The 56,094-nt window shown below is 44.6% G+C and carries 74 protein-coding genes, 2 tRNA genes, 3 rRNA genes and 1 pseudogene (1 of these 80 only partly in view); 36 read left to right on the forward strand and 44 right to left on the reverse strand.

The genetic code is table 11. From position 1 onward, the window contains the following. Positions 1-767: PQQ-dependent sugar dehydrogenase (locus HK413_RS01260; protein WP_175268852.1), on the forward strand; the 767-nt coding region annotated here is incomplete at its 5' end. Between the two features lie 239 nt (positions 768-1,006). Here the strand turns inward: HK413_RS01260 and HK413_RS01265 are convergent. The 6 genes from HK413_RS01265 to HK413_RS15990 form a co-directional block, all read right to left on the reverse strand. Next, positions 1,007-1,432 carry a CinA family protein gene (locus HK413_RS01265; protein ID WP_175268906.1) on the reverse strand — a complete coding sequence of 142 codons (426 nt, stop codon included), beginning with the start codon at positions 1,430-1,432 and terminating at the stop codon, positions 1,007-1,009. Positions 1,433-1,663: 231 nt separating this feature from the next. After that, positions 1,664-1,951, reverse strand: a complete 288-nt coding sequence (locus tag HK413_RS01270; RefSeq protein WP_217451934.1) for a hypothetical protein — start codon at positions 1,949-1,951, stop codon at positions 1,664-1,666. Further along, complete coding sequence (locus HK413_RS21765) at positions 1,923-1,991, reverse strand: hypothetical protein (RefSeq protein WP_394353102.1); 69 nt, start codon at positions 1,989-1,991, stop codon at positions 1,923-1,925. The genes HK413_RS01270 and HK413_RS21765 overlap by 29 nt, the downstream gene beginning before the upstream one ends. Continuing rightward, positions 1,973-2,212, reverse strand: coding sequence for a Rieske 2Fe-2S domain-containing protein (locus HK413_RS15980; protein ID WP_317169182.1), 240 nt, complete (start codon positions 2,210-2,212; stop codon positions 1,973-1,975). Before HK413_RS15980 ends, HK413_RS21765 begins: the two co-directional genes overlap by 19 nt. A gap of 50 nt (positions 2,213-2,262) precedes the next feature. Then, positions 2,263-2,490, reverse strand: a complete 228-nt coding sequence (locus HK413_RS15985; RefSeq protein ID WP_317169183.1) for an FAD-dependent oxidoreductase — start codon at positions 2,488-2,490, stop codon at positions 2,263-2,265. Between the two features lies 1 nt (position 2,491). Then, a complete protein-coding gene (locus HK413_RS15990; protein ID WP_246229499.1) occupies positions 2,492-3,469 on the reverse strand; it encodes an NAD(P)/FAD-dependent oxidoreductase in 978 nt (325 codons plus the stop codon). A 356-nt stretch (positions 3,470-3,825) separates the two neighbouring features. Here HK413_RS15990 and HK413_RS15995 point away from each other — a divergent pair, with 356 nt between their 5' ends. The 3 genes from HK413_RS15995 to HK413_RS16000 are packed head-to-tail and all read left to right on the forward strand — an operon-like array spanning position 3,826 to position 6,293. Next, the gene (locus HK413_RS15995) at positions 3,826-4,062 is read left to right on the forward strand and encodes a carboxypeptidase-like regulatory domain-containing protein (protein ID WP_246229500.1); all 237 of its coding nucleotides are present in this window, start codon (positions 3,826-3,828) and stop codon (positions 4,060-4,062) included. Next, positions 4,037-6,061 (forward strand): TonB-dependent receptor domain-containing protein, encoded by a 2,025-nt coding sequence (locus tag HK413_RS01280; protein ID WP_246229501.1) that lies wholly within the window; start codon positions 4,037-4,039, stop codon positions 6,059-6,061. The genes HK413_RS15995 and HK413_RS01280 overlap by 26 nt, the downstream gene beginning before the upstream one ends. Before the next feature lie 10 nt (positions 6,062-6,071). Next, positions 6,072-6,293: a hypothetical protein gene (locus HK413_RS16000; protein WP_246229502.1), complete on the forward strand. Its 222-nt coding sequence runs from the start codon at positions 6,072-6,074 to the stop codon at positions 6,291-6,293. Between the two features lie 83 nt (positions 6,294-6,376). Here HK413_RS16000 and HK413_RS20470 read toward each other — a convergent pair whose 3' ends face one another. Continuing rightward, the gene (locus tag HK413_RS20470; protein WP_317169188.1) at positions 6,377-6,736 is read right to left on the reverse strand and encodes an FMN-dependent NADH-azoreductase; all 360 of its coding nucleotides are present in this window, start codon (positions 6,734-6,736) and stop codon (positions 6,377-6,379) included. Further along, complete coding sequence (locus HK413_RS20475) at positions 6,703-6,975, reverse strand: NAD(P)H-dependent oxidoreductase (RefSeq protein ID WP_317169184.1); 273 nt, start codon at positions 6,973-6,975, stop codon at positions 6,703-6,705. The genes HK413_RS20470 and HK413_RS20475 overlap by 34 nt, the downstream gene beginning before the upstream one ends. 111 nt (positions 6,976-7,086) lie before the next feature. Here HK413_RS20475 and HK413_RS01290 point away from each other — a divergent pair, with 111 nt between their 5' ends. The 4 genes from HK413_RS01290 (at position 7,087) to HK413_RS01300 (ending at position 10,532) form a co-directional block, all read left to right on the forward strand. After that, on the forward strand, positions 7,087-7,506 hold the full coding sequence (locus tag HK413_RS01290) for a winged helix-turn-helix transcriptional regulator (protein ID WP_175268854.1): 420 nt from the start codon (positions 7,087-7,089) through the stop codon (positions 7,504-7,506). Between the two features lie 214 nt (positions 7,507-7,720). Continuing rightward, positions 7,721-8,809, forward strand: coding sequence for an ABC transporter permease (locus tag HK413_RS14315; protein ID WP_217451921.1), 1,089 nt, complete (start codon positions 7,721-7,723; stop codon positions 8,807-8,809). After that, the gene (locus HK413_RS14320) at positions 8,800-10,083 is read left to right on the forward strand and encodes an ABC transporter permease (RefSeq protein ID WP_217451922.1); all 1,284 of its coding nucleotides are present in this window, start codon (positions 8,800-8,802) and stop codon (positions 10,081-10,083) included. Before HK413_RS14315 ends, HK413_RS14320 begins: the two co-directional genes overlap by 10 nt. A 95-nt stretch (positions 10,084-10,178) precedes the next feature. Beyond that, positions 10,179-10,532: a DUF5655 domain-containing protein gene (locus HK413_RS01300; RefSeq protein ID WP_175268855.1), complete on the forward strand. Its 354-nt coding sequence runs from the start codon at positions 10,179-10,181 to the stop codon at positions 10,530-10,532. A gap of 59 nt (positions 10,533-10,591) precedes the next feature. Here HK413_RS01300 and HK413_RS18920 read toward each other — a convergent pair whose 3' ends face one another. Together HK413_RS18920 and HK413_RS18925 are read right to left on the reverse strand one after the other, a co-directional pair. Further along, positions 10,592-10,945: a potassium channel family protein gene (locus HK413_RS18920; protein WP_262886722.1), complete on the reverse strand. Its 354-nt coding sequence runs from the start codon at positions 10,943-10,945 to the stop codon at positions 10,592-10,594. Between the two features lie 2 nt (positions 10,946-10,947). Then, a complete protein-coding gene (locus HK413_RS18925; protein ID WP_262886723.1) occupies positions 10,948-11,430 on the reverse strand; it encodes an ion transporter in 483 nt (160 codons plus the stop codon). Between the two features lie 121 nt (positions 11,431-11,551). Here HK413_RS18925 and HK413_RS01310 point away from each other — a divergent pair, with 121 nt between their 5' ends. Then, a complete protein-coding gene (locus HK413_RS01310) occupies positions 11,552-13,099 on the forward strand; it encodes an NAD(P)/FAD-dependent oxidoreductase (protein ID WP_175268856.1) in 1,548 nt (515 codons plus the stop codon). A gap of 6 nt (positions 13,100-13,105) precedes the next feature. Next, the gene (locus HK413_RS01315; RefSeq protein WP_175268857.1) at positions 13,106-13,582 is read left to right on the forward strand and encodes a DinB family protein; all 477 of its coding nucleotides are present in this window, start codon (positions 13,106-13,108) and stop codon (positions 13,580-13,582) included. Between the two features lie 50 nt (positions 13,583-13,632). Here the strand turns inward: HK413_RS01315 and HK413_RS01320 are convergent, their stop codons facing one another. The 3 genes from HK413_RS01320 to HK413_RS01330 form a co-directional block, all read right to left on the reverse strand. Then, the gene (locus tag HK413_RS01320; RefSeq protein ID WP_175268858.1) at positions 13,633-13,848 is read right to left on the reverse strand and encodes a hypothetical protein; all 216 of its coding nucleotides are present in this window, start codon (positions 13,846-13,848) and stop codon (positions 13,633-13,635) included. Between the two features lie 76 nt (positions 13,849-13,924). Next, the gene (locus HK413_RS01325; RefSeq protein ID WP_175268859.1) at positions 13,925-14,356 is read right to left on the reverse strand and encodes a hypothetical protein; all 432 of its coding nucleotides are present in this window, start codon (positions 14,354-14,356) and stop codon (positions 13,925-13,927) included. A gap of 11 nt (positions 14,357-14,367) precedes the next feature. Beyond that, positions 14,368-14,943 (reverse strand): RNA polymerase sigma factor, encoded by a 576-nt coding sequence (locus HK413_RS01330; protein WP_246229503.1) that lies wholly within the window; start codon positions 14,941-14,943, stop codon positions 14,368-14,370. 237 nt (positions 14,944-15,180) lie between these two features. Between HK413_RS01330 and HK413_RS01335 the strand changes: the two genes are divergently transcribed. After that, positions 15,181-15,546 (forward strand): CoA-binding protein, encoded by a 366-nt coding sequence (locus tag HK413_RS01335; RefSeq protein WP_175268860.1) that lies wholly within the window; start codon positions 15,181-15,183, stop codon positions 15,544-15,546. 138 nt (positions 15,547-15,684) lie between these two features. Further along, complete coding sequence (locus HK413_RS01340; protein WP_175268861.1) at positions 15,685-16,194, forward strand: hypothetical protein; 510 nt, start codon at positions 15,685-15,687, stop codon at positions 16,192-16,194. A 13-nt stretch (positions 16,195-16,207) separates the two neighbouring features. Here HK413_RS01340 and HK413_RS18930 read toward each other — a convergent pair whose 3' ends face one another. Genes HK413_RS18930 through HK413_RS18935 form a run of 3 tightly spaced genes read right to left on the reverse strand, consistent with a single transcriptional unit; the run spans position 16,208 to position 17,255 of the window. Then, positions 16,208-16,447, reverse strand: a complete 240-nt coding sequence (locus HK413_RS18930) for a glycoside hydrolase family 130 protein (RefSeq protein ID WP_262886724.1) — start codon at positions 16,445-16,447, stop codon at positions 16,208-16,210. Then, on the reverse strand, positions 16,426-17,118 hold the full coding sequence (locus tag HK413_RS01345) for a glycoside hydrolase family 130 protein (protein ID WP_317169185.1): 693 nt from the start codon (positions 17,116-17,118) through the stop codon (positions 16,426-16,428). Before HK413_RS01345 ends, HK413_RS18930 begins: the two co-directional genes overlap by 22 nt. A 2-nt stretch (positions 17,119-17,120) precedes the next feature. Next, positions 17,121-17,255, reverse strand: coding sequence for a hypothetical protein (locus HK413_RS18935; protein ID WP_262886725.1), 135 nt, complete (start codon positions 17,253-17,255; stop codon positions 17,121-17,123). Between the two features lie 149 nt (positions 17,256-17,404). On the opposite strand from HK413_RS18935, the gene HK413_RS01350 reads away from it, so the two are divergent. From HK413_RS01350 to HK413_RS01365, 4 genes are all read left to right on the forward strand, one after another. Further along, positions 17,405-17,995 carry a hypothetical protein gene (locus HK413_RS01350; protein WP_175268862.1) on the forward strand — a complete coding sequence of 197 codons (591 nt, stop codon included), beginning with the start codon at positions 17,405-17,407 and terminating at the stop codon, positions 17,993-17,995. Positions 17,996-18,048: 53 nt separating this feature from the next. Beyond that, positions 18,049-18,483, forward strand: a complete 435-nt coding sequence (locus HK413_RS01355) for a hypothetical protein (RefSeq protein ID WP_175268863.1) — start codon at positions 18,049-18,051, stop codon at positions 18,481-18,483. A 37-nt stretch (positions 18,484-18,520) separates the two neighbouring features. Continuing rightward, a complete protein-coding gene (locus HK413_RS01360) occupies positions 18,521-18,772 on the forward strand; it encodes a hypothetical protein (protein WP_175268864.1) in 252 nt (83 codons plus the stop codon). A 152-nt stretch (positions 18,773-18,924) separates the two neighbouring features. Beyond that, a complete protein-coding gene (locus tag HK413_RS01365; protein WP_217451923.1) occupies positions 18,925-19,614 on the forward strand; it encodes a hypothetical protein in 690 nt (229 codons plus the stop codon). Here the strand turns inward: HK413_RS01365 and HK413_RS21770 are convergent, their stop codons facing one another. From HK413_RS21770 to HK413_RS01380, 3 genes are read right to left on the reverse strand one after another with little or no spacing between them, the layout of a single operon-like run. Continuing rightward, the gene (locus HK413_RS21770) at positions 19,615-19,731 is read right to left on the reverse strand and encodes a methyltransferase RsmF C-terminal domain-like protein (RefSeq protein WP_175268866.1); all 117 of its coding nucleotides are present in this window, start codon (positions 19,729-19,731) and stop codon (positions 19,615-19,617) included. Continuing rightward, entirely contained in the window at positions 19,731-20,135 is a 405-nt protein-coding gene (locus tag HK413_RS01375; RefSeq protein WP_175268851.1) for a hypothetical protein, read from the reverse strand. Before HK413_RS01375 ends, HK413_RS21770 begins: the two co-directional genes overlap by 1 nt. Before the next feature lie 10 nt (positions 20,136-20,145). Next, a complete protein-coding gene (locus HK413_RS01380) occupies positions 20,146-20,802 on the reverse strand; it encodes an NOL1/NOP2/SUN domain family protein (protein ID WP_217451924.1) in 657 nt (218 codons plus the stop codon). 917 nt (positions 20,803-21,719) lie between these two features. Here HK413_RS01380 and HK413_RS01385 point away from each other — a divergent pair. The 5 genes from HK413_RS01385 to rrf all read left to right on the forward strand — a co-directional run bounded on the left by HK413_RS01385 (position 21,720) and on the right by rrf (position 27,075). After that, positions 21,720-23,241 (forward strand): 16S ribosomal RNA (locus tag HK413_RS01385). A 304-nt stretch (positions 23,242-23,545) separates the two neighbouring features. Further along, a tRNA-Ile gene (locus HK413_RS01390) sits at positions 23,546-23,620 on the forward strand. 15 nt (positions 23,621-23,635) lie between these two features. Then, positions 23,636-23,711: transfer RNA gene (locus HK413_RS01395), tRNA-Ala, on the forward strand. Positions 23,712-23,899: 188 nt separating this feature from the next. Further along, a 23S ribosomal RNA gene (locus HK413_RS01400) occupies positions 23,900-26,775 on the forward strand. A 188-nt stretch (positions 26,776-26,963) separates the two neighbouring features. After that, positions 26,964-27,075 (forward strand): 5S ribosomal RNA (gene rrf, locus HK413_RS01405). The 16S, 23S and 5S rRNA genes sit together here with 2 tRNA genes alongside, the layout of an rRNA operon. Before the next feature lie 1,371 nt (positions 27,076-28,446). On the opposite strand, the gene HK413_RS01410 is transcribed toward rrf, so the two are convergent. Together HK413_RS01410 and HK413_RS01415 are read right to left on the reverse strand one after the other, a co-directional pair. After that, a complete protein-coding gene (locus tag HK413_RS01410) occupies positions 28,447-29,097 on the reverse strand; it encodes an SIR2 family protein (protein ID WP_175268867.1) in 651 nt (216 codons plus the stop codon). Continuing rightward, positions 29,073-29,441, reverse strand: coding sequence for a hypothetical protein (locus tag HK413_RS01415; RefSeq protein ID WP_175268868.1), 369 nt, complete (start codon positions 29,439-29,441; stop codon positions 29,073-29,075). Before HK413_RS01415 ends, HK413_RS01410 begins: the two co-directional genes overlap by 25 nt. A gap of 491 nt (positions 29,442-29,932) precedes the next feature. On the opposite strand from HK413_RS01415, the gene HK413_RS01420 reads away from it, so the two are divergent. The 4 genes from HK413_RS01420 to HK413_RS01435 are packed head-to-tail and all read left to right on the forward strand — an operon-like array spanning position 29,933 to position 32,622. Further along, entirely contained in the window at positions 29,933-30,340 is a 408-nt protein-coding gene (locus HK413_RS01420; RefSeq protein WP_175268869.1) for a hypothetical protein, read from the forward strand. A gap of 22 nt (positions 30,341-30,362) precedes the next feature. Beyond that, positions 30,363-30,992, forward strand: coding sequence for a hypothetical protein (locus tag HK413_RS01425; RefSeq protein ID WP_175268870.1), 630 nt, complete (start codon positions 30,363-30,365; stop codon positions 30,990-30,992). Then, positions 30,992-32,044 carry a carboxypeptidase-like regulatory domain-containing protein gene (locus HK413_RS01430; RefSeq protein ID WP_175268871.1) on the forward strand — a complete coding sequence of 351 codons (1,053 nt, stop codon included), beginning with the start codon at positions 30,992-30,994 and terminating at the stop codon, positions 32,042-32,044. Before HK413_RS01425 ends, HK413_RS01430 begins: the two co-directional genes overlap by 1 nt. Continuing rightward, positions 32,041-32,622, forward strand: coding sequence for a TonB-dependent receptor plug domain-containing protein (locus HK413_RS01435; protein ID WP_175268872.1), 582 nt, complete (start codon positions 32,041-32,043; stop codon positions 32,620-32,622). The genes HK413_RS01430 and HK413_RS01435 overlap by 4 nt, the downstream gene beginning before the upstream one ends. Positions 32,623-32,639: 17 nt before the next feature. Here the strand turns inward: HK413_RS01435 and HK413_RS01440 are convergent, their stop codons facing one another. The 6 genes from HK413_RS01440 to HK413_RS01465 form a co-directional block, all read right to left on the reverse strand. Then, entirely contained in the window at positions 32,640-33,332 is a 693-nt protein-coding gene (locus tag HK413_RS01440; RefSeq protein ID WP_175268873.1) for a hypothetical protein, read from the reverse strand. Between the two features lie 92 nt (positions 33,333-33,424). After that, positions 33,425-34,585, reverse strand: a complete 1,161-nt coding sequence (locus tag HK413_RS01445) for a carboxypeptidase-like regulatory domain-containing protein (RefSeq protein WP_175268874.1) — start codon at positions 34,583-34,585, stop codon at positions 33,425-33,427. 20 nt (positions 34,586-34,605) lie between these two features. Continuing rightward, positions 34,606-34,983: a hypothetical protein gene (locus tag HK413_RS21775; protein WP_175268875.1), complete on the reverse strand. Its 378-nt coding sequence runs from the start codon at positions 34,981-34,983 to the stop codon at positions 34,606-34,608. Next, positions 34,896-35,447, reverse strand: a complete 552-nt coding sequence (locus tag HK413_RS01455) for a hypothetical protein (RefSeq protein WP_175268876.1) — start codon at positions 35,445-35,447, stop codon at positions 34,896-34,898. The genes HK413_RS21775 and HK413_RS01455 overlap by 88 nt, the downstream gene beginning before the upstream one ends. 23 nt (positions 35,448-35,470) lie before the next feature. Continuing rightward, on the reverse strand, positions 35,471-35,692 hold the full coding sequence (locus HK413_RS01460) for a hypothetical protein (protein WP_175268877.1): 222 nt from the start codon (positions 35,690-35,692) through the stop codon (positions 35,471-35,473). Then, positions 35,689-36,183: a carboxypeptidase-like regulatory domain-containing protein gene (locus tag HK413_RS01465; protein WP_175268878.1), complete on the reverse strand. Its 495-nt coding sequence runs from the start codon at positions 36,181-36,183 to the stop codon at positions 35,689-35,691. The genes HK413_RS01460 and HK413_RS01465 overlap by 4 nt, the downstream gene beginning before the upstream one ends. Positions 36,184-36,346: 163 nt before the next feature. On the opposite strand from HK413_RS01465, the gene HK413_RS01470 reads away from it, so the two are divergent. From HK413_RS01470 to HK413_RS01485, 4 genes are all read left to right on the forward strand, one after another. Continuing rightward, positions 36,347-37,894 (forward strand): phage tail sheath family protein, encoded by a 1,548-nt coding sequence (locus HK413_RS01470; RefSeq protein ID WP_217451925.1) that lies wholly within the window; start codon positions 36,347-36,349, stop codon positions 37,892-37,894. A gap of 120 nt (positions 37,895-38,014) precedes the next feature. After that, positions 38,015-38,392, forward strand: a complete 378-nt coding sequence (locus HK413_RS01475) for a phage tail protein (protein ID WP_317169186.1) — start codon at positions 38,015-38,017, stop codon at positions 38,390-38,392. Positions 38,393-38,461: 69 nt separating this feature from the next. Beyond that, positions 38,462-38,827, forward strand: a complete 366-nt coding sequence (locus tag HK413_RS01480) for a phage tail protein (protein ID WP_317169187.1) — start codon at positions 38,462-38,464, stop codon at positions 38,825-38,827. Positions 38,828-38,844: 17 nt separating this feature from the next. After that, the gene (locus HK413_RS01485; RefSeq protein WP_175268879.1) at positions 38,845-39,276 is read left to right on the forward strand and encodes a CIS tube protein; all 432 of its coding nucleotides are present in this window, start codon (positions 38,845-38,847) and stop codon (positions 39,274-39,276) included. Between the two features lie 19 nt (positions 39,277-39,295). On the opposite strand, the gene HK413_RS01490 is transcribed toward HK413_RS01485, so the two are convergent. The 16 genes from HK413_RS01490 to HK413_RS01560 form a co-directional block, all read right to left on the reverse strand. Continuing rightward, entirely contained in the window at positions 39,296-39,688 is a 393-nt protein-coding gene (locus tag HK413_RS01490; RefSeq protein WP_175268880.1) for a hypothetical protein, read from the reverse strand. A gap of 114 nt (positions 39,689-39,802) precedes the next feature. After that, on the reverse strand, positions 39,803-41,065 hold the full coding sequence (locus HK413_RS01495) for a carboxypeptidase-like regulatory domain-containing protein (protein WP_217451926.1): 1,263 nt from the start codon (positions 41,063-41,065) through the stop codon (positions 39,803-39,805). Beyond that, complete coding sequence (locus tag HK413_RS01500) at positions 41,017-41,538, reverse strand: hypothetical protein (RefSeq protein ID WP_175268882.1); 522 nt, start codon at positions 41,536-41,538, stop codon at positions 41,017-41,019. Before HK413_RS01500 ends, HK413_RS01495 begins: the two co-directional genes overlap by 49 nt. Further along, a complete protein-coding gene (locus HK413_RS01505; RefSeq protein ID WP_175268883.1) occupies positions 41,453-41,860 on the reverse strand; it encodes a hypothetical protein in 408 nt (135 codons plus the stop codon). The genes HK413_RS01500 and HK413_RS01505 overlap by 86 nt, the downstream gene beginning before the upstream one ends. A 24-nt stretch (positions 41,861-41,884) precedes the next feature. Continuing rightward, positions 41,885-42,949 carry a carboxypeptidase-like regulatory domain-containing protein gene (locus tag HK413_RS01510; RefSeq protein ID WP_175268884.1) on the reverse strand — a complete coding sequence of 355 codons (1,065 nt, stop codon included), beginning with the start codon at positions 42,947-42,949 and terminating at the stop codon, positions 41,885-41,887. 158 nt (positions 42,950-43,107) lie between these two features. After that, the gene (locus tag HK413_RS01515) at positions 43,108-43,629 is read right to left on the reverse strand and encodes a hypothetical protein (protein ID WP_217451927.1); all 522 of its coding nucleotides are present in this window, start codon (positions 43,627-43,629) and stop codon (positions 43,108-43,110) included. 112 nt (positions 43,630-43,741) lie between these two features. Beyond that, positions 43,742-44,653 (reverse strand): carboxypeptidase-like regulatory domain-containing protein, encoded by a 912-nt coding sequence (locus tag HK413_RS01520; RefSeq protein ID WP_175268886.1) that lies wholly within the window; start codon positions 44,651-44,653, stop codon positions 43,742-43,744. Continuing rightward, entirely contained in the window at positions 44,607-44,840 is a 234-nt protein-coding gene (locus tag HK413_RS01525; RefSeq protein ID WP_175268887.1) for a hypothetical protein, read from the reverse strand. Before HK413_RS01525 ends, HK413_RS01520 begins: the two co-directional genes overlap by 47 nt. A 2-nt stretch (positions 44,841-44,842) precedes the next feature. Next, complete coding sequence (locus HK413_RS01530; RefSeq protein WP_175268888.1) at positions 44,843-45,562, reverse strand: hypothetical protein; 720 nt, start codon at positions 45,560-45,562, stop codon at positions 44,843-44,845. 92 nt (positions 45,563-45,654) lie between these two features. Further along, a complete protein-coding gene (locus HK413_RS14325) occupies positions 45,655-45,972 on the reverse strand; it encodes a hypothetical protein (protein ID WP_217451928.1) in 318 nt (105 codons plus the stop codon). Then, positions 45,899-46,381, reverse strand: a complete 483-nt coding sequence (locus HK413_RS01535; protein ID WP_175268889.1) for a hypothetical protein — start codon at positions 46,379-46,381, stop codon at positions 45,899-45,901. The genes HK413_RS14325 and HK413_RS01535 overlap by 74 nt, the downstream gene beginning before the upstream one ends. 14 nt (positions 46,382-46,395) lie before the next feature. After that, positions 46,396-46,647 carry a carboxypeptidase-like regulatory domain-containing protein gene (locus tag HK413_RS21780; RefSeq protein ID WP_217451929.1) on the reverse strand — a complete coding sequence of 84 codons (252 nt, stop codon included), beginning with the start codon at positions 46,645-46,647 and terminating at the stop codon, positions 46,396-46,398. A 101-nt stretch (positions 46,648-46,748) separates the two neighbouring features. Further along, a complete protein-coding gene (locus HK413_RS01545) occupies positions 46,749-47,390 on the reverse strand; it encodes a response regulator transcription factor (protein ID WP_175268891.1) in 642 nt (213 codons plus the stop codon). Between the two features lie 2 nt (positions 47,391-47,392). Further along, positions 47,393-48,190: a sensor histidine kinase gene (locus tag HK413_RS01550; protein WP_175268892.1), complete on the reverse strand. Its 798-nt coding sequence runs from the start codon at positions 48,188-48,190 to the stop codon at positions 47,393-47,395. Continuing rightward, positions 48,166-48,825: a hypothetical protein gene (locus HK413_RS01555; protein WP_175268893.1), complete on the reverse strand. Its 660-nt coding sequence runs from the start codon at positions 48,823-48,825 to the stop codon at positions 48,166-48,168. Before HK413_RS01555 ends, HK413_RS01550 begins: the two co-directional genes overlap by 25 nt. Positions 48,826-48,861: 36 nt before the next feature. Next, complete coding sequence (locus tag HK413_RS01560; RefSeq protein ID WP_175268894.1) at positions 48,862-49,473, reverse strand: hypothetical protein; 612 nt, start codon at positions 49,471-49,473, stop codon at positions 48,862-48,864. Positions 49,474-49,745: 272 nt separating this feature from the next. On the opposite strand from HK413_RS01560, the gene HK413_RS01565 reads away from it, so the two are divergent. From HK413_RS01565 to HK413_RS18945, 4 genes are all read left to right on the forward strand, one after another. Next, positions 49,746-50,279: an N-acetylmuramoyl-L-alanine amidase gene (locus HK413_RS01565; protein ID WP_175268895.1), complete on the forward strand. Its 534-nt coding sequence runs from the start codon at positions 49,746-49,748 to the stop codon at positions 50,277-50,279. A gap of 27 nt (positions 50,280-50,306) precedes the next feature. Continuing rightward, the gene (locus HK413_RS01570; protein WP_175268896.1) at positions 50,307-50,756 is read left to right on the forward strand and encodes a hypothetical protein; all 450 of its coding nucleotides are present in this window, start codon (positions 50,307-50,309) and stop codon (positions 50,754-50,756) included. A gap of 549 nt (positions 50,757-51,305) precedes the next feature. Next, on the forward strand, positions 51,306-52,583 hold the full coding sequence (locus tag HK413_RS18940) for a beta-L-arabinofuranosidase domain-containing protein (protein WP_217451930.1): 1,278 nt from the start codon (positions 51,306-51,308) through the stop codon (positions 52,581-52,583). Next, complete coding sequence (locus tag HK413_RS18945) at positions 52,568-53,305, forward strand: beta-L-arabinofuranosidase domain-containing protein (protein ID WP_317169189.1); 738 nt, start codon at positions 52,568-52,570, stop codon at positions 53,303-53,305. Before HK413_RS18940 ends, HK413_RS18945 begins: the two co-directional genes overlap by 16 nt. A 158-nt stretch (positions 53,306-53,463) precedes the next feature. Here the strand turns inward: HK413_RS18945 and HK413_RS01580 are convergent, their stop codons facing one another. Then, complete coding sequence (locus HK413_RS01580; protein ID WP_246229505.1) at positions 53,464-54,045, reverse strand: cupin domain-containing protein; 582 nt, start codon at positions 54,043-54,045, stop codon at positions 53,464-53,466. On the opposite strand from HK413_RS01580, the gene HK413_RS01585 reads away from it, so the two are divergent. From HK413_RS01585 to HK413_RS01595, 3 genes and pseudogenes are all read left to right on the forward strand, one after another. Further along, positions 54,032-54,313 (forward strand): hypothetical protein, encoded by a 282-nt coding sequence (locus HK413_RS01585; protein WP_175268898.1) that lies wholly within the window; start codon positions 54,032-54,034, stop codon positions 54,311-54,313. The two genes, HK413_RS01580 and HK413_RS01585, sit on opposite strands and share 14 nt — an antisense overlap. A 216-nt stretch (positions 54,314-54,529) precedes the next feature. After that, positions 54,530-55,201, forward strand: coding sequence for a phosphatase PAP2 family protein (locus tag HK413_RS01590; RefSeq protein WP_246229506.1), 672 nt, complete (start codon positions 54,530-54,532; stop codon positions 55,199-55,201). Positions 55,202-55,427: 226 nt separating this feature from the next. Continuing rightward, positions 55,428-56,094, forward strand: a pseudogene (locus HK413_RS01595) (aconitate hydratase); it runs 1,599 nt beyond the window's last position.

Genomic DNA, 56,094 nt, shown 5'->3' on the forward strand with positions numbered 1-56,094 from the left:
ACCTATATGTAGCTATTGGGTCATGGTCTGACGCCTGCCGCCAGCCAAATTTGGCTGTAGGGACACCGGGTTGCCCGATACTGGATTCGGCTGCCGGTATCTGGAAGTTTAAAGCTGATAAGTTGAACCAGAATTTTGCTGATGGGATCAGGTTCTCAACCGGGATAAAAAACGCGGTGGGTATTGATTATAACCCGGCATCAAAAACTGTATTTGCTACACAACATGGCCGCAGCTTTGATAAGCTATCGCCACCCTATTTTACCGGCCAGAAAAGTGCCGAGCTGCCTGCCGAAACTATCTATGAATTGAAACAAGGTTTAGACGCCGGCTGGCCCTATGCGTATTACGACCAGCAACTGAAAAAGAAAATGGTATCGCCCGAATATGGCGGCGACGGCAAAACCAGCACCGATAAATATGCCGACCCGGCAATTGCGTTCCCCGGCCACTTAGCGCCCAACGACCTGTTGTTTTATACCGGCAATATGTTCCCTAAGCGTTATAAAAACGGGGCTTTTGTGGTTTTCCATGGCCGCGCTATATCGCCGGTAAAAGGTTATTTGGTAGCTTTTGTTCCGTTTGTTAATGGTAAACTATCCGCAGATTGGGAAATCTTTGCCGATAACTTTACCGGGTCGGATATAGAACACCCAACAGGTCCAATGAAGTACCGCCCAATGGGTTTAGCCCAAGGCCCGGACGGTGCGTTATATGTAGCCGATGATTTAAAAGGCGCTATTTTTAAGATAGTTTATAACAAGTAATTGTCGCGAACTCGCATAACCGGAATTTTAGTGTTGCTACTCGGGGTTTTTATGTTCGGGTTTGGTGTAACCATGTTTTCTGGAAGGGGCCTTTAAACCCAATCATAAGTAAACTGGGCATGTATTCTTTTTTTCTTTGGCTGCCTACAATAATTACGGGAATAGTTATCCTATTCCAAAATACAGATAGAAAATAAATTGGACAATAATGAAGCCCCTGGTTGATTGACCGGGGCTTTTTAATGTTTCAACAGTTCCGCAGTCAGCATTTTGGCGGTCGCCTCAATAGTTTGGTGAATGATTTCTTCGCAAGATCCTTTAAACACCTTACGGAAGCTAACCTCCTTATCTCTTATCAGTGCCACCACGAACATGGTGCCAACCGGCTTTTCCGCCGTTTCACTACCGCCGGGTGTTGTTAGCCCCGTTACCGCTACGCGGATGTCAGCAGGAATAAGCCCATCTAGCCGGCGGGCCATTTCGCGGGTTACCTCTAATGATTCGGGAGTGAACTGATCGATCAATTCCTGTGGTACTTTTAGTATAGAAACTTTTAAATCAGCATCGTAACAGGCCAGCCCGCCCTTAAGCACTTTGCCCGATACCTCGCTCAGCGCAAATTCTGAGCACAGCCAACCGGCGGTCGCGCTTTCGGCAAAGGCAATGGTTAAGCCCCTGGTCGGCCATCAACTTAGCGCAATTATTGATCTTTGCTTCCATGGTTCTCTATCTTTTAAGGAGTTGATAACCGATACCCGCAAACACTGCAAAAACCACGTGCGCCGGAATAAGCTGCAGGTAGTATTTATTAAAGCTTAAGGCTGGCGGCAGCGGGTGCATTTTGAAAGTAGTCTTCCAGATTGCTACCGCTATAATGCCACTGATACCACCAACAATTAAATTGTTTTTATAGATGACACGGGCCACCTGCGCCGCCAAAGCTCTACGTAAACCAATGAAAACAGTAAGCCAACACCATAGTGCCCCAACCAGCCCGGGGTCTGGCATTGTTCCTTGCTCAAAGTTGGCAGCAGGCGGTCGACCAACTGGCCCGGGCGTTCCGGCTCGCTGTAATTTTCGTCATCTGCTGCTGATACCAGGTAGCTAAACAGTGTCATAAATGTAGTACCGGTAATACCCGCGGTAAGTACGTCTTTAGCTTTCATTTTGGCTGATTTTTTCAAGACCCCCGGTAGCAGGGCCGGTTAATACTTTGCCTTCGATATCATACCGTGCGCCGTGGCAGGGGCAATCCCAGCTTTTTCTTCGCCGTTCCAGTTTACGATACATTTGGCATGGGTACAAACAGGGCTAAGCGCGTGGATAATACCGGCGTCATCGCGGTAGGCAGCAATCTTTTCTCCGTTTACTTCAACAACCTTGCCGGTGCCGGGCTGTAATCTTTTCAGGGAATCTGTTTCGTGGATATTAATCCGGTCGGCCACAAAATGGTAGGCTACATCGGCATTCTCTTTAACAAATTCGCTAAACCCATCTATAGGTTTAACACGCGACGGACTAAATATTTTCTCATATTTACTCTGTTTTTCAGGATCAATTCGCTCAGTATTTTGCCCGCTATACTGCCCAGCATCATCCCGTTACCATTATATCCGGTGGCGCAATAAATCCCCGCGGCAGCCAGCGGCATTTGGCCGATATAAGGCAGGCCATCAACTGGAACATAATATTGTGACGACCAACGGTATTTAACCGATGACACATTATAATATTTGCGGGTATATTTTTCCGAGGTCGGCAAAGGATTTTTCGGGGTCTTCATGCCCGGTTTTATGATCATAGCCGCCTACCAGTAACAGTTGCTGCCCGTCAATGGTATGCGAGCGTACGTAATGGTAGGGTTCCTGCGTATCATAGATCAGTGCGTCAGGGTAGCTGCCGCTTTTTAATTTCACGGCGATAACATAGCTTCGGTAAGGCGCGCACTCAAAATTAAAAAGGTTAATATTAGGCGGCATATGCGTGGCATATACTGCAGTTTTAGCGCGGATCGCGATACTTGCTGATTTTGCAGTATGAATTCCATCTGCTGATTCAATACCGGTTATTAAAGTATTTTCTGAAATAGTACCACCCGCAGCCGGGTAAGCCTGTTGCAAGCTTTGCAGATATTTTAGGGGATGGAATTGTGCCACGGTACTCAAAAACAAGGGCTTTTTATAAGGCACCGGTGTCGGTACATCTTCCGTATAGTTTACCGGCACACCAACGATTATGGCGCCGTCGTAAATATCATCCAGTTGTTTTACCTCTTCGTCAGTTTCGGCATAGATATAACCGGACTTATTTTCATAATCGCAATCAATTTTCAGATCATAGATATTAGCTTTGATAAGTGCATGGCCTTCCTGTATGGCATCGGCAAATAACTGCGCGCCTTCCCCGCCAAAGGCACTTTCGGCCTCTTTGTAGGTTGTGTCTGCAAAGGTATTGATATGCGCGCTGGTACCACCCGTTGTGCCGAAACCTAAAGTATGCGCATCAGCGATGATGGTTTGTTTGCCTGCTTTTTGTAATAACAATGCAGCCGTCATCCCGGTAATGCCGCCACCTACTATCAACGCATCATACACTTTTTCTGTTGAGGCAGTTGCCGTTATATTGATCTCGTTTAAATTTGTTTGCCGGGCGCTTTGCTGCGCTCCGTCGCGTGCTATTATTGGGTCAGTTTTAGTTGCCATATTCTTACTACAAAAAGAAAAGGCTATCTGTTTGACAATAATATTAAATAATTAAATTTCGTGCTGGTTAATTATCGTAATTCAACAGATCTTGTCTTAAGGTAGTGAATTAATAAGCCCCCGAATATCCTGGCGTTATAAATAAACCTGCAAAAGGTATAAAGAAGCTACTATTATACCGCCTTGTAAAAAGGACGGCGGCCTCTTTGTTAACTCATTTCCATGAGACCTTATTTAACTTATAACTAACAATACTGTTACCTTGTTTCTTGGGAGAGATTATTAACTTCGTGCACAAGTTATAATCAAGATAATTAAAGAAGTAAGTGGTATTTCGCTGCTTATATCAACCTTTTATGAAAACATTTTCAGCCGTTTTTTTCCTCGCTCTAATTTTTAGTGTAGCTTCTGTTTTTGCGCAAACCACCCTTATTAAGGGCCGGGTCATTGATGCTAAGAGTCAATCGCCGGTTGAATATGCGAGTATAGCTTTATTTAATAGTGTCGATTCAGTTTTAGTAGCAGGTAGCGTAGCCAAAGCTAACGGCAGATTTCAAATAGATAAGGTTGCCCCAGTGCAGCTACCAGCTTAAAATTACTTTTTTAGGTTATGATACAAAGGCCATTAAAAATATATCAGTTACTAATGGCTCGATAGATTTAGGCACTATTATGCTTAACCCATCCAGCAAAATGCTTAATGAAGTTGCCGTTAAAGGGCAAAAAATTAATGCGCTTAATAAAATAGATAAACAGAGTTATAAGGCCGGGCAATTTGAATCGGCTAAAGGGGGATCTGCAATTGATGTATTAAAAAATCTGCCATCGGTTGCTGTTAATTCCGAGGGTGATATCAGCGTCCGCGGATCTGCCGGGTTTATGATACTCATAAATGGCAAACCCGTACTGGCCGATGCACAAACCGTATTGACCCAACTGCCTGCCAATGCTATTGATAATATAGAACTGATAACCGCGCCCTCAGCTAAATATGATCCCGATGGGCGTGGTGGTATTATTAATATTGTAACAAAGAACGGCACTACTGATGGGGTGACCTTATCAGCTAATGCACAAGGCGGCCTGCCAAGTACTACTGATTATAACAACCTGAAAAAGCCGAAACGCTTTGGTGCTGATGCTACTATTAATTATCGCAAAGGCAAGTGGGATCTTTCGGTAGGAGGTAATTATACCCGCAATGATAATGAGGGTTTTAGAGAGGGAGATGTTTATACTAAAAATAGCGTCAGCAATACCATTACCCGCTTTCCATCTACCGGCGAAAGAAGTTTTGACCGCTATAATTATGCCGGCCGTGCTACTATCAGTTATACTGCCGATGCAAACAACGCTTTCTCCGCAGGCTTTTATAGCGGTAAAAGATACCAGGCGCGTTTAGCCGACCTGCTGTATCACAATACCACATCAAACCTGACAACAAACGCGCTTATAACCAGCACTACTTATTTTAACAGCAACTTGCAAACTAAGGAGGGTACGTTTAACCTGGGCAATCTGGATTATACACACACCTTCGCTGATAAATCAACCTTAACCGCCGGGTTGCTATATGAACATGATAACTTATATGGCGGGACGCAAAACCGTAATTTAAAATATCCAAACACTGCTGATACCATACAATATGTAAATAACCCATACAAGCGCCCAATAAGTGCCTACAGGTTTAAGTTGGATCACAGCATAAACATTGGTAAAGGTAAATTAGAAAGTGGCTATCAGTTAAGATATGATACCCAGGACGGCGCCTTTAGTTACTTTGTAACACCTGCTACATCCCAGATAGATATTGCTAAGTTTAGGGGCACGATACATGCTAAAAACACGATTAACTCTTTTTACAGTCAATACTCAGGTAAGGTAAATAAACTTGAATATGCTGGCGGTTTAAGGTATGAATACGCCACACGTACGGTAAATTTATCGTATGATAGCAATCCGCACAATCTCAATTTGTCTAATCTGTTCCCCTCGGCAAGTTTGTTATATAGCGTTAATGAAGGATTGAAATTAAAAGCCGGCTACAGCAAACGCGTACAGCGCACCACTAATTTAGAGCTGAACCCCATACCAGAGCGGGAACACTCTGAGACCCCGGAAGAAGGCGACCCGGACCTGCTGCCCGAGTTTGTTGACCTGGCAGAGTTGGGATTGATCCGTAACTTCAGTAAAGGATCTTTCTTTACTACGTTATATTACCAGCATATTCAAAACCCTATACAAAGGCTAAACAGTGTTTATGCCGATACTATTCTTAACCGGGTTTATAGCAATGCCGGCGCCGCCCGTTTGTTCGGGTTGGAAGCGGGCGCAAACCTTTCGCCATTTAAATGGTGGACGATGTATTTAGGCGGTAATTTGTACAACTACAAAATACAGGGCAATATCAATATATTAAGTACGCCAGTTACTATTAATAATACCAACTGGGCTTACTCCATCAACGGCAATACTAACTTTATGCTGAATAAAACGTTAACTGTTGGCGCAAATGTAAACTACCTGTCTAAAAGGCCAACGGCACAGGGGCAGGACGGCGCGTTCCCCGGTACCCAATACATCCGTTAAAAAAACTTTTATGAATGGCAGGCTGGCCGCATCATTGCTTTGGCAAAACATGAATATGGGTTTCCTTGGGGCCAACAAACAACGCATCACTACTTCGGGAGCTAACTTTTATACCACCACCAATTATATTTCAGAAACTGATGTGTTCCTTATCAACGTCAGCTTTAACTTAAACAAGTTTACCAGTAAGGTTAAACTACCAACCAGCGAGGTAGGCGATAAAGAGTTTTAATTGCTTAATTAAACAAACAATTAATAAGTAAAAGGAACCGCTTTTGATGAGGCGGTTCCTTTTTTTGTTTAAGCTGATCTGATTTATATACTAATACTATCGATGCCTTTTTGTAAGGCTGTTTCAGCCTGGCCGGGATAAGCTAAACCCTCTGCACGGAATATGGTTAGATCGGTCATCCCTAAAAAGCCTAACAAACCTTTTAAATAAGTCGACACAAAATCGAACGCCCGGAAAGGGCCGCTTGAATAAATACCTCCGGATGCCATAGCGATATAAACAACCTTGTTTTTTATCAAACCTTCGGCGCCCGCTTCGCTGTATTTGAAGGTAACGTTGGCCCGCGAGATATGATCAACCCAGGCTTTCAATACCGACGGAATGCCAAAGTTCCATAAGGGGGCGCCAATTACAATAACGTCCGCGTCGTTAATTTCGGCGATAGCCTGGTCGGAATTTTTAAGGGCCTCCTTGTTTTCAGGGGTGTGATTTTCTGCGGGGGTGAAAAAGCATTGAGTGTGGCTTCTTCCAGGTGCGGAAAAGGGTTTTTAGTAAGGTCTTTAACCCGGACGGTACTGCCCGGATTAGCGGCTGTGATTTTATTGACAATTGCATTGCCCAGTTTAACGCTAAATGAATTTTCGCCTTTGGGGCTTGAGATGATATGAAGGATCTTTTTCATGTTGTACTTGTTTTTATTTTAACAAGGCAAACGTAGCCAGCCCGTCTTTCAAAAGATATTACTATCCCAAAGGATACCGGTATCATTTAGGATACTGCTTATCTTTGCAACATGGATATAGTAGCGATGGATACTGAAACACAAAGCGAGATAGTGCATGATAAACAAAGCTGTACCGCAGGCGTGACAGGCATCAGGGATGCCTTGTATGTTTTAAATGGTAAATGGAAGTTACCGTTAATTTTCAGCCTTTCGGGCGGGCCGATGCGTTTCAAAGACATTCAACGATCGCTGGGCGATATTACCCCTAAGATATTAACTAAGGAGTTAAAGGAATTGGAGTTAAATGAATTTGTGGTGCGTAATGTATTTTCCACAACGCCTGTAACCATTACGTATCAGTTAACCCCGTATAGCCAGTCGTTAGATAGAGTGTTACTTGAGCTTAAAGATTGGGGCATAAAGCACCGCCAACGCATTGTAGCCAGCCGGAAGAGCAGGGGCATAAAGCTTAGTAAATTAACCCATTAAGCTGGAGGATTTCTGTTCGCCGGTAGAAATACGAGCTGGAATGCTGCTCTTAGCTACTGGGATATTTAATGCCTAACATGAGCTATTGTAACGATCACGAACACGACTGTACGCAAACGAACAGTTACTGTCGTAGTATAGCAATCAAATAATTGACTATCAGTAATTTAATTTTTTGGCATACTTTTGCTTTAGTTTAGCTAAAGCTTAACATATGTTCAAAAATTATCTAAAAATAGCCTGGCGTAACCTGAGCGTCAGCAAAGGTTTTTCATTGCTAAATATACTTGGGCTGGCCGTGGGTATGGCAGGTGCGATGCTTATTTTCGCCTGGATAGAAAACGAGGTGACCTATGATGATTTTCATACGAATAAAAACGAACTTTATAAGGTTTACAACCGGGTCTCCTACAAAGGCCAAACCAATGTATGGGATATCACCTCGTCTCCGGTTGCGGCCGCTTTGGTGAGTGATTATCCCGAAGTTAAATACGCTGCCCGCGTTTACTGGCCCAATACGCTACTGTTTAGCAGTGGCGAGCGTTCATTAAAGGCTACCGGTCATGATGTGGATAAAGCCTTCTTAAAGATGTTCAGCTTCCCGTTGCTAAAAGGCAACAACGCGCATGCGTTGGATGATGCGGGTAATATAGTTGTAACCGAAAAGCTTGCAAAAAAATTATTCGGCGATACCGACCCTCTCGGCAAATTGATCCGTGTGGACAGTAAAGACAGCTACAAGATAAGCGGCGTACTAAAGGATCTGCCTAACAACACGCAATTTGATTTTGAATACCTGCGCTCGCTCGCTAATAATGAAAAATATTATACAGACGGTTCGTGGGGTAATTATAGTTATAGTACCTACGTACAACTACAGCCGCACCAGTCTATTGACAAGGTAAATCAAAAAATAAAGAACACCATATTAAAAAGAGCGCCGTTAACAGAGGCAGAGATCTTTTTGCACCCGATCAACAAATGGCGTTTATACTCGCGTTTTGAAAATGGTAAAATCGTTGGTGGCCGTATAGAAGTTGTGCGTTTGCTGGCGGTTATTGCCGGGCTTATCCTGCTTATTGCCTGCATTAACTTTATGAACCTGAGCACCGCCCGCAGCGAAAAACGAGCTAAAGAAGTAGGTGTGCGTAAAGTAATGGGTGCCCGCCGCGGCGCACTTATCAGACAGTTTCTTACCGAGTCTATCCTTATTGCTTTTATGGCCGGGTGCCTGGCTTTGGTGTTGGTGCAGTTGCTGCTGCCTGCGCTTAACCAGGTCACACAAAAAAAAAAATGGTGTTAAATTACGCCAATCCATACCTGTTACCGGCTTTACTTGCGTTTATTGTTTTTACCGGGATATTGGCCGGCAGTTATCCCGCGTTATTTCTTTCGGCCTTTAAACCCGTGAAAGCGTTAAAGGGGGCATTTAAAAACGCCACACAAGCTTTTACGCCCCGTAAAATATTAGTGGTAACGCAGTTTACAGTGGCCCCGGTGTTGGTAGTGGCAACAATAGTGGTGTACCGCCAGATAAACTTTGCGCAAAGCCGCGATGCAGGCTATAACCGCGACAACCTTATAGAATTGGCTATAGAGGGTGATATCCGTAAGAATTTCGACCTGATACGAAATGAGTTGGTTAGTACCGGCGCCGCCGAAGCTGCCTGTAAAACCAGCCTGAATATTACTATCGATGGCGCAAACTCTGGAGGCTTTAAATGGGCGGGAATGAACCCCGAACTGGAACGTACTAATTTTTCGCGCTTTAGCACCACCGGCGACTTTGCCAAAACCATGCACCTAAAAATGCTGGCCGGCCGGGATATTAACCTAGCCGCGTATCCGGCTGACAGCGCTTCATGTATGCTGAATGAGAGCGCTATAAAAACTATGGGCGTCAAAAACCCGGTAGGTATGGTCATCACCACTAATAGCAACCGCAAATTAACTGTGGTAGGCATATTTAAGGATTTAATACTTAACTCGCCCTACCAAAATGTACAGCCCATGATAGTTTTTGGGTGGAACAACTGGACATATAATATGGTTGTAAGGCTTAATTCCCGTATAAGCACAGCGAAGGCGTTACTGCTTGCCGGCAAGGTGTTTAAAAAATATAATCCAGCCTACCCGTTCGATTATAAATTTGTAGATAAAGAGTACGAGCAGAAATTTAGCGACCAGCGGCAAACCGCAACGCTGGCGGCGGCGTTTGCCAGCCTTACTATATTGATCTCATGCCTTGGCCTGTTTGGCCTGGCTGCCTATATGGCCGAGAACCGCTCCAAAGAAATTGGAATCCGCAAGGTGCTTGGCGCCAGTATAACCAGCATTGTGCAGTTGCTTACCCGAGAATTTTTGGTGCTGGTTGGCATCGCTATCGTCATAGCTACCCCAATTGCCTCATGGGCCATGAATAAATGGCTACAGGACTTCACTTACCGCATTACCATCACCCGGACTATTTTTGCTCTTGCCGGCGTTATAGCCATATTGATAGCGCTTGTCACCGTAAGTTTCCGTGCTATAAAAGCAGCAATAGCCGACCCGGTAAAAAGCATTCGCCGGGAATAATGCAGACGGTTAACAATTGATTGCAATACAACGGGCTTACCACAATCTTACCTAACTGTAAAAAACAGTTCATTATATTTACGGTTAAAGAATGTATGAGCTGGACCTGCCCCAAATGCGATCGCGAACTACCCCGGCCACAGCAGCGGCATTATTGCGCGCGGGTAAGCGTGGACAGCCTTTTTGACGGGCGCCCCGCCGAGTTGGTGCTTGTATTTGATAAGATACTGGCAGAGGTGGCCGACTGGGACGGCGTACTGGTTGGTACAACGCCAAATTGTATTGTCTTTACCCGGCGATGGGTGTTCCTGGTTATTAGGCCGATGAAAAAGAGCTGGATATCAAGTTTTATTCGAAAGTATCGCACCCGGAAAAACCGGTGGTTAAAAGTGTGGCTGTGGGTAATAAGTTTGAGAACCATATCCGCATATCTGTGCTGGATGATTTGAGGCCGGCGTTGTTTGTTTACCTGCGCGAATCTTACGAGTTATTGTAGCCGAGGCAAATGTTACCCGTCAATTGTAGTTAGCAGAGATGTGCCGCAATATTTGCAAAACAATGCGTCGCTGTCGTGCCCTTCCCGCCCGCAACCCGGGCACGATTCGGACAAATCCTTTTTTTTCTGGTAAGCCGCCAGCGCGATATCATGTGTGATGATACCGGTGGGCACAGCGATGATAGCGTAACCGATGAGCATTACCACTGATGCTACAAACTTGCCCATCGGTGTTACCGGCGAAATGTCCCCATAGCCCACGGTGGTTATCGTAACAATAGCCCAGTAAACACTCTCCGGTATGTTGGAAAAACCGTTCTCGCGATTCTCGACCCGGTACATGATGGAGCCGAGTATAACCGTCAACGTCAGCACCGTAAGCAGGAAGATGCTGATCTTACGGAGGCTGCCCCGGAGCGCGGTGGCCGGAAATTGATCTCTGTCAGAAATTCACCCAACTTGAAGATCCGGAAAACGCGCAGCAGGCGCAACGCACGAAATACCAGCAGCGACTGCGCACCCGAGAAGAAAAACCCCAGGTAAGTTGGTATCAGCGCCACCAAATCAATAACGCCCAGTAAACTAAATACATACCGCCGGGGTTTCCGGATGCTTATTAACCGTAAAATATATTCTACCGTAAACAAGCCGGTATAAAACCACTCCAACCCGCTAAACAATCCTCCGTAACGCCCATGCAAACTTTGTACGCTATCCAGCATTACCACAATAATACTTGTGAAGATGGCGAACAATAGCCCGACATCAAAAGCTTTCCCCGCCCTTGTATTTGATTCGTAAATAATTTCGTGCAGACGGAAGCGCCAGTCGGCCCGTTGTGGTGTAGCCATAAGCCATAAACAAAACCAGTGGTAAATTGTGTGGTTAACGCACTCGCAAAAAACGCACGTATTGCATCTTTACAAATCCTGTTATCTTTGTACCATCCCCGGATAAAAACCGGGCAGCACCATGACCAAAGAAATAGAAATAGTATGCTTACCGGGGCAGCAGGATGACCAGGAGGTTTTAAAGCGTTTATCTGCATTAGCTTTAAATATATCATCACAAAAGATCACCCGGGTACAGCTACTTAAACGCAGCATCGATGCGCGGGGCCGTCGTGTGGTGTACCGCATGCAGGTAAGGGTTTATGTAGATGAGGTACATTACCCTGAAACTTATACCCAACAATATCCCAATGTTAAAGATGCTAAACCGGTTATTATAGTAGGCGCCGGTCCGGCCGGGTTGTTTGCCGCCTTACAATGTATACAAATGGGTATGAAACCTATCGTTTTAGAGCGCGGCAAAGCCGTAAAAGACCGCCGCCGCGATTTGGCTAATATCAATAAACAGGGCTTGGTTAACCCCGAAAGCAACTACTGCTTTGGTGAGGGTGGGGCTGGTACGTACTCGGATGGTAAGCTGTATACCCGCAGCACCAAGCGTGGTGATGTGAACGCCGTGCTAAAAATCTTCGTGGCTCACGGCGCTACCGGTGATATACTGGTTGATGCCCGGCCGCATATAGGCACTAATAAGCTGCCGCAGATCATTACTGCCATCCGCGAAACGATACTGAACGCCGGTGGCGAAGTGATATTCGATGCCAAAGTAACAGAACTACTGGTGCAGTTTGATAAGATAGAAGGTGTAAAGCTATCCTCAGGCGAGACACTTAAATCCCGTGCAGTTATACTGGCCACAGGCCACTCGGCGCGGGATGTGTTTGAAATGCTGCGCTGCCAAAATATACTGATCGAAGCCAAGCCTTTCGCACTGGGTGTGCGCATTGAGCATCCGCAGGAAATAATTGATCGTGCGCAATACCACTGTGAAGTTCGGGACGAGGCATTGCCGCCATCTTATTATAACCTGGTTGAGCAGGTTGATGGCCGGGGGTATTCTCCTTCTGCATGTGCCCCTGGTGGTATTATTGCTCCCTGCGCTACGGAAGCTGACGAAATTGTAGTGAATGGCTGGAGTCCATCAAAACGGAACAATCCTTTCGCCAACTCGGGCACGGTGGTACAGATCAATATGGACGATGTTAAAGGGGACGATGCTGATCCGTTTAAGATGCTGAACTTTCAGCATAGCATTGAGCAACTTGCTTTTAAAGCCGGCGGTGGCAAGCTGGTAGCCCCCGCGCAGCGGATGGTGGACTTTGTAAACGGGAAACTATCAATTGATCTGCCCGAAAATTCGTACCTGCCCGGCACTAAAAGCGTGGAGCTTAAAGAGGTACTGCCCGACTGGATAAATGACAGGCTACGTAATGCCTTGCCGATGTTCGGTAAAAAGATGAAGGGTTATTATACTAATGAAGCAATACTGGTAGGTGTAGAGTCGCGTACTTCATCACCGATAAAAATACCAAGGGACAGGGAAACTTATCAGCATCCGCAGATAGCGGGATTGTTCCCATGCGGCGAAGGTGCGGGCTATGCCGGTGGCATAATTTCTGCGGCTATTGACGGGATAAATTGCGCGGTGGCGGCAGCGAAGATAATTTAACAGGATATGACAACAAACGAAAAGCTAATCCATGAAGTAGAAAACACCCTATCGGGCGAGCCCCGGTATGGCGATCCGATATACAGCATTCTGGACAAAGTAACTTTTGAAAGTACTTATGAGCGGGTTGGCCATGCGCATACTATTGCCGAAATATTGCTGCACATGGTAAGCTGGACCGAAGAGGTGATGGACCGCCTTAATGAAAAACCGGCCTCGTTACCGGTTAGCGGCAACTGGCCGCATCCCGGCGATCCGGACGAAAATAAATGGCAGCTATGGATAGAGGATCTGAAACTGGTTAACGTTAACCTGATCAAAACCATCCGCGATTTCCCCGAAGATAAATGGGATGAACCCATTATTGATGAACGTAAAGACGCACCTGTTACAACGTATAAAGAGCTGCTTTACGGTTTTATCCAGCACCAGATCTATCATGCCGCGCAGGTAGCGTTGTTAGTTAGGGCAATTATTGGGTAACTCTTCTTTAATTATCTGCGTCACATTGTTCCCCTTCAGGGGTTAGGGGCTTAATAAGCCAACTCCTCGCACTTAAACCCCGCGTTATTTAATAACGATTCAATATATTTTGGCGGCAGATCATTCGATACTACGCGCAGGATGTTATCGCAATCTTCGAGGTCGAAGTTCCAGTCTTCAATAGCCTGCACCGAAGTTAATATCGGTTGCACCTGTTCAACGTCCTCGGGTTTGTTTACACTTGTTGAGAATATCAGTATGTCCATAATAGTGTAGGTTGTTTTTTAAAAGCTGCAGTTGCAGGTTGCAGCCTTAATACTGTGCCTGCAACTGCCGCTGCTACTAATTATTCATGTTCTGTTTTGCACTTTCGGCTTCAAACCCGTCCCATTCCCTGGTTAAAAGCATCATGGCCATGTCCGCGCCCCGGGGGCCGCAATTGGCGCGGTCGCGCATTTTTTGTTTAAATTTTTCTTTTTCTTCGGGTGTCATGCTTTTAAAGCGTTCCTGCATTTTATTGCGCATCCGGGGGTTGCCGCCCCACGGGTTACCTCCCCATGGGTTACGGCCGCGGCCGCCCTTACCAAAGCCAAACAGTATTTTGCATAATATAAATATGCCCATGGCCTGCCAGAAAGTAATTGTGGCAACGTGTAAAATATCAGGCAATAAATCATTCCATAGCTGCATTACTGCAAAGCTGATAAGTGAAAGAAAAGCGGCTACCGCAATGGGTATAAAAATAAACCGCCCTTTGTAAAAAAATTGTTTCATGTCTTTAAAATTTAATATTGTGTAATCTCTTTGTATAACTGTTGTAACCTGTCGCGCAGATGCAGTACCGCGTAGCGCTTGCGCGATACCAGTGTGTTTACGTTTACTCCCGTCAATTCTGATATTTCCCGGAAGGTCATATCGTCCATTTCCTGCCATATAAATACCTGCTTTTGCTCTTCGGGCAACTCATCCAGCGCGCTGAACAATTGCTCCCAAAAAATATTGCGCATGTACGCTGTTTCAGGGGTGCTTTCTTCGGGCATCAGCAGGTCCTTAAAGCTTGATGTATCATCGTCACTTTCGTCATCGCTGCCAAACAGGTCGTCAAGTAAAGTTTCTGATTTCTTTTTATGCTTATCGGTGATCTTGTTCCTTGCCACTTTATACAGCCAGGCGCCTGTCTGCTCAATTGGTTCAGAATTTACCAGGTTGCTAAACTGGTACCATACATCCTGCAGGATATCTTCGGCATCAGCATCACTCTTAACCCGCTTACGGATAAAGCCAAGCAAATTTTTACCATAAGCCTTTATGGTGCTTATGATGTGGCTTTCTCTTTCTTCGGGCATTAATGCTGTTATCAATTTATTACTTGTTTAAAGGTAAAGACGATTCACGTTTAAAAACATTTTAAATTTTTTAATTATTTTATTGTGATGCTATTTTGACTGTCAAAACGCTGAAATATTACACCTTGGCGCAATATTTGAATGACTTTAGGCCTCACTCCAACCCCTCTCCAAAGGAGAGGGGCTTTTAAAAAATTCAAAGAGATAGGAAAGTCCTGTCATTTGGAGAGGATTTAGGTGAGGCCAAACATTATGTCTGATAAAAAAACTTTGATACTTGGCGCCACCCCAAATTCGGGCCGCTATGCTTACCCGGCGGCACACCGGTTGGTTAGCCACGGCCATACTATAGTTAATGTAGGCCTAAAAAGCGGAGAGGTAGCCGGTGTGCCAATTGAGAAACCCGAAAAGATCTATAGTGATATTGATACTATTACCTTATATGTTGGCCCGCAAAACCAGCCACCATTGTATGATTATATTTTAGCCACTAAGCCAAAGCGCATCATATTTAACCCCGGAACGGAAAATAGCGAACTGCAGCGCCTGGCTGATGCCGATGGGATTGAAACGCAGTATGCTTGTACGTTGGTATTGTTGAGTATAGGGGAGTATTAGCCTTCGGCAGAGATTAGTGATTTGTTAATTAGAGATTAGTTGTAGAGACGCAATGCTTTGCGTCATTTGCTTTTTTGTCTATATTTAGATATGAAAGCCTTATCGCTGATAATTCTTCTTTTGCTTTTTCAAGACGATTTGACTACGCTGAAAAAAAAGAAAACAGACATACATAGGTATAGATTTTCGCGCCAAAGCAGGGTAAGCGTTTTTGCCGACACTCCCGGCAGCAAAGCGCCAATGAAAATAATTAGCTTTCAAAAACCAGACAACACACAATGCCTTTATAACGTGGTGCGGGATAGCATTGGAAAAATCGTTTGTATCGCTAAAATACTATACGACGATAATATTAATGCTGAATTTATCTACGAGCATTATTTTGATGAAGACAATAAGACGTTTGCTTTTGATAGGAGAGAATTGATCACTACTGCCGACGAAGCTATATCGGGCGGCGCAGTATCTGACTTCTATTCAAAATATTTTGACCGTAGTTTTAAAGTTATCGGACAGGAAAACTACCTGACAAATGGTATTTATCAACCTATCAAAGCAGATAAAGACAAATTTATTTTTCCTGATTACAAATACACTATCTATAAAAACGTTGAAGAGTGTTTAAAGGGATATAAAATCAAACTTTAAAATATACAATACTTTACACCCCCAACGCCCCAAATATCTCTTGAATAGAAAACCTCGCTCCGCAAACAAACTCATCGCTGGCACCATAATATATAGTAACCGTATCGCCATCTACAATATGGCCATTGGTAAATACTACGTTGCCAAAGAAACCGCTTAGCTCATATTGCTCGGTAGGTATCATAATTGGTTCATCCGTACGGGCAATAACTTTTGAAGGATCGTTTAGATCTAACAGGAAAGCGCCCGGCAATATTGATGGTCGTGGTTGGCGCCGTGATAAATTTCCAGCCAGCCCTTTTCGGTTTTAATGGGCGCGGCGCCGGCACCTACACGCTGGCAGTCCCAGTTATCTTTGCGGGTTTTTATCAAACATTTATGATTGCCCCAGTGCACCCCGTCTGGCGATTGTGCCAGCCAGATATAATTACCGCCAATATCCACACTGCTTGGGCGGTGCAGGCAATAATACAGTCCGTTTATCCTCTCCTCAAAAATAGCGCAGTCCTTATTATGCGGCGGGATGATCATGCCGTGGTTCTCGAATGTTTTCCAGTCGGTAGTAGTGCGCATACCTACGCCTACGCCATTACTTGATACGGCGGTAAATGTCAGGTAGTATTTCCCTTCTAAAAATGTCACCCGGCAATCTTCAATACCAAATGCTTCTAATTTCCCTGTGCCAAATAACGATCCGTAGCCCTCTGGCTCATAAAAATGCACGCCGTTATCGCTGCAAAGCAACCGCAGGTGCGATAGGGTGGTTAAATAGTCCAGCCCCATATACCTTATAACCCGCGGATCAGTAGTTATCAATTCCGGGTGTTCAGACGGTAATTCCATTATTTCAACTTTACCCAGTTCATTTATTATCGGGAAGAATATCGAACCTTCTTTTTGCACCGCGTTTTCGGCCACGCGCACAATTAGCCGGTTTTGCCCTCAAACGTAAATACGCCCGGGTTTAGCAGGCAGATAATTTGCAGGCCGTCTTCGCTGCACTTTAAATCTATAGGTGATAGTAAAGGGTTTTCGGGGAAACGTTTGGCTATATCTGGCATACCGTATACTATTATAAAATATATACTGCGTAAACAGCCTTGCGGAGCAATAAGTTTTGCGAAATTTTTTTAATTATTCTTTTAGGTTGTTGAAACAATACTTGGTTTGCAGCATTTTATAATAGGAAAAACTCACTACTATCACTACTATGAAAAATGGAATATCGCCCCGGGCAGCAACAACTGCTGATATTTTTAATGATCAGGATCTGCCATCGATCTATAAAAAAGAGATAAAGAAATATAAGTTTGACGTCCATAACGTAGGCGCTTCAATTTGGATTATTGTTACCTGGCCGGGAGGAGGGCGCATAGCATTTCGAGCGGCATACGCACCTAATGACGATATGCGCATTAAACGAGTGGTGAAAAAAGACACCTACATCACCTTTTATATAAAAGCAATAATTGGCGACTATACTATTAAAATAAATTTCTCCGACCAGCAAACCCCGGTGTTTAGTTATACAACAACACTTACACCAGCTACACCACTATTTATTCCTTTTTGGCCACGTGATATTATTCCATTGAATAATGACGGCAAAACCGCGCACCCCAAAGGAACAATTCATGCCAGCCAGTTTGGTACCCGTACGGGCTTTATCTATTTCAGTTTGGATGAGCCAAAGTCAGGCTCGGTGTTTTACATGCAGAACTTAACCAACCTTTGGCCGACTATTGCCACGAAACTGAAACATCCGCCGCCGATACTGTTGGCGGTCAATGGCCCGAAATAGGTTTTGCATTACCACCGTCGATTAAGAAACCGCTTCCTGCCGGCGAAGAATTTGTGATAAATGATGCCTACGTTGCGCTTAGCGAAGAAATACCTGCCGATGAATTAAAAATGGCGCGCCAGTTTATGGATCTGCTGGGTGCTATATACCCGCAGTTACCATTGCCTGCAACTAAATATCAAAACTGGCCGGATATTTTAGATAAAGGGTTAAATGATCTGGAAAATAGCCATGGCTGCTGGGCGCACTTTGGCGGGCATGATTATTTAAATGCTTACGTGTCAGACTACGCCACCCCGCCCGAAATTATGGTGCAGTTGGCTGTGTTATTGCCAATGCATGAATACAGCTTGTGGAGCGGGGAGGATGTTCCGGCTATTAAAAAAATACTTGATGGCTTAAGTGCTTTTTATGACGAAGAGATAGGCTCCATTAACCGCTGGCTGCCCGCACACTGGATAAACTGGATGGATCAGAAGAGCAGTTAAAGCCTTATGTAATGGATGCCGGTACTTGCACCACCCTATGGTTAACCTGGCGCGGATGGCGCTTGAAGGTAATGAAACTTGCAAGCAGTTGTTTATGGATTCGCTTGAGTACATGATTAAGGTTGCACATCACTTTAAATATAAATGGCCGGTATTTTATGATATGAAAACCCTTGAAATTTTAAAAGGGGAAAAACAGCCCGGCAAGGGTGGCGAAGGCGACGTAGCCGGTTTGTATGCCTTTGTTATGCTACATGCCGGGATATTACCAAGGACGACCGCTATTTAAACGAAGCTAAAAAAGCTGCTAAAAGTTTACTGGGCCTTGGGTTTGAGTTGTTTTACCAGGCCAATAATACCGCTTTAGCTGCAAAAGCTATGATACGGTTGTGGAACATAACAAAAGATAAGGTGTCCCTGGACCTAAGCATTTTATGTCTTGTGAATATTTTCCGCAACATGCAGATATGGGATTGCAATTATGGCTACGCCAAGCATTATAGTACATTTTTTGCCGTATACCCGTTAAGCGACGCCCCTTATACCGCTGCTTATGAAGAAGCAGAAGTATTTGCTTGCCTGCATAATTATCTTCAACTCGCGGCGGATGAAGACCTGCCTGCATCGGTGTCTCTTTTATTAGCCGAGTTTACCCGCTTTATCGTTGATCGTGCAGCCTATTATTATCCGCCGATGCTGCCTAAAGAGATGTTGTCTGAAGAGGTTAAGATGGGCCGGGTTGACCCTAACATGTGGATAGCGCTGGAAGACATTCATGACGGCTGGGAAAAATCAGGCGAGGTTGGCCAGGAGGTTTATGGTGCAGGGGTGGCTTTTGGTATTGTACCAAGGCATTATTTAAAGGTAGGCGACGAGGCGTTTTTAATTTTTGTTGATTACCCAACCTCAAAATACACCATGCGTGGCAAAACCTTCACATTTGATGTCCGTGGTGATAGCCGTATGACTTGCCGTATGCGTATCGTTAAAAAAGATAAAGCTAAACTGCCTCAATTTACCGTAACCCAAAAAGGCGGGGGAAAGCAGGAACAGTTAACAGGCAAAGTAATCAAAGGCGATATTGAGTTTACTTTAAAAGGTGATAGTACAGTTAGTATAAGGTGGGAGTAGTTATTCTCCCCCCTTTAGAGGGCCGGGGGCTAAAATCCTCAACTCTTTAGGATAATAATTATTCACCCTGTTTGGTAATAACTTTGCCCACCCTAAAGCCTCACCCCGGTAAGTCATCAAACTCCAGCCTTTTTATCAGTATCAATATTCAAATTCTCACGGCGTAAATACAGTATAGCATCATCATAACTCAACTCCGTTTGCAATACTGCATCTTTATTAACTATAGTACTTAAGGCCAACTCATGGTCGGGTATCAAATCGCGCCCCGCCAGCTTACCAATCCGCACGCCCGATTTTTTAATATATAAATGGTGCTGTAATAAATTCAGGCTTTCGCGATGTTGATTGTTTATAGCCAGCCAATCATCGTTCACTTTAAAAAAGTAATAGCTGGCAGGGTTATCAATATATGCTTTCACCACTTCTAACCCCGTATTATCAACTTTTTGGTTACGATTATTTTTAAAGGATAACAACGTGCCACTGCTTTCCTTCTTTTTAAGTACTGATGCAAACAATCCCTCGCCCTTAACCTTGCCCGGATAAAACCGGTATCCCAGGCTTGTTTAGCCGGCGACTGCGTTTCAACAATACCCCACTCCTTATTAATAGGTATGCGCACGGTTTCCAATTCAAATTCGGTGCAAAGCCAATCCAATATATCTTCGTTTTCTGGTGCGAGTAGGAGCAAGTACTATATATAAGGTATCCGTCCTCTGCCAGCGCAGGGTAAACATCAGCCAGTATGCGCTCCCGGCGTTGGTGGCAAAGGCTTACGTTTGCCTCGCTCCATTCGTCCATAGCTGCTGGGTCTTTCCTAAACATGCCCGATCCGGAGCAGGGCGCGTCAACTAATATAATATCAAAGAAACCGGTCAGGCGGTTAAAGTCTTTAGGGTCGTTATTAGTTACTATAGTGTTGGCTGTACCCCACCGGCTCAGGTTATCAGCCAGTATGGGTACTCGCGTTTTAATAATTTCGTTGGCTACCAACAGGTCATCAGCGGTCATGGCCGAATTAAGCAGCGTGCTTTTACCACCCGGCGCGGCGCATAGGTCCAATACTTTTACAGGGTCGGTCGGTTTGATATGTTTTAATATGTGGGCGATAAACATGGACGATGCCTCCTGTACATAATAACAACCGGCATGAAAAAGCGGGTCGAAAGTAAACGATGGTCGCACGTCTAAATAAAGGCCATCGGCACACCAGGGGCACCTGTTTGCCGGTTTTTTGTACCGATTTTTTAAAAGGATTGGTGCGAATTGATGTCGGAGACGAATTAATTTGATGTATTTCAACAAAATTTTCGCGGTCAAAGCCGGGCTCATTGTTTAACGAATCAAGAAAATTAGCAGGAAATTGATGGTTTTGCATGTGATTTCAAATATACAAAATCTAAAATTGTCCAATTGTTTGAGTGTAAACGTAATTTATATCGCCTGTTTTTCAATAGGTTATAAACATTGTTGAAAAAAGCGAAGAATTTCTTTGCCAGACGGCGGATTCTTCCTACATTTGCAACCCGCTCAATCAAAAAGGGCGGTTGTTTTTTGAAAAGTAAGGGATGAAAATAAATATTAAAAAAGTGAAATAACACTTTGCAGATATCGATTTAAAATGTACCTTTGCAACCCGCAAACGAAGTAGCGGAATGTTCTAAAACATATTGAAAAACCCTCCAAAAATATTTTAAAATAATTTTGGTAAAGATGAAAAAGGTTTCTACCTTTGCAGTCCCAAAACGGGGAAGCCGAAAGGCAAAAGAACGGAAGCAATTTCCGGGATTTAAAAAACAGAAAAAGTCATCATCGTAAGATGAGAAACATAATAAAGATTCACTGCGACAGTGATATCGATAAAGTTCTTTTAGGAAATAGAAAATCATGTAGTAAAGCGGGCCGTAAGGAGGTTGCGTTTTGAAAGTTAAGGGCGGGGTGTTAGCAATAACTCATCACTCAAGGCTCAAAACAGAAAACTAACGAACGGTTTGCGAGAAAAAGAGGAATAAGGTTAAGGTATTGTATAAAGATATATAATACAGATTAACAGATTCTATTTAATTTATAAATGGGGTCAGAGCAATCAAACATAACATTTTACAATGGAGAGTTTGATCCTGGCTCAGGATGAACGCTAGCGGCAGGCCTAATACATGCAAGTCGGACGGGATTGGAGAGCTTGCTTTCCATGAGAGTGGCGCACGGGTGCGTAACACGTATGTAACCTACCCATATCAGGGGGATAGCCTCTCGAAAGAGAGATTAAGACCGCATAACATTATTGAATGGCATCATTTAATAATCAAATATTTATAGGATATGGATGGGCATGCGGAACATTAGCTAGTTGGTAAGGTAACGGCTTACCAAGGCTACGATGTTTAGGGGATCTGAGAGGATGGCCCCCACACTGGTACTGAGACACGGACCAGACTCCTACGGGAGGCAGCAGTAAGGAATATTGGTCAATGGACGGAAGTCTGAACCAGCCATGCCGCGTGCAGGAAGACGGCCCTACGGGTTGTAAACTGCTTTTGCAGGGGAATAAACCTCTCTACGTGTAGAGAGCTGAATGTACTCTGAGAATAAGGATCGGCTAACTCCGTGCCAGCAGCCGCGGTAATACGGAGGATCCAAGCGTTATCCGGATTTATTGGGTTTAAAGGGTGCGTAGGTGGCCTGTTAAGTCAGGGGTGAAAGACGGTAGCTTAACTATCGCAGTGCCCTTGATACTGATGGGCTTGAATGAACTAGAGGTAGGCGGAATGTGACAAGTAGCGGTGAAATGCATAGATATGTCACAGAACACCAATTGCGAAGGCAGCTTACTATGGTTTTATTGACACTGAGGCACGAAAGCGTGGGGATCAAACAGGATTAGATACCCCGGTAGTCCACGCCCTAAACGATGAATACTCGATGTTGGCGATATACGGTCAGCGTCTAAGCGAAAGCGTTAAGTATTCCACACGGGGAGTACGCCCGCAAGGGTGAAACTCAAAGGAATTGACGGGGGCCCGCACAAGCGGAGGAGCATGTGGTTTAATTCGATGATACGCGAGGAACCTTACCCGGGCTTGAAAGTTAGTGAATAAAGCAGAGACGCTTTAGTCCTTCGGGACACGAAACTAGGTGCTGCATGGCTGTCGTCAGCTCGTGCCGTGAGGTGTTGGGTTAAGTCCCGCAACGAGCGCAACCCCTATGTTTAGTTGCCAGCATGTAATGATGGGGACTCTAAACAGACTGCCTATGCAAATAGAGAGGAAGGAGGGGACGACGTCAAGTCATCATGGCCCTTACGTCCGGGGCTACACACGTGCTACAATGGTCAGTACAGAGGGCAGCTACCACGGCAACAGGATGCCAATCTCACAAAGCTGATCACAGTTCGGATCGGGGTCTGCAACTCGACCCCGTGAAGTTGGATTCGCTAGTAATCGCATATCAGCAATGATGCGGTGAATACGTTCCCGGGCCTTGTACACACCGCCCGTCAAGCCATGGAAGCTGGAAGTGCCTGAAGTGCGTAACCGCAAGGAGCGTCCTAGGGTAAAGTCGGTAACTGGGGCTAAGTCGTAACAAGGTAGCCGTACCGGAAGGTGTGGCTGGAATACCTCCTTTCTGGAGCAATACCTTACCTCCTTTTAAAGTAGTGCAAAACTGCTTACTGCATGATTATTTTCTAAAATAGATGTGAGACGTTAGATATGAGACGTGAGACAACCGATGCAAATCGATCTCAATACTCAAATCTCCCATCTCAATACTCTATTAAACGTAAACCCAAAGATGAAGCCATTAGTGTGGCGATAACATCTGGGATACAAGATTGTGAGGTAATTACGAATTACGATTTACGAATTACGATTATTAGCGGAGACGGAAAAATCGTAAATCTGAAATCTACAATCGTAAATCCCAAAACAGTCCTGTAGCTCAGCTTGGTTAGAGCACTACACTGATAATGTAGGGGTCAGCAGTTCAAATCTGCTCGGGACTACAATGAATCATTTTCGGGGATTAGCTCAGCTGGCTAGAGCACCTGCCTTGCACGCAGGGGGTCAACGGTTCGAATCCGTTATTCTCCACCAAGTATCTATCAGACGGCGCAATGCCAGATGTAATACGAACGTTCTTTGACATATTGGAAGAAGTAAATAAAGAGAAGACAACAGTATAGAGGACTGTTGGGGCTCTGTGAAGGGAGTACTTCGGTACGATCGGAACGGACACAACAAGAATCAAAAGCATACATGCCGAGCAAAAGGCGGCATAGTAGAAGAAAGTAAGAAAGGGTACACGGGGGATGCCTTGGCTCTCAGAGGCGATGAAAGACGTGATAAGCTGCGATAAGCTACGGGGATCAGCAAATATGAATTGATCCGTAGATTTCTGAATGGGGAAACCTAACTATTTGAAGAATAGTTGCATAAATGCGCGAACCTGCTGAACTGAAACATCTAAGTAAGCAGAGGAAGAGAAAATAATAATGATTTCCTGAGTAGTGGCGAGCGAAAGGGAAGAAGCCCAAACCTGTTATGTTACGGCATAGCAGGGGTTGTAGGACCACAATATGAATATCAAAATGAACCGGAACGGGGTGGGAAACCCGGCCATAGAGCATGAGAGCTGCGTACGGGTAAGTAATGATAGGATAGTGGTATCCTGAGTACCGCGAGGTCGGAGACGCCTTGTGGGAATCTGCCAGCACCATCTGGTAAGGCTAAATACTCCTGAGAGACCGATAGTGAACCAGTACCGTGAGGGAAAGGTGAAAAGAACCCCGAACAGGGGAGTGAAATAGAACCTGAAACCGTGTACTTACAAGCGGTCGGAGCAGAGCAATCTGTGACGGCGTGCCTTTTGCATAATGAGCCTACGAGTTACTCCTCTCTGGCAAGGTTAAGTGTTTAAGACACGGATCCGAAGCGAAAGCGAGTCTGAATAGGGCGTATAGTCAGAGGGGGTAGACGCGAAACCTTGTGATCTACCCATGGACAGGTTGAAGGTGCCGTAACAGGTACTGGAGGACCGAACCGATAAACGTTGAAAAGTTTCCGGATGATCTGTGGGTAGGGGTGAAAGGCTAATCAAACTGGGAAATAGCTCGTACTCCCCGAAATGTTTTTAGGAACAGCCTGGCGGTTGAGTTAATAAGAGGTAGAGCTACTGATTGGGTGCGGGGGAGTCAAATCCTACCAAATCCAGACAAACTCCGAATGCTTATTAATATACGCTGGAGTGAGGCTATGGGTGCTAAGGTCCATGGCCGAGAGGGAAAGAACCCAGACCATCAGCTAAGGTCCCCAAATTACTGCTAAGTTGAACTAACGAGGTCCGATTGCACAGACAGCTAGGATGTTGGCTTGGAAGCAGCCATTCATTTAAAGAGTGCGTAACAGCTCACTAGTCGAGCGATCGGGCATGGATAATAAACGGGCATTAAGCAGTATACCGAAGCTATGGATTTGCAGTAATGCATCTGGTAGGGGAGCATTCTATTTGCGGTGAAGCAGGAGGATAACCGACTGTGGAGGGAATAGAAAAGCAAATGTAGGCATAAGTAACGATAAGGCGGGAGAGAAACCCGCCCACCGAAAGACTAAGGTTTCCTGATCAACGCTAATCGGATCAGGGTTAGTCGGGGCCTAAGGTGAAGCCGAATGGCGTAGCCGATGGACAACTGGTTAATATTCCAGTACGTTTTATAACTGCGATGCAGTGACGGAGTAGTGAAACTGACGCGAACTGACGGAATAGTTCGTTAAAGGCCGTAGGTATAGGAGATGTAGTTAAGTACGCAATTCCTGCTGAAAGCTGATAGTACCTTGAGCCTTCGGGTAAGAGGATAGTTCAGGTAATCAGACTTCCAAGAAAACCTGCTAAGCTTCAGGTTATAAAACCCCGTACCGTAAACCGACACAGGTAGTCGAGGAGAGAATCCTAAGGTGCTCGAGTGAATCATGGCTAAGGAACTCGGCAAAATGGCCCTGTAACTTCGGGAGAAGGGGCGCTGGCAGCAATGTCAGCCGCAGTGAAAAGGCCCAGGCGACTGTTTAACAAAAACACATGGCTATGCAAAATCGAAAGATGACGTATATGGCCTGACACCTGCCCGGTGCCGGAAGGTTAAGAGGGGATGTTAGTCGCAAGGCGAAGCATTGAATCGAAGCCCCGGTAAACGGCGGCCGTAACTATAACGGTCCTAAGGTAGCGAAATTCCTTGTCGGGTAAGTTCCGACCTGCACGAATGGTGTAACGATCTGGGCGCTGTCTCAGCCATGAGCTCGGTGAAATTGTGGTATCGGTGAAGACGCCGGTTACCCGCAACGGGACGGAAAGACCCCATGCACCTTCACTACAACTTAACATTGATATCGGATACAGGATGTGTAGGATAGGTGGGAGACTGTGATCCGGCTTCGCTAGGAGTCGGTTAGTCAACGTTGAAATACCACCCTTTCTGTATTTGGTGTCTAACCCTTCATTGAGGGGGACATTGTTTGGCGGGTAGTTTGACTGGGGTGGTCGCCTCCAAAAAGGTAACGGAGGCTTTCAAAGGTAAGCTCAGTACGCTTGGTAACCGTACGCGGAGTGCAATAGCATAAGCTTGCTTGACTGTGAGGCAGACAAGCCGAGCAGGGTCGAAAGACGGATATAGTGATCCGGTGGTTCTGCATGGAAGGGCCATCGCTCAAAGGATAAAAGGTACGCTGGGGATAACAGGCTGATCTCCCCAAGAGCTCATATCGACGGGGAGGTTTGGCACCTCGATGTCGGCTCGTCACATCCTGGGGCTGGAGAAGGTCCCAAGGGTTGAGCTGTTCGCTCATTAAAGTGGCACGCGAGCTGGGTTCAGAACGTCGCGAGACAGTTCGGTCCCTATCTGTTGTGGGCGTTGGAAGTTTGAGTGGGGCTGACCTTAGTACGAGAGGACCGGGTTGGACTAACCTCTGGTGAATCTGTTATGGCGCCAGCTGTATTGCAGAGTAGCTACGTTGGGAATAGATAAGCGCTGAAAGCATCTAAGTGCGAAACTAGCCACAAGATGAGACTTCCATTGAGGGTCGTAGCAGACTACTACGTTGATAGGTTACAGATATAAAGGTGGTGACATCATAGTCGAGTAATACTAATCGCCCGAAGCTTTCTCATAGCAGGTAATTAAGGGTGGTGTATAGCAATATACACTACCCGAACACTAAATATTGTTGTTTTCTCTTAAACTTACTTCTTTCAATAATATGTCATTGTTGTATAAGTCCACAAAACCAAAATGATGGTCTATAGTCCATAGTTAGTAATAACTCAGAACTCAAGACTAAACAATGAATTAAAAACCTTCAGGTGCCTATATCGGCGGTGTCCACCTCTTCCCATTCCGAACAGAGAAGTTAAGCCCGCCAGAGCCGATGGTACTGCGGTAAAACGTGGGAGAGTAGGTCGGTGCCCTAATGAAAGCCACCAATTTATCTGACATCTAAGTTCACTTTTTATCGTATCTTCATTAATAAACTGTGTAGCGGCACCCTGTTCTGCACAATAGGCTTTTACGTAGTCATGAAGATCAAAATGCTCATTTTCAATATGAAATGAAGTGTAAGGCAACCATCTATTAGGCACGTAAATCACTAATACTTTCTTTATTTCATTCTTAAGGCTTTGATCAATTCGGTTAATTATCTTGTCGCGCAAGTCGAACGCCATTTCTTGTAAAGTCTGCTTAGTAGTAGGTTCAGGGCATACATACCAATTTTCCCCATTTACTTCAGGCACGTTTAAACTAACGCCATAAGCATCATAAAAACACGGGTAGTCAATTAAGTAATCTTGATTGACATTGTTTGAGCTAGTTTTAACAACTTCAAGTTTCAAAAAGTTAGAAAATTCCTTTGATTCCGCCTCGGGACTAATTACAGCGAGGTTTATTTTATTATCAAACAACACTCCGGTCATTACGCTATCATAAGGATTATTTTTAGTCAAGCCACGCATAGGATGAAAATCCTTAGGTGTTATATTCATACCAACATGCTTAGGCGAAAATTCCAGTTCTGGTTCGGCCAATTGTAGACCATCAAAAAATAACACTGCTTTTGGAAAATCTTCCTTTAACTGAATAGGGGCAGTTTGCGGTTTAAAAATTTTGGAAAATAATGGATATCTATAAATTTCAAAGTTAAAGCCCGACGCAGATTGCACAGGATATTCTATTGAAAAGTTATTACCCTTACCAGGAAACAATAATTTACGCCATCCCAAAACATATTCGTCAAAAAAATTGTTCCGTATTTTATCAAAATAGTTCCGACCAATCTCCTGCTTTATTTCTTTACTAATCCTTTGTTCAGCGTCAGTTGTTTTAATTCGAAAATCAGGGGTAAGTGACAAAAAATGGCGTGTCCCATCAGTACTTAAAGATAAACGAATAGCTTCATGAGTAGAATAATAAACATTTTTGAATATACGTTGAGTTGTAGCATTTTCTTTCCAAATTAAATCTTTGCTATTCGACCATATACGGAGCCGAAGATAAAGCACGTGTCAGTGAAGACAACACCAAACTGTAAATTGCAGTATCTCTCCAAAGGTTTAAGCCTTTTATTGGCACCCTAACAATAGTTCCAGTTATATGGCCATCGAAGCATATATTTATTTCATTAAGCGTCCCTAAGGCCCAAACGTAACCCTTATAAGGAACTGCTACGATTTGATAATTTCTTATAAGGTCTTTAATATTTTTCCATGGTTGTGGCCCAGTTGCTAAATCAGACTTAAATTGAAAAGCTTCTTGAGGTAACTTAATTGGGAATAAATTTCCTTTAATTATAGAACTAAGCGTGCTTTTTCAATTTTAAAAGGCGTTCTGACGAGGAGATTTTTCTCTCCCTTCAGATACTCTTCAAATTTTAAGGTAAGGGGTTGGTTATTTAAGCACACTACCTTAGCAAGGCTAATCATCAATTTGTCAAACCCGTCGGTTGGAATGTAGTATGCTGCTCGGCCATTTTTTCGTGCTAACTCTAAAAGTTCTTGAACCGGTTGAGGTACAATATGACCATAACCACACCAATATAATCGCCCCGAACCTTTTTTACTGTAGCTTTCTTTAAGGGCATCCATTACAGATTGGTCGCGGCCACTGTATCCCGTCACGATTAAATGCTTATCATTTAGGTAGTCTACCATTCGATTTCGGAAAATTTCGTCTTGCTTTAAAAGTTCCTCATCCGTGTTTTTCAAAGGGCCATATTTATAATCGCCATGAAGCTTAACCAATAATAATTCTTCATTACTCATTGGCCTGATGATCCTCTCTACAGAATCTAAATTTATATCTATTACGGTATTATTTGTTTTAATGGCGGCATCTCGGCATAAATCATCAAAATTTGTTGTCCACACAGATTTAATTAGGCCAGCTTCATGTAATAAAGCGATTAAGTAATAGCCTATAGAAGGCTCCTTTTTTGGCATATTTTATTGAAATACTTTCGTCGATCATCCTCAATAGGATAACATTTTTCTATGTAAAAAGAATATTCTGATAAGCTGTTCTCTATAGGATACCCATTTTCATTATTAATCCAGCTTTGAATCGTTTGTCGTACTTGCTCCGAACGGTCGTCCAATTTTAACTGGGAATTTGTGGCACCCTTGGTTAAATAAATATCACGCTTCCATTCCCAAACGCAGTCATTCGCAGATTTAATTCCAGAATTAACTGATGCTCCTGCGCCTAATAGGGTTGTAAAAAAATCTGTTTTACTTATTTCAACAGAACGTAAAAATTGGTCTAATTCTAAGGTAAGGCTTTCCATAATTTGTTAATTATATAAAAGTCGTTAATTCTTTACAACTTTCTACATAGATTTTTGAACATGAAATGTCGTAGTGCACTCGGTGAAAAAGCTAAGCATTTGATATCTGTGCCTATATTATTACCCGCGTTAGTAATAGCAGATGAATGTTGGATTCCTATACTACATACAGGTACCTATCGCGTGCGATTGCCACGCTTCGATCGCAATGACATATTGGAGCGTTATGCCCCCACGTTAAGGATTGAAGCGGATACCGGCCCTTTTGCAGTGGCAGTTTTAAGTAGCAGTAGCAGTTTGATTTGCAGGTCGGTTATTAATTGCAGAAACCGCGCCTAACGCCTGCGCAGTATGAGCGGAAAGCCTGGCCCCGCTTCTACCGGCGGGGAACGCCCCTTGTCGGTAATTTGAGATCCGGCATATTGAGGGTGATAAAACTTCCAGTTGTCAGAAAGGATAATTATATTGCTTTACATTTTACCTTAACCGTTATGGCCAGCAAAAAAATCGCCGTTGTAGCATATTTTATTATAGTATTGGTTAAAACCGGCTTCGCCCAGCAACCCGGCTTCCTTAACAACCTGCAGCAATATGGTGCAGCCCTTCAACAGGAAAAAGTTTACCTGCATTTAGATAAGCCCCATTACCTTACGGGCGACGATATCTGGCTGAAAGGCTACGTTACTGTCGGCGCGCAAAATCAGCTATCGGCGTTAAGCAAAATATTGTATGTTGATTTAATTGACCCGGCTAATAAAGTGGTAAGTAACAGCAAACTGCTGATACTGCACGGCACGGCGATAGGCGACATACACTGGCCGATACCTTGCAACAGGGCACTTATCATTTGCGGGCCTATACCAACTGGATGCGTAACCTGCCCGAAGAAACTTTTTTAACAAGGCATTTATTATTGGCCGTGTGCAGCTGGACCCGGCTGTAATACAAAGCACGTTTAATTATAACGATGTTGCAAAACAATTAAAGGCTAATGTTAAAGTAATTGCCGGCAATGGGGTACAGCTTAGTAAAACACCGGTGCAGTATGAGTTGACATTCGCGGACAAAACCGCGGCGTCCGGCTCGGCAGTAACCGATGCCAACGGCAATCTAACCATCCAGTTTAACAACAGCAAAAACCATGATTTGAAAACCGCTGTACTCAATTTAAAAATGACGGTAAATGGCTCGCCTTTTCAAAAAGCGTTGGCGGTTAACATAAAACCTTTAGAAAACAGCATTAGCTTTATGCCCGAGGGCGGCGATATGGTGGCCGGATTGCAAAGCAGGGTAGCTTTTAAAATACTGCAGCCTGATGGCACGGCCGGCGACGGAAGTGGTTATATAACCGATGATACCGGCGAAAAACTGGTTGAATTTACATCGGGGTATGCAGGTATGGGAAGCTTTTTTATAACACCGCAGGCGGGCAAAACTTATAAAGCGGTAATAACTTATGGCAACGGCAATAAGCAAACTGCCACTTTACCGCAGGTGTTAAATGAAGGCTTTGTATTAACACTGATACCCCACCCCCTGTTAATGTATTAATGGCGCTGAAGGTTACACCAGCGCTGGTAAAAAATCAAAAAGTAACCATATTGGTGCAAAGGCAGGGCAGTGTGATTTACATGGGCCAAAAGGTCATCAGCAGCGCCGAGTCGTTAACCAAACTGCCGCTTGATAATTTCCCGCCGGGGATAATACAGGTAACGCTGTTTAACGAAAACATGCAACCGGTGTGCGAACGCCTGTTCTTTAACCTGAATACGCATACTACTTTGCCGCTTTCGGCAGAATTGGATAATCAGAGTTATAAAAGCCGCCAGCCGGTAAGTGTAACCCTTAATGCCGGTGCAGCAACTGATACCATGCGCAACGGCACATTTTCGGCATCGGTAGTTAACCTGGCGGGCTTACCGCAATTAAAGGACAATGAAACCTCTATTTTACCGGGCCTGCTGCTTACCCCCGAATTAAAGGGCTACGTGGAACGGCCAAACCATTATTTTGAGGCGTTTGATAATGCCCGGATGACCGAACTGGATAATTTGATTTTATGCCGGGGCTGGCGCCGTATGGTGTGGGAGGATGTGAAACAGGGCAACATCCCTGTCATCAATTATCAGCCCGAAAAAGCTTTTTCTATAAGCGGCACGGTAACGTTACGTAATGGCTCGCCTGCCGCAAATGTTCGCGTATCGTTATTGGCTACCAAAACATTTGTAAATATAGATACGGTTACCAATGCCAAGGGCCGTTTTGTATTTGATAACTTACTGCTTGGCCCTATCAATCGTTTCTCGGTACATGCTAACGGCGACAAACATACGCTGGTTGTTAAAATTGATTCGCTTACAGAATTAAACGGGGTTACCCCTTTTAATAATATACAGTACCCGGAAGATGCAAACTATCAATCTTATTTAAAAACGGCTTACACGCACCTGCCCGATTCGGTAAAACAGCGCATGGATAGCTATCATATGTTAAAACAGGTAACTATCAGGGCAACTAAATCAAAAAGTGCGTTAGTGCCATCTTTTTCTTCAAACCGTAATGGCCCCGGCAATGCCGACGAGATTTTCTGGCCGATGAGATGAAATATGCCATGACTTTGAAGCAATTTTTGCAGGGCCGGGCTATGGGGATAAAATTTGTAGATGATACTCCTTTTTCTACCCGTACCGATAATTTTGCAGGAGGCGACAATGGCCCCAAAGCTATGACGATAATACTTGATGGTATAGAAATGAATTCGGACGCAGATGCGCCTTTAAACTGGATACCCGTTGAAGATGTGGCAAGTATTGAGATATTGCGTACCGCTGCTACCAGCGCGTTGTATGGCAAAAACAACGGGGTTATCATTATCACTACCAAAACAGGGAAAGGAATATCTTATCCTTCCAAATCTTCTACCGCTTATGCGCCGCTGGTGGTTACCGGCTACCAGGCTATCAGGGAGTTTTACGCTCCAAACTATACGGTATCGCCAAACTCACCGCCCGATCATCGTACTACCATATACTGGAAGCCGGACATCGTTACCGACAAAGCCGGAAATGCCGCTTTTAAATTTTACACTTCGGATGATAAAGGTACCTATCAAATTACGATAGAAGGCATTACCGCCGACGGCAGGCCGGCACACCTGGTTAAAAATTTTGTAGTGGAATAGTGCCGCCTTACTCCACCTTATAGGTATAAACCTGCCGGCCCGAGGTGGCCGTCGATGTTGATACCTTCTACTACTACGCGATAGGTGCCGGGGCCGTCGCCGTTATAGTAGTCGAGCGTGGTTTTGCCGTTGATATCGGTTTGCAGGTAGGGGTCCCAGTAAATGGTGGTGCGCAGGTCGGGTTGTTTATAGGTGTCGGCAGGCGCGTCGTACCGGGGCGAGTAAAACCTGCGCGCCTTGTTAAACCCTTTGGGCATAATGTTGGCAACGCTGGGGTAATAACGCTTGCGCGACCAGTACGGTTTGGTAACCAATAACACATAGCCCACATAGCCTTCGCGCCCGTCGCGCAAAGCGTTAATAAGCGCCATGTTGGTGCGTACCACCTCTATCTTGGCTATATCCTCTACCAAAATACCGCCTTCCATCAGTTCGTCAACCTCACTGGTGTTTCTTATCTTTCTGCCGTCCAGGATCAGGCCTATCTCGCGGCCGCTAAATTTGTCGGTGCCATCGACCGTAGCCAGCATTTCTACAGGCGGACGCATGCTTACCAACCGCCTGAAGCCCTGTTCATCAATCTCGATGTTTATACCCGGCAACCGGGCCTGCAGCACCATGGTAAGGGTATTATAGTTTTGCGGGTCGGGGATGGTGATTGTTTTATCTGCCGATTGCTCGGGCACCGCAAAGATCTGCTGGTCGGTCACGTTATCTTTGAGCTTAGGTTTTTTCTTTGCCAGGATATCAACCTGCTTAAGGGTATGCAGCTGGTTAAGCTTAACTATTTGCCCCTGCTGCTCTATTTGCTGCTGATGGATTTTTTACGGGCCGCGGTGGCGATAGCCGTGTTGTTTTTAGCGTCTTTTTTATCACCGAAATCTACTTCGGGGCCCGCGTCCAGCTCTATCCGCACTTTGTTGCTGTTGTTGGCGTCGCGGGCCTGTATGGTAAACTTAATACTATCGGCAATAAACATGCGGTCGAACGAGAACCTGCCGTTAGCATCGGTAACCGTGTCTTTTAACAGGCCCGCTCTTACGGACAGCAACTTTACCGTAGCATGAGGCGAGGGCTTACGGTCAAGCCCGGTAACCTTACCCGAAATAGCCGAACCCAGGCCCTCGGGCTCGAAAGCGGGTTTAGTGTTGATAGTGGTGTTAATGGTATTCCATTCGAACCGGCGGTAGCCCCGGGTAAGCATCAGGTTATCCAGCGCGGTGTCCGCGGTATCTGTTTGGGCGGTGAAATAGTAGTTGGGCCTTTCGATATAGCCCTTAATGTCTGACGTAAGCAGGAGGTTGGAGAAGATGGTGCTCTCGGCGCTTTCCTCAACCGGGATCTGGCTGGCATCAATCACCGCTACCGAGAAATTGCCTGAGGTTGGTGCCCCCAGGCCATCCTTCGCGCTCAGATCCAACTGTATATGCTCCTTGCTTTTATAAACCGCCTTTTCGGTTTTAAGGGCCAGCTGCATTTTATCATCGCCTTTAATAAATACAATGCGCTCGTTCAGCGGCTCGCTATCGGCACTAAAAAGTGTGAGCTGGGCTATACCGCTCGGGAACGATCTCCTGTCCAGCCAAAGCGATGTGATGGGACCGCTAAGGGTCACCGGCGAGGCGAAGATAGTTTCGCCGCTGCTTTGGGCAACAACTATAACTTTTGACTGCTGCAATGTTGCCGAAGCCTGGATGCGCACCAGCACGCTATCCTTAACCGGCTGGTAAACGCTGAGCACGTAGCCGGTATCCAACACCTTTGGCAGGGTAATGCTTTTGGTACTGCCATCTGCAAAGCTGATATTGGCCTTATAGGTTTTACCGGATTGCGGCTTCAATAAAAAGCTGCCCATACCGGCATTCAGGGTGATAAGCTGTGCTAATTCATTGTTATCACTATCAGTTATCTTACCGCTTATGGCAGCGCCCAAACCGTTAGTGCCTATGGCCTTAAAAGCCACCCTTGAACTTAAACCGTTAACTAAATTGCCGCCTTCGGGGAAAAATTGTACATCGGTTTGTTGTGGTGTGGATGGCGCTTCTTTTTCTTCTCCGCTTTGGCAGGGTCGCCTACGTTAAACGATTTGTTAAAGAAATAATCAGGGCCGGCGTTTTGCATCCAGCGGGTGTAGGCACGTATATGGTAGCTGCCTTCGGGCTGGTCGTCATTTAAAATAAAATTGCCTGCTACCATGCCGGCGCCAACGGGCAGCTTTAAACTTCTGATCAGCTGGTCATGATCATCCAACAGGTCGGCGTACACCGCGCCGCTCAGGGCCGACAGCTCATGCTTACTGCCAATGGTGAGATACCCCTTGAACCAAATGGTATCGCCGGGCGCATAGTGCGGCTTATCCATATGCAGGTACACTTTTTCTGGGGGATGCTGTCTGTCCATTTTTGCAGGGCGATGGTTATTTTATCAACCGCGTTATCCCGCTTTATAATCGGTGCAAATGGCGGCTGGTATTCTACAGGCAGTTGGTCGCCCACGCGGGCTATGCCCCAATAACCGGTGATGTAGAAAGCGCGATAATCTGTATAACTGCCTTTCTGGTCGATGATAGCTTCTTTGGTTGCTAATTTTACGATGGACCCTTTTTTATCGATAACAACGGTCTTCTTTTTATCCGCCTGATTTACGTAATAGCTGGTGGCTTTTTTAGGATCATAAACAACATACAATTGTTTAAACTTTAAAGTGGCCAGGCTGGTATCGATAGCTTTTATCAGCGTATCAAATTTGATGGGTTGGTCTTTTACAACTATTAGGTCAGGGTCGGCTATATCGGGGTTGTATCTGAAGGTCCCGTTCCCGTACATTTGGCGGGCTATAAAACCATTCTCTAAAGCCGTATTGGTATATGCCGATCGTAAAAATGCATAAATGAACCCCGGTAGGTTTCCGCACGGTTTTTGGCCCATTTCTTTTTGTCGTCGTCTGATCCGGGGAGTTCTTCAAAGCTAAAGTCGCCATGGTACAGGGCCGTATTATTTTTAGTGCTGTAGCCAAAATCTTTAAGCAGGTAATGGATCCGGTAGCCCAGGCGCTTATTTTCAATGATCAAAAAATCATCAGCCCCGGCCAGAGCAACCCCCTTTTAGTGCTGAAAGTTAAAATTTCGGGGTTAAGTATCACACATTGCCTGCCATTGGCTGATGTGCCCAAAAACGCCTCTTTAAATAACCTTAAATTTATATTTACCGCCCGCTTGTTTCCTATTTTTACCTCATTAAGTACATTGGTTTTTACCGTTAACTGCAGTTTAACATTAACGGGCGCGCCCTGCACCATGATATTGCGCGTTAGCGGGGTAAAACCAAGCATCTTTACCGATAGCTGAAATGACCCCTGCGATACACCTGTAAATTTGAAGCGGCCATCCTCACCGGTAGGCATTACCCGGTCGCTGCCGCCAATGAATACGGTGGCGCCTTTAACGGGCTCGCCTTTTTCATCAGTAACAATCCCGGATACGTCATTCCGCGACTGGGCAAGTGCCCCGGTAGCGACAATGGATAACGTAACAAAAAACAAGAATTTAAGTAAGGTTCTCATAAGCGGGAGAAGGCTTCAATCAAATATAAGATTTAAATATTATTTAGCGCAACTACTTATTAGTGAGGAAATAATACCTGTTGTTCAAGCCTTTATTACTATCATAAATATAAAATATCCTATAAAATTATTAGTTTCAGCATTTATATAACCTAATTATATCATGATTGCCTCAAACATCCAAACACCGGGCGTATATATCCGGGAGAGAAGTGCATTCTCAAACCCGATGGTCTCTGTTGCTACTGCTGTACCTGCTTTTGTCGGGTATACGCCGCACGCTTTGTATGACGGTAAAAGCTACAAAAACATCCCGCAAAAAATAACCTCGCTGGCCGAATTTGAGGCGATATATTGTTACCCGGACGCTGCTAAAGTAAAACAGTATAGCCCGCAATATTATTTGTCGCCACAAAAAAAGACACCACCCAGCGACGACTATATCCAGATTGGCGACAACTATTACACCATATTGCCTGATCCCGATACGATTTATTATTTATACAATAGTATTCGCCTGTTTTATGCCAATGGCGGGGGCGATGCATATGTAGTTTCTGTTGGGGACTATGGGCAACCATCGGGCCGGGCTGCTGTGCCGGGCCGGCAAATTATTAATAACAACGTAAAACTGGCAGACTTAACCGCCGGGTTAGCGTTATTAAAAAATGAACAGGAACCCACGATGTACATTTGCCCGGAAGCTACGCTGCTTTCCGTTGCCGATAATGCTACGCTAATGCAGCAAATGCTGTTGCTAAGTACCCAAACCCAAACCGCTATAAGCATATTTGATATCATTGGAAGTAACGCCCCCGACCCCGTAACCTATATGGACGATATTGAAACTTTCAGGAGCAATACCGGTACGGTTGGTTTAAACTATGGAGCGGCATACTATCCGTTTGTGGGCACAACTATTATGCAACCACGTGAGCTGGATTATACTAACCTGTTTGGTGGCGATGTAAATCAGTTAGCAGCGTTATTGCCTGAAACCGGTGCAGCGAAGGTTATAAATAATATGCAAAACGTTTCATCAGGCACAACAACTGAGCAAAACAATAATGCGCTGCTTGCGGTAAGCCAAACTTATGTTTTAATTATGCGACACCTGTTAACTGCAGCCAATCTGCTGCCGCCAAGCGGTGGTATGGCCGGGGTTATAACTACTATTGATAATGAAATTGGCCCATGGCAACCTCCTGCAAATACATTCATTGTGGGGGTAACATCATTGCCACTTAAACTAAACGACGCTGAGCAGGGCCCTTTAAATGTTGATGCTGTTAGCGGCAAATCTGTTAACGCAATAAGATATTTTAATAATAGGGGTATTTTGGTTTGGGGCACACGTACACTTGATGGTAACAGCCTTGATTGGCAATACCTGCACGTAAGGCGTACTATGATATACATTGAGCAATCAGTTAAATTGGCAGCGCAGCCGTATGTTTTTTCGCCTAATGATAAAAACACACGGGAAGCCGTGAGGGCCATAATTGGCAGCTTTTTGGCGGACATTTGGAAAGCCGGCGGATTGATAGGAGCTACACCGGCTGAGGCATTTTCGGTAGATTGCGGCCTGGGTACAACCATGATAGGGGATGACATACTAAATGGCTATATGACTGTTGCTATAAAAGTGGCTATGATACGCCCTGCCGAGTTTATAATGTTAACCTTTCAGCAGGAAATGCAAAAATCCTGATTAAAAATTAATCAATCATAAATAATAAATAAACATGGCAGACAACGGTAGCAAAGAAGGCGCAATATGGCCTATGCCGAAATTTAGATTTGAAGTAGACCGGGTTCCGAACTGCAAGGCGTGGCTTTCCGGGAGGTATCAGGTATGGACGTAGAAACACAGGTGATAGAGTATCGCCACGGTAACAGCCCGGTATTCTCTACAATAAAAATGCCCGGGATAAAAAAATATGGTAACGTAACTATGAAGCGAGGCATATTTGTTAATGATAATATGTTTTGGAACTGGTACCAGGAAATAAAAATGAACACCATTAAACGCCGTACAGTACTTATTAAACTGCTTGACGAAACCGGCGCGGTAACCATGCAATGGCAGCTTAACAATGCCTGGCCAACCAAAATAACCGGCACCGACCTTAAAGCTGACGGTAACGAGGTTGCTATTGATACTATTGAAATTGCGCACGAACAATTGATTATAACAAATGGTAACTGATAGTTATTACCCGCCGGTAGCATTTTACTTTTCGGTATCCTTTAAAGGCGTTGATGCTGGTTTCCGGAAGTGTCGGGTATCTCGAAAGAGGTGGGGATAGAAGAAATTACAAGTGGTGGCGAAAATCGTTTTAAATATAAACTGCCTACGGTTACCACCAGTCAAAACCTTATATTAAAGCGGGGGGTGGTGCCCGCTGGATCAAAACTGATAAGCTGGTGTGCACAATGTATTGATGGCGGACTGGCTACCCCCATCCAACCACAGGATATAATGGTAAGCTTGTTGGGGGCCGACGGTATGGTAATAAAAAAATGGATGTTTTATAAAGCCTGGCCCGTAAAATATTCACTGTCCGAAATGCACTCGCAACGAAATGAGATCCTGGTAGAAACAATCGAACTGGCGTACACTTATTTTGACATTAATCTTTAATACCTGCTATGGAGTTTATGAAGATAAGCGCATTTGCCGACCGCGATTTTAAGATACCGGCCCGCGATAGCAATGACATAATTATGCACCCATACAGGTTTATGCTAAACCCTGATGCTATACAGCAGCAGCGTACTTTTATGCCAAACGAAGCAAATGGAAACACCCCCGGCGGCAAGTTAAGTTTTGACGCGGTAATTGATGCCACCGGCCTTGTGGACCCCAAACGCACCAATCTGCCTGCCGAAATGCAAAAGATAGAAGCTATTGTATATACTTACAACGGACAGATACACAGCCCCAATTTTGTAAAAATGGAATGGGGCCACCACCTTACTTTTTATGGTACCCTTATCTCGCTTGATATTGCTTATACACTTTTTAAGCCCGACGGTACACCGCTGCGCGCAAAAATGAGTTTCGTGTTTGAGCAGTGTTTTCCCGGCTAAGGGGAAGTGTTGCAGCGCTCTACTCCACTTTGTACCGATAAACATACCGGCCTAATTCGCCTGCAGCGTTTAGGCCTTCTACAACTACCCGGTAAGTACCCGGCCCGTCGGCATTAAAGAAATTGAGTGTGGCTTTGCCGGTAACGTCAGTGTTTAAGTAAGGGTCCCAAAATATAGTGGTACGCAGATCGGGCGATTTAGGGTCATTTGGTCGGTCGTATCGCGGCGAGTAAAACTGGCGCACTTTATTGAAACCTTTGGGTTGTATATTGGCAATAGCCGGGTTGTATTGTTTACGGGAAGTATATGGCTTGGTAATGATCAATAAAACACCGCCAACCGATTTGTCCCCTCCGGTACTTAGCGCGTTAAGTGCCGCCAGATTATGTGTTACCAATAATAATTTTGCCACATCTTCCGGTTGTAATGACCCTGTTAACACATCATTAATTTCATCTGATTTTTAAAAGTCTCCCATTTAACGCCATAGCTACGCCAAGTAATTCAACGTTTTCGGTAGCTACTGTTATATCTCTCCGGAACTCATCAGTCGTTTATAGCCTGTTATCGGGTCCATCCCTACGCTGATACTCCCCATTCTACCCTGCAAAAAGTGTTCTAACGTTGGGTAATTTTCAGGTTCGGTCATCGTCAATATTTTATCAGCGGACTGCTCATCCATGAGTTTGGTCATACCCTGTGTAGCAGTTTCTTCAACTTTTATTTTGGCAGCTTTAATATCTACCTGTTTTAAAATGTTAGGTCCGGTCAAATTAACCGTATAACCATCATCTTCAGCCTTTTTTAATATCAACTTAATAATACTTGCATCAGCAGCGATAGGTTTAGGGCCGATGTTTACCCCGGGCAGGGTATCAATACGGATAATAACCTTATCACTGTGTTTTTCGTCGCGGGCCTGTATGGCAATCTTAGCGCTGTCGGCAAACATCAGGCTGTCAAACTTAAACCTGCCGTTATCATCGGTAGTGGTTAGTTTATTTAGGCGGGCATTTAACGATATCAATAATACATTGGCATTTGGCAATGGCTTGTGCGTTAAGGTAGTTACCAAACCAGATATAGTGGTGCTGACCCCTTCAGCTGCGAAAGCTGGTTTAATGTTTACCGTATTTAACAGGATATTGGTGCTTGGCAACTTCCCGCCCTGTAAAACCGCTATCCGGCCCGATGCTGTGGTTCCCAACTCCGCGTCAGCATATATGGGCTTGGTATTTACAGTATTTAGCAACGATTGCCACTCAAACCTGCGGTAGCCTTGGATAAGCATCAGGTTATCAAGCGCCTTGTTTACATCATCACTGTCTTTGCTAAAATAGTAGTTGGGTTTTTCGATATAGCCTTTTATGTCCGAGCTTAGCAGCAGGTTTGAAAAAATGGTGCTCTCGGCTGTTTCATCTGTGGGTACTTTATTTTCGTCAATAACTGCCGCCGAAAAATTTGCCGCTATTGGACTGCCGGCGCTGTCATGGGCATCTAAGGTTAACTGCACATGTTCCCTGCTTTTATAAACAGCTTTAGGGGTTTTAATTGCTAACTGCATTTGGTCTGCATTCTTAATAAAAGCAATGCGCTCATTTAACGGCTCGTTATCAGCATTAAATAGGGTAAACTGCGCTATCCCGCTGGGGAAAGAGCTCTTATCCAGCCAAAAAGATGTTATCGGTCCGTCAACATTAACAGGTATGGTGTAGACCAGTTCGCCGCTGCTATGTGCTATCAAACTAAGTTTGGTATGTTGTAAAGCCGATGATGCTTGTACGCGCACCAAAACGCTGTCTTTATTAGGCTGGTAAATGCTGAGCGCGTAACCTGGTAAACTGCCGATGGCAGCTCAAAATCTTTGGTGGTACCATCAGCAAATTTAATGTTGGCCGTGTAGCTTTTACCGGGTAGGGGCCGTAATAAAAAATTACCCATGCCGGCATGTTGCGTATTGAGTTGCGCTACTATATTATTGTCGTTATCGGTTATGGTACCGTTTACAGGTACACCTAAACCATCGGTGCCTGTAGCTTTAAAACCAACGTGCGAACTGATTCCGGTCACAAGTGCTCCTCCCTCCGGAAAAAATTGCACATCTGTTTGTTGTAAAATAGGCTGGGCGGTATTTTTATTTTGTGCGATGATAGGTTTGCCAACGGTAAAAGTATGGTCAAAGAAATAATCTTCGCCGGCATTGCGCATCCATTGGGTGTAGGCACGCACGCGGTAGCTGCCCGCTTTTATGTCCTCGCTCAATACCGGGTTTCCGGCAACAGTTCCCCTGGTTAACAGGTAACTTTAAAGTTTTTAAGGCCTTGTTTTGCTCGTCTATCAGGTCAATATACACCGCCCCGCTTTTTGACGATAGCTGGTGCCTGCTACCCATTGTAAGGTAGCCTTTAAACCATATAGTATCGCCCAGCGCATAGTATGGCTTATCCATGTGCAGGTAGGCCTTTTCCTGCGGTAAATTATTTGCCCAGTTTTGTAAGGCATATACCGGCTTGTTAACGGGCATGTTGCCGCGGGGGATCTCGGCGAAGGGCGTTATATACTCAACCGGCAATTCTTCGCCCATACGTGAATTGGCCCCAGGCGCCTTTTATAAAAAAGTGCGATAATCTGTATACCTGCCATTTTTATCAATAATAGCTTGTGGGGTAGATAACGTTAGTACAGACGCGTTATGATCAAAGATGACGGTCTTTTCAAAGCTTACAGACTTCCGGTCTTTATCGGCCATGGCGCGCAGATAAGCGGCTGCCTGTTTAGGGTTGTACGTTATATACAACTGTTTAAACTTAAGCGAGATAAAATTGCTGTCGATAGCTGTGATTAAGGTGTCAAACTTTACAGGTGTGCTTATCACTTTAAGTTTATCCGAGTCTTGTAAACTTTCAAGCTTGTTGAACAGGCCGTAACCATATACCCACTTGGTGACAAAACCGTTTTCTAAAACATTATTTGCGTAAACCGACCGTAAAAAGTGCTTTAACGAACCTTTATAGGTTTCCGCACGATTTTTGGCCCATTCTTTTTTTTGCTCTTCTGTTCCTGTTAATTCTTCAAAGCTAAACTCGCCATGATATAGCGTAGTGCGGTTACGGGAGTTATACCCAAAATCCTGCAGCAGGTAACGGATACGGTAGCCCAGGCGCTTATTTTCTATAACTAAAAACTCGTCGGCATTAGCCAACAGTAAATTCTTTTTGGTAGTAAAGTTTAATACTTTAGGATTTAAAATAACGCACTGATTACCATTGCGCGACCAGCCCAAAAACTGCTGCTTAAATATCTCGTAATTATTGGCCCGGGCTCTTTGCGAACCTATTACTACCTCGTTAAGGTTAATAGCTTTGGGCTGCAGGCGCAGTTCGGCACTAAGCGACGCGTTTTTAATGATGATCTCGCGCACAAAAGGCGCGTACCCCAGCATTTGTACCGACAGTTTAAATGTACCCGGCGTGATGCGTGCAAACCTAAAATGCCCATCATCTGTAGTAGGCATAATTTTTTCAGATCCGCTTATAAAAACGGTAGCGCCCTTAACGGGTTCACCCTTCTCATTAATTACAGTTCCATACACATCATATTGTGCCTGTGCAAATACCCCCGTGGCAAGCGCAGACAGTAAAGCAACAAATAATAATCTTACGGCACTTCTCATTGAGATCGGTGATAGGTTCTACCAAATATAAGTTTAGCTAAGGGTTGTTACAATGACTTATAGGTCAGTAATTTGAACTTAATTAAAAGGTTTTCATCATTCAACTTTGTATCGGTAAACTTGCCTGCCCAACTCGCCGGCGGCGTTTATACCTTCTACTACCACCCGGTAATCTGCCGGGCCATCCGCATTAAAAAATCGAAGCTTGCTTTGCCGGTAGTGTCAACTCCTACGTAAGGGTTCCAGTAGATAGTTGTACGAAAATCGGGGATCTTAGCTGCCTCTACAGGATTGTTATAACGCGGCGAGTAAAACTTGCGTACTTTGCTAAAGCCTTTGGGTATTACATTAGCTATGGCCGGGTTGTATCCTTTGCGCCAGTCGCCCGTTTTAGTAAACAATAATACAAAGCCAACAAACCTGTCCATTTGCCCACGTAAGGAGCTTACAAGCGCCTGATTATTTCTAACCACTTCTATTTTAGCTATATCTCCTGCTAAAATACCACCTTCTAATATTTCATCCGCTTCACCACGGCCCTTTATCTTTCTGCCGTCTACAATAAGCCCTATTTCTTTTCCTAAATATTTATCTATCGGTTCTTCTGATGTGTTATTAGCAAACGGCGAAGCCGGAATATTTGCTAAGTCAGGCGATACATTAGCCGGTTTCATATCCACCAATAATTTACGTCCAATTTCATCAACCGGATACTTACGCCTTGAATGCTGGATTGTAAAAACATCCTTAGATTATTATAATTTTCAGGATCAGGGATAGTGATCACCTTATCTACAGATCCTTCGGGTACGGTAAATATAGCCGGGGACGGATCTCTATTTTGGGTGCGGAAATTTTATTTGCTTTAATATCAACTTGCTTAAGCACATGCAGTCCAGTCAGTTTAACTTCTTGACCCCCTTGTTCCGCTTGTTGCTGATGAATCTTTAACTGCCTTGCAACCTCCGTTACATCCGTGCTATTTATATTGTTATTATTTTTAATGGTTACCTGTGGGATGCTGTCTACCGTCAGGATCACTTTATCGCTATTGTTATTATCCCCGGCCTGTAATGTAAACTTAATACTATCGCCAATAAATATTTTCTCAAATCTGAACCGTCCGTTAGCATCGGTAATAGTATCTTTTAGTATGCCTGCCCGTATTGAAAATAACTTAACAAGGGCGCCCGGCAAGGGTTTATGGGTTAAATTTGTGACAAGGCCCGAAAAAGCAGATGTCAACCCCTCTGCTTCAAATACAGGTTTAGTATTTACAATAGTGCTTAATGTGTTCCATTCAAACCGGCGGTAGCCTTGGGTAAGCATCAGGTTATCGAGCGCCATGTTCACGCTGTCTGTTTCGGCGGTAAAATAGTAATTGGGCCTTTCTATAAAGCCTTTAATATCAGATGTTAGCAGCAGGTGTGAAAATATTGTGGTCTCCGCAGTTTCGTCAACATTTACCAGGCTTTCGTTAATAACAGCTACCGAAAAATTACCCGTTGTTGCATTGCCCTCGCTATCATTCGCGCTTAGGCTAAATTGTACATGGTCTTTACTTTTATAAACTGTTTTTTCGGTTTTAATGTCCAGATGCAATTTATCATCGCCCTTAATAAATGTTATCCGTTCGTTAAGGGGCTGGCCGTTGCTGTCAAAAATGGTAAACTGGGCTATTCCGCCCGGAAATAGTTTTTTCAAACCAAAACGATGTTATAGCGCCGGTTAGCTCTACCGGAGATGCAAAGATGCTTTCGCCGCTGCTATGGGCAACCAGTATTACTGTTGACTTTTGTAAGGTTGCCGAAGCGCGGATGCGTACCAAAACACTGTCTTTATTTGGCTGATAAACGGTGAGCACATAACCTTCATTTAAAGCAGCAGGCAACGCTACTTTTTGGTTGTGCTATCTGCAAACTTAACTACAGCCGTATAAGTTTTACCCGGCAGGGGTTTCATGAAAAAGCTGCCCATACCGGCATGCAGGGTGTTAATTACTGCTACAACGTTATTATCATTATCAATTACATTGCCGCTTACAGCAGTGCCGATACCGTTAACGTTTACAGCCTTAAAGCCAACCTTTGACGCGATGCCGTTAACCAAACAACCACTCTCGGGGAAAAACTGCACATCTGTTTGTTGAAATGATAGCTGACTTTTACTTTTAATCGTTCCGGGCTCACCTAAATTAAACACGCGGTTGAAAAAATAATCCTGGCCGGCATTTAGCATCCATTTGGTGTACGCACGTATATGGTAACTGGCCGACGGCAAATTAGCGTCTAATATAAAATTGCCCGCTAACATGCCATTACCTACAGGTAACTTTAAAGCTTTAATAAGCACATCGCTATCGTTTAACAGATCAACATACACCGCACCGCTTATGGCCGATAGCTCATGCCTGCTGCCCATGGTAAGGTAACCCTTGAACCAGATCGTATCGCCGGGGGCATAGTGAGGCTTATCCATATGCAGGTATACTTTTTCCTGCGGGATGCTGTCTGTCCAGTTTTGCAAGGCAATGGTTAGCTTATCTACCGCGCTGTTTCTGTGCGAGATAGGAGCAATTGGTGGCTGATAATCAACCGGTAGTTGGTCGCTCACACGTGCCGGGGCCCAGTTGCCCCTGATGAAGAAATCGCGGTAATCGGCATAGCTGCCTTTTTTATCTATTAATGACTGATCGGTAGTAAGCTTTAATATTGATGCATTTTTTCGATAGGTACGATGATCTTATCGTTGTTCTTTTTATCCTTAAACCCGGCAGCTTTTCGCGGTTCGTAAGTGATGTATAGCTGCTTAAATTTAAACGCGATCAAGTTATTGCTCACAGCGGTAATCAGCGAGTCGAACTTAACCGGGCGATCAGCTATCAGTACGCCTTCAACCCTTTTAGTTCGAATTATGAGGCCCTTAATGTCGCTGTAGGAATAAACAGCACTACCATATAACGGCCTTGTTATAAAGCCATTTTCGGCAGTGCTGTTGGTGTAAACCGACCGTAAAAAATGCATAAACGAACCCCTGGTAGGTTTCTGCACGGTTTTTGGCCCATTTGCTTTTGTCCGCGTCTGTACCCTCTAACTCTTCAAAACTAAAATCGCCGTGGTATAGCGTTAATTTATCATTACTATTATAGCTAAAATCTTTAAGCAGGTAATGGATGCGGTAACCCAACCGATTGTTTTTGATGATCAGAAAGTCATCCGCGTCTGCCAGTAATAACCCTTTTTGGGTGCTGAAATTTATGATCTCCGGATTAATTATCTCACATTGCCGTGCATTGGCCGAGGTACCTAAAAAGTTTTCTTTAAACAGATTAAAGTTTTTGTTCCGGGCACTTTTACGGCCTATTTTTACTTCGTTAAGCGTTATGGCTTTTGGCTCCAACCGCATTCTGATATTAAGAGCTGTATTTTGCACAAAAATGTTTCGCGTTAATGGGGTATATCCAAGCATCTGCACAGAAACCGGAAAGTACCCTGCGCTACATTTGTAAATTTGAAACGGCCGTTGTCATCCGTAGGCATTACCCGCTCAGAGCCGCCTATAAAAACGGTCGCGCTTTTAAGCGGTTCGCCTTTTTCATTCGTTACAGTTCCGGATACGTCATAGCGTGCCTGAGCAAATATCCCGGTGGAAGCCGCCGACAGGAAAATGAGAAGTAGTAATTTGTAGATAATCCGCATTGGATAGGTGATAGGTTCTATCAAATATAAAACTTAAATGCGGGTTATTGCAATGACTTATAAGTAAGAAATAAGGCGGTATTTAAGAAATGAATGGTAACCTACAACTTCACCAAATCATTCTGTATAGCGTACAGCACCAGCCCGGTGCGCGATTTGAGGTTAAGCCGCTGAAAAAGCGCTTCGCGGTAATTATCAACAGTGCGGGGGCTAAGGAACATTTGGTCGGCTATTTCTTTGTAGGTTAATTCGCTGCAGCAAAGCTTGATAAAGGCCTCCTCGTTCTTTGAGAAGGTAGGCGCCGCTTCGGGCGCGGTGAGCGAGCGTACCATTTTGCCCGATACCAGCTCATTAATATACATGCCTTTATCAACAATGGTTTGTATAGCCTCGTGCACCTCGCTGGGGCTTGATTCTTTGAGCAGGTAACCACAGGCACCGCATTTTATCATCTTAATAACGGCCTTGTCATCCTCAAACATGCTTAGTGCCAATACTTTTACGGTAGGGTAATTGTCCTTTAGCCAGCAGGTGGCGCCGAAACCGTCTAACACCGGCATGTTAATGTCCATTAACACCACATGCGGCAGGGGGTATTCGGTTATAAGTTGTTGCATATGCTGGCCGTTGTCGGCTTCAAAGAGTACCTGCAGATCGTCGAACTCGCGCATCAGCGCGGTTACACCGTGGCGGAACAGGGTATGGTCATCAACAATTGCAATACGTATTTTAGGGGTTTCCATTTTTAGGGATATGGGATAATTACAGTTGTACTGGTGCCTTTGCCTTCTTTAGCTTTAATGACTACCTCTCCCCCAACTATCCTTGCGCGTTTGTGCATGTTTTGTAATCCCATGCCTCCCCGATAGCCATCAGGGTGTCCATTTTGCAGGTTTTCCAAATTAAAACCGATACCATTATCTTCTATATGCAGCTGCATGTTACTGTTGATATATGATAATTTAATATTGATCTGGGTGGCAAACGAGTGTTTGATAATATTGTTTATTACCTCCTGCAATATACGAAAAATGATGAGGTCCTTATCCAGGTTATTATTGCCGGGCAGGTCGCCCTCGTTAACATAATTTACCCGGAACTTGCCGGATTTTTCGACCCAGTTTATCTCATGGCAAATAGCTTCTGACAGGCCAACGCCCAGTAGCTGGTCGCCCTGCAGGAGTTTGCCCAGCAGGCGCATTTCTTTTATAGACCGTCCGGTAAGATCAATAGCGGCGTCTATCTTCTGGCGGGCTTTCTCCAAATCGTCCAGTTGGATGGAGTTTAAGGTGAGCGAACTGAGGCTTAACAGTTGGCCGATATTGTCGTGCAGATCGGCACCAATGTTTTGCATGGTTTGCTCCTGAACCTCGAGCTGGGTTTTAATGATCTCGGCATCAAAGGTTTGCTTCATTTGCTCTTTTTCTTCGATGTGCCGGATCTTGCGCCTGTTATAAATCACCACGTATAATATGATAAACATGGGCGCCAATAAAAATATCAGCGTAGCTATTAAAATTAGTTCTTTGATGTTGTTTGCCATTTTCTGCAAATAAATGAATAGCTCCAGCAAGCGTATAAAAAGGCACTAAGCGCCGAAAAAATAAAGTAGGTGATATTATGACCTGCCACCCTTACATCTTGTAAAAAAGAAAAGAACAGGTTTACTGCCGTACTGCCAAAATAAAAAAACAATGACCCGGCTACCCACCAAAAGGCTGCCGATCGTTTCAGGTCGATATATTGCTCATCTTTTATTAAAAGGTAATAATAATAAAAGCTATAAATAACAAACACTACCGACATTACTGTAGCCGTAATATCGTTAAAAACAAAGAAACCATGGTTAATAACATCATAAGTGTACAGTGCCAGTAATAAGCCAAGGCCGCCAATAATTAGTGGCTTACTGTTGATGTATTTGCTTAGCAGGTTGTTAAACATAAAGCTGGTAAAACCAGCCTCAAACAGTAAGAACACATTATAAAGCCATTGATTGGAGTGGTGCCCGGTTCTTAACAATTTACCTATAATTTCGGTTAAATAAGTAATCAGCATATACAAAACCATGCTGCGCCATGCCCGGTTAGCATCTTTTATTAAACTAACAAGAGCGATGATAAAGCAAGCAGCCTCGATTAAAATAATTACAGACATACAGCAGTTTTTTAAATCCACCTCTCTAAAATTATCAGAGAGGTGGCAGGTGATATTTTATTGGCAATCAGGGTCAGTTGGGTCAGGGCATACTAATGTTGCGCCGTCGCAGTTATTAGGACACATTTCACCGCGGTTCTCGGGGTTTACCATTAACATAAACGTAGCCGTTTTATGATTTGGCGCGCCAAAGTAATCCAAATGCATGTTTACCGGGGTTTTACCGCCGCGCTGCAAAATAGCAGTGTCTTTGGTTGATACGATAATCAGCGTATTGCGATACGGGTGCTCATAAGGCTTACGGTCAAGCTGCATTTTAGGGTAACGGCCAAAATAAATGCGGATACCATCTGTCTTGCCATCTTTTGCCCGGGCCGCGTCAAGCGCTGCAACCAGGGCATCAAGTTTGGTTAACGGTATAAATATGCTGCGGGTTTTTAAACCTTTGCCGCCCGGTTTACCATTGGCATCATCTAATCCCTTTGTGCCAAAGGTATCCACCAGCATTTTGGCTTCGTCGTAACTAATACTGTTGTCCGAATGGAAATCGGTAAGGGCCATTTTGCTGGCGGCTGCCGGGCCTGTTGCAGTGGTTTTACTGTTTGCGTAAAAGTAGCCGGCAGCAAAACCTACTATTAAAATAATAAGAGGGAACACTAATTTTTTCATAACTGTGAAAGTTTAAATTTTGGGGGTTTGATTGGTAATTAATTACGCCGCTAAAATCAATATTAAACATCAGAATATCAAAGTAATTACGCCTTATTAAAAAGGGTAAAAACACCCTGTCAAAAAGGGTGTCTTTACTGTAAGCCGTTTCGCTCATCATCCGCACATTTGTATCGTTAGTTAATAGTTGGTTTTATACCGGGTCGGCGATCGGCAGCAGTTAGGGGCGCTGTCGAGAGCCTCCCCTGGTTAACAAAAAAACACAGGAAGCAATGAACATTATAAACAAACCCAGTCCGAATTTTTTGGCAGGCCGCCGGGGATACAAACCCCAGGCTATTATTATACATATAATGCAAGGCACCTTGTATGGTACAGATAGCTGGTTTCAGAGCTCGATATCAAAAACATCGGCACATTATGGCATCGGTAAAATGGGCCGGGTGCATCAATATGTAAACGAAAAGGATACTGCCTTACATGTTAACCGGGTTAACGCGCCTACCCGGGCCCTGATAAAAAGCTGGGATAACGGCCTGTACCTGAATCCTAATTATTATACCATCGGCATTGAACACGAGGGCGACTATAATAATGAATGGACAGACGAAATGTATGAAATAAGCGGTAAGCTGATAAGCGAAATATGCCTGCGCTGGAATATCCCTATCGATCGTAACCATATTATAGGCCACCACGAAATTTATTCGTTAAAAAAGTGCCTGGCTACGGCGGTTGATATTCATAAGTTAATTTCTATTGCTAATGATTATGCACTTTCTGTCAATCAGCGTATTGCCGTTTAATAAACAATCTAAAAAAACAATCACCCCATGATATCCATCCCCCAAAACCCATCCGCAATTAACTTTATAACCGGCCTTAATAACAGGATCAGGATTGCGGGTGGGGAGCTAATGGCAAAACTGGAATTTGTATTTCAAAATCAACGAAAGGACGACGCTGAAGACGATGTGCACGCTTTAAACGTGTTGGCAACTGCCGCCACCCAAACTAAACAGCAATTAAAACAGCTGATAGGCAATAACAATAATGAGAACGAAAAGCGGGAGCAATTTTTAAAAGAATATGTACACGGCCTTGAGGCAATGATGTTTATGACACACCATAAAGTGCGCCAGCCGGTAGCCAATATTTTAGGCATGGCTAATTTGATAGAGAAGCACGCCAATTCGCCGGATGAATTGAAAAAGATAGCCGACTATATGAAGCAATCGGCACATGACCGGATATGTTTACCCGCGAACTTACCAAGTTTGTAAGCGACCCGGAACAAAAAGGAAAAGACAACAGTAAGTAATAAGACTATTAGTCCCACCATAATACAACCCACCTTAACCTTTCCCATGCCAGTGCGCGCCCGATCCGCGGGGCGCACTGTGCGATAATTTTTAAGCTACCAGATCAATGGAAAAAGGCAATATTAAATAAATGCCATTTTATTGCGGCCGTTAAACCTTAATGTTAAACCGCAGTCCAACCGACACCCTGCATCTACCGTAAGCCGGCGAATTGTAGTAATGATACTACAACCTATACCTAATCACACGCAGTGCGTGCCCTTTCACTGGCACGCACTGTGCGGTGATTTTTTCATTAAAGATTAGTTATTGAAGATTAAAGCTTAGGCTTGTCGCTTTGTTAATAACCTTACCCAACCTAAAACGTATTACGTCAAACGTACAACGAACCGCCCCGTTGCTAATCCACCCCCAAACGCATATATTTACCTCACCAACCTAAGTGCATGTAATGCCTTTAATTTGATATTTATGAGGAAGAGTTTTTATGCCCTGGCCGTTTTAACTGCCATGGGTATCCAAGCCAATGCGCAAACCGCTACGGCAATTGCCAAAGCCAATATAACAGGCACCAACGTTAATTATGCCAGTAACAAGGCACCATTGTTGCCCCAACAGTTTATAAAATTGCCGGTTACGGCGTTTAAACCTGCAGGCTGGTTAAAAACGCAGTTGTTGCTGCAAAAGGATGGCCTGACGGGTAACCCGGGCGAGATCAGTATCTGGCTAAGTAAAACAGACAATGCCTGGCTAAACAAAAGCGGTAAGGGCAAATATGGCTGGGAAGAGTTGCCTTACTGGCTAAAGGGTTATGGCGATATTGCTTATATGCTGGGCGATGAGAAAATGATAGCCCATGCCAAATTCTGGATAAACGCGGTATTGGATAACCAGCGCCCTGATGGCGATATGGGCCCCATCATTACCAAACGTAACGGCAACCGCGACCTTTGGGCCAACATGCCTATGATATGGTGCCTGCGCAGTTATTACGAATATAGTAAGGACCCACGCGTTATACCCGCACTTACCAAATATTTTAAATGGCTGCAAAGCTACCCCGATAACCAGTTTTTAAAGGACTACTGGGAGAATAGCCGCGGCGGCGATTACCTGGTGAGTATATACTGGCTGTATAACCTTACCGGCGACAAATTTTTGCTGGATGTTGCCAGCAAGGTTGATAAAAATACTGCCAACTGGCGCCAGGCTACCAGGCTGCCCAACTGGCACAATGTTAACATTGCAGAGTGCTTTCGCGAGCCGGCTACTTATTATCTGCAAAGCCATAACGAGGCCGACCTTGCCGCTACTTACAATAATTTTAAGCTGATTCGCGATCTATATGGGCAGGTGCCGGGCGGGATGTTTGGTAGCGATGAGAACTCGCGCAAGGGTTATAATGACCCGCGCCAGGCGGTGGAGACGTGTGGTATGGTAGAGCAAATGACCAGCGACCAATACCTTTTACAATATACCGGCGACACCTTTTGGGCCGAGAACTGCGAGGATGTGGCTTTTAACACCTTCCCTGCCGCCTTTACCAGCGACTACCGTGCTTTGCGTTACCTTACCGCGCCAAACATGGTTTTGAACGATAGCAAGAACCACTCGCCGGGTATTGATAACAGCGGCCCGTTTTTAATGATGAACCCTTTTAGTAGCCGTTGCTGCCAGCATAACCACAGCGCAGGCTGGGTATATTATGCCGAAAACGCACGGATGGCCACGCCGGATAACGGCTGGCTGCACAACTTTACCAGACAGGTACCATTACCGCCAAAGTAGGTAATGGCCAGCAGGTTAAAGTTACCAGTGCTACCCAATATCCATTTAATGATGCAGTGGCGTTTACCATAGCTACCGCTAAGCCTGTTGGGTTCCCGGTTTATTTGCGGGTACCGGCCTGGTGCCGGGGAGCAAGTGTAACCGTTAATGGCAAGCGCATACCGGTGCAGGCTATAGCAGGTGGCTACATCAAACTAACCAACAAATGGAAGAACGGCGATAAGATCAACCTTAAACTGCCTATGCAGATAGCCGTGCGCCAATGGGCCAAAAATAAAAACAGCGTGAGCGTAAATTATGGTCCGCTTACTTATTCTTTAAAAATTGGCGAAGAGTACAAGAAAGGCAACAGCAAAACCACCGCCATGGGCGACTCGGGCTGGCAGGAAACCGCCGACCCGGAGAAATGGCCGTCGTTTGAAATTTACCCGGCTACCGCCACGAACTATGGCTTATTATTGGATGCCGAACATCCCGAAAAATCATTTACCGTAGTGAAAAAATCATGGCCCGCGGATGGCAACCCGTTCACCAATGCCAACGCGCCGATAGAATTGCATGCCACCGGCAAGCAAATTAACGACTGGACAATTGACAAATACGGCCTATGCGGCGTGCTGCCCCAAAGCCCGGTTAAAACCGAAACTGCTTCAACTAAATTAACGTTGGTACCAATGGGTGGGGCAAGGTTACGTATCTCTGCTTTCCCGGTGGTGGAATAGAGGTTATTAGTTTTGAGTAATGAGTTTTAAATAGGCTTGGCATTTGTGCCAGGCCTATTTTTATGAAGATGTAAAAACGCTGGCCCGTGCGATTCCCTCCCGAGGGAGGGTAGGGAGGGGTTTAATAAAGCGACTGGGTTGGCGTTATTTCGTCGGCGTTACTCACGACATAATCTTTCCAGCAAATCCTTATGTTGTGGCCATTGCGCAATCAACTTATCTTGCTTCGCCATTTCAAACTCGGCGAAATCAAAGCCGGGAGCTACCGCGCAGCTCACCAGTGCGAACCCGCTGCCCGATGGTATTTCAGATGCGAACCAGGTATTGGGCGGAATAACTGCTTGCAGCTGGCCGGTAGCGCTATCGCTCAGCTCAATAACACTATGTGCGCCATCATTATCAATAACATGGATATGCAGCGGCGCGCCTTTATGAAAATACCATAACTCGTCTGACGCCAGGCGGTGAAAGCCCGAAAAGTCTTTGCCCTCCAGTAAATAATAGATAGAAGTGCAGGCTTGCTTTTCAATTTGTTCGCCAACGCGGATAACGCCGTTTGTTGACCTGAAAACTTCTTTGTAATAACCGCCCTCGGGATGGGGTTGCAGGTATAAATGATCTATCCAGTATTGAGCGGTTAAGGGCATGGCGTGGTGATTTAAATTTGGCGTTAAGATAAAAAAATATGGTGAGTGTGGATAAGCGGTTATCCTAACCGGTTGATGGGTGTTAAAATGCATTTTCGTTCTTGTTAAAAATATTGATTTATATTTGGGGCATAAAACAACAATGATGTCGCCCAACTTACCTTCTTCAAACTTGCCGGTTAAAAAAAAGTGGCATAAACCCGATTTTGTTATTATCGATAGTAACCAACCGGCTGGCGGCGGCGTGAAAAGTACTTTCGTAGAGCGCTCCGGAGATGGTGTTGTATATCACATCCAAAGAAAGGGCCAACCGAGTACGGTATCTGTTGGAAAAGGAACTTTTGATCGCTACCATTCTTAAAGCGGCCTAAACAACGTTACTTTTCCTGCATCCTTGTGGCTGCTGGCCTGCGTTTTCGGGCAGGCCTTGCGCTTTGGATGACGGCTAGCCCTCCTGCAACCATATAAGCGGAAATCTGGGCCGCAGGCAACGCCATTATTATATTTATCGCTCATTAACCCAAATAGTTTTTATTAAAAACTTTAAAATATATATTGTTGTAATATTGTTATGAAAATGAGCAAGGGTACAAGGTTTATAGGTGCGTTATTTACACTGCAGCTGCTGGTTGCAGCGCCGCTGTCCGGCAATGTTTTTGGACAGGAAAAAACAGAAGAGCAACCCAAAACCCCTGAGCAAACAAAAACCGTAACGCAGGTAAAGGTGCAGGCAGCACAGGTAAATAATTTTGTACAACGATTTGACGATAAGTTTTTGATTAACCTGGCTTTAAAGCGAAACGATACGGAAACAAAGCAAATGTTGTTTCTATCCAACTCCTTAAATTATGTGGCATACGGTGCACCTGTCGCGTTATTGGTAGGCGGCGCTATACGACACGATAGCGAAATGCGCCAAAATGCCTTATATGTGGGCAGTAGCACCGCAATAACTTTAGGGTTTACATTGTTAATGAAAACTATATTTAAGCGCCGCCGCCCATTTGTGCAAAATTTAAAGATTGTGGCGGTTTATAATGCGGGCAGTACATCGTTTCCCTCGGGGCACACCTCAACAAGCTTTGCTGTAGCCACAGCACTGTCAAGGGCATATCCAAAATGGTATGTTATAGCTCCATCTTATCTATGGGCAGGTTCTGTAGGCTACTCGCGCATGTACCGGGTGTACATTACCCAAGCGATGTTTTTGGTGGCGCCTTATTGGGTACCACTTCGTCACTATTGTTAAGGCCGGCTTTTGAGTAATTTGAACGGCCTGCTGGCTATCCCGTGCTAGGCCAATCCAGCCACTAAACCCCTAATTTAGAACATATCCAAATAACAATGTGACAAACCAGCGCTTCTGATTAACTGTTATATTTTGTAAATTCGCCGCACTTGCCTATTTTATGAATTTTTAATACTTAATATAGGCGGGTACCAGTTTTTCTGCTTACCATTAAATACTACTCCAAATGGCTTTTGATTTAGATATGATCAAAAAGGTTTACGACCGTTACAGCACCCGCATTGCGGCTGCGCGTACCGCTACAGGTAAACCCCTAACATTAACCGAAAAAAAAATATTATACGCTCACTTAAGCGAAGGCGATGCCAAACAGGCATATGGCCGTGGGATTGATTACGTTGATTTTGCTCCCGACCGTGTGGCGATGCAGGATGCTACCGCGCAAATGGCGCTGTTGCAGTTTATGCAGGCAGGCCGTCCGCAGGTTGCTGTGCCATCAACCGTACATTGCGATCACCTGATCCAGGCCAAAGTTGGCGCTGTTGAGGATTTGCATACCGCTGTTGACGTAAACCGCGAGGTTTATGATTTCCTGGCATCGGTTAGTGATAAGTATGGTATTGGTTTCTGGAAAGCCGGAGCAGGTATTATTCACCAGGTGGTGTTAGAGAACTACGCTTTCCCGGGTGGTATGATGATAGGTACCGATAGCCACACGCCTAATGCAGGTGGTTTAGGTATGATTGCCATTGGTGTTGGCGGTGCCGATGCCTGCGACGTTATGGCCGGCCTGCCATGGGAGCTAAAATTCCCTAAGCTGATAGGTGTAAAGTTAACCGGTAAGCTTTCGGGCTGGACATCGGCTAAAGACGTTATTTTAAAAGTTGCCGGCA

This window comes from Mucilaginibacter humi (assembly GCF_013087555.1).

Coding starts and splice junctions, on each gene's coding strand:
- HK413_RS15990 (WP_246229499.1), bottom strand. CDS start 3,469: ATGGCAACTAAAACTGACCCAATAATAGCACGCGACGGAGCGCAGCAA.
- HK413_RS15995 (WP_246229500.1), top strand. CDS start 3,826: ATGAAAACATTTTCAGCCGTTTTTTTCCTCGCTCTAATTTTTAGTGTA.
- HK413_RS16000 (WP_246229502.1), top strand. CDS start 6,072: ATGAATGGCAGGCTGGCCGCATCATTGCTTTGGCAAAACATGAATATG.
- HK413_RS20475 (WP_317169184.1), bottom strand. CDS start 6,975: ATGAAAAAGATCCTTCATATCATCTCAAGCCCCAAAGGCGAAAATTCA.
- HK413_RS01290 (WP_175268854.1), top strand. CDS start 7,087: ATGGATATAGTAGCGATGGATACTGAAACACAAAGCGAGATAGTGCAT.
- HK413_RS14315 (WP_217451921.1), top strand. CDS start 7,721: ATGTTCAAAAATTATCTAAAAATAGCCTGGCGTAACCTGAGCGTCAGC.
- HK413_RS14320 (WP_217451922.1), top strand. CDS start 8,800: ATGGTGTTAAATTACGCCAATCCATACCTGTTACCGGCTTTACTTGCG.
- HK413_RS01300 (WP_175268855.1), top strand. CDS start 10,179: ATGAGCTGGACCTGCCCCAAATGCGATCGCGAACTACCCCGGCCACAG.
- HK413_RS18925 (WP_262886723.1), bottom strand. CDS start 11,430: ATGGCTACACCACAACGGGCCGACTGGCGCTTCCGTCTGCACGAAATT.
- HK413_RS01310 (WP_175268856.1), top strand. CDS start 11,552: ATGACCAAAGAAATAGAAATAGTATGCTTACCGGGGCAGCAGGATGAC.
- HK413_RS01315 (WP_175268857.1), top strand. CDS start 13,106: ATGACAACAAACGAAAAGCTAATCCATGAAGTAGAAAACACCCTATCG.
- HK413_RS01320 (WP_175268858.1), bottom strand. CDS start 13,848: ATGGACATACTGATATTCTCAACAAGTGTAAACAAACCCGAGGACGTT.
- HK413_RS01325 (WP_175268859.1), bottom strand. CDS start 14,356: ATGAAACAATTTTTTTACAAAGGGCGGTTTATTTTTATACCCATTGCG.
- HK413_RS01335 (WP_175268860.1), top strand. CDS start 15,181: ATGTCTGATAAAAAAACTTTGATACTTGGCGCCACCCCAAATTCGGGC.
- HK413_RS18935 (WP_262886725.1), bottom strand. CDS start 17,255: ATGCCAGATATAGCCAAACGTTTCCCCGAAAACCCTTTACTATCACCT.
- HK413_RS01350 (WP_175268862.1), top strand. CDS start 17,405: ATGAAAAATGGAATATCGCCCCGGGCAGCAACAACTGCTGATATTTTT.
- HK413_RS01360 (WP_175268864.1), top strand. CDS start 18,521: ATGGTTAACCTGGCGCGGATGGCGCTTGAAGGTAATGAAACTTGCAAG.
- HK413_RS21770 (WP_175268866.1), bottom strand. CDS start 19,731: ATGACTTACCGGGGTGAGGCTTTAGGGTGGGCAAAGTTATTACCAAAC.
- HK413_RS01410 (WP_175268867.1), bottom strand. CDS start 29,097: ATGCCAAAAAAGGAGCCTTCTATAGGCTATTACTTAATCGCTTTATTA.
- HK413_RS01415 (WP_175268868.1), bottom strand. CDS start 29,441: ATGGAAAGCCTTACCTTAGAATTAGACCAATTTTTACGTTCTGTTGAA.
- HK413_RS01420 (WP_175268869.1), top strand. CDS start 29,933: ATGGCCAGCAAAAAAATCGCCGTTGTAGCATATTTTATTATAGTATTG.
- HK413_RS01430 (WP_175268871.1), top strand. CDS start 30,992: ATGGCGCTGAAGGTTACACCAGCGCTGGTAAAAAATCAAAAAGTAACC.
- HK413_RS01435 (WP_175268872.1), top strand. CDS start 32,041: ATGAAATATGCCATGACTTTGAAGCAATTTTTGCAGGGCCGGGCTATG.
- HK413_RS21775 (WP_175268875.1), bottom strand. CDS start 34,983: ATGGATAAGCCGCACTATGCGCCCGGCGATACCATTTGGTTCAAGGGG.
- HK413_RS01455 (WP_175268876.1), bottom strand. CDS start 35,447: ATGTACGGGAACGGGACCTTCAGATACAACCCCGATATAGCCGACCCT.
- HK413_RS01465 (WP_175268878.1), bottom strand. CDS start 36,183: ATGAGAACCTTACTTAAATTCTTGTTTTTTGTTACGTTATCCATTGTC.
- HK413_RS01470 (WP_217451925.1), top strand. CDS start 36,347: ATGATTGCCTCAAACATCCAAACACCGGGCGTATATATCCGGGAGAGA.
- HK413_RS01485 (WP_175268879.1), top strand. CDS start 38,845: ATGAAGATAAGCGCATTTGCCGACCGCGATTTTAAGATACCGGCCCGC.
- HK413_RS01505 (WP_175268883.1), bottom strand. CDS start 41,860: ATGGGCGAAGAATTGCCGGTTGAGTATATAACGCCCTTCGCCGAGATC.
- HK413_RS01510 (WP_175268884.1), bottom strand. CDS start 42,949: ATGAGAAGTGCCGTAAGATTATTATTTGTTGCTTTACTGTCTGCGCTT.
- HK413_RS14325 (WP_217451928.1), bottom strand. CDS start 45,972: ATGCATTTTTTACGGTCGGTTTACACCAACAGCACTGCCGAAAATGGC.
- HK413_RS21780 (WP_217451929.1), bottom strand. CDS start 46,647: ATGCGGATTATCTACAAATTACTACTTCTCATTTTCCTGTCGGCGGCT.
- HK413_RS01545 (WP_175268891.1), bottom strand. CDS start 47,390: ATGGAAACCCCTAAAATACGTATTGCAATTGTTGATGACCATACCCTG.
- HK413_RS01550 (WP_175268892.1), bottom strand. CDS start 48,190: ATGGCAAACAACATCAAAGAACTAATTTTAATAGCTACGCTGATATTT.
- HK413_RS01560 (WP_175268894.1), bottom strand. CDS start 49,473: ATGAAAAAATTAGTGTTCCCTCTTATTATTTTAATAGTAGGTTTTGCT.
- HK413_RS01565 (WP_175268895.1), top strand. CDS start 49,746: ATGAACATTATAAACAAACCCAGTCCGAATTTTTTGGCAGGCCGCCGG.
- HK413_RS01570 (WP_175268896.1), top strand. CDS start 50,307: ATGATATCCATCCCCCAAAACCCATCCGCAATTAACTTTATAACCGGC.
- HK413_RS18940 (WP_217451930.1), top strand. CDS start 51,306: ATGGGTATCCAAGCCAATGCGCAAACCGCTACGGCAATTGCCAAAGCC.
- HK413_RS01580 (WP_246229505.1), bottom strand. CDS start 54,045: ATGCATTTTAACACCCATCAACCGGTTAGGATAACCGCTTATCCACAC.
- HK413_RS01590 (WP_246229506.1), top strand. CDS start 54,530: ATGAGCAAGGGTACAAGGTTTATAGGTGCGTTATTTACACTGCAGCTG.